Below are 57671 nucleotides of genomic sequence, written 5' to 3' on the forward strand. Positions count from 1 at the left end.
CAGGCAAAATTAAACGATTTTTATCATCTAAGTTAAAATAAAACGTTCCTAAAAAATCCATTGTCCCACTTTCCTCCATTTACTCCCATAATTTTAGCATAAGGAAACACCAAAAAATGATTTTTTTCAATTGCAATAAAAAAACTGCTTAAAAAAATCAGCAGTTTAATAAAGCGATTGAAGGATAAATAAAAATTAATTTATTGAAAAATAATTAATAAACTAGTGATGACAATAATTAAAGCGACAATGAAATAACAAAAAACACTGCGATTTCAAAAAAAGGAAGTAATTTCATAACTAGCTTTTTTAATTAGAAAGTTTTCAATTTTTTCTAAATTGCGGTTTTCAGCAGGTTTAATTAATGGTGTAATTTGGTTAGGATTGTTTTTTCATGCTTGAACATCTAATAAAACTTCATCAACATTTTTATATCGTAAATGAATTTCTTCTTCATTAGAAACTAATGATTTATAAACAATGTTTTCAATAATACCTGATATATTAGGAACATAATTAGATAAAGGAGGGAAATCAAAAAATTTAGGTTTTAAATAAACATCATATTTGCCCCGATCAGTTAAACTATAAGGAAATTCAGCAGCAATTAAAACATAAAGAATTACTCCAGCTGCAAAAATATCTCAAAATTCAGTAATAATTTTTGCTTTTTCAGTTCCACTCATTTTAGAACTGAGTTTTTTCACTTCAGGTGGAACATAACCAGTTGAACCATAAATGCTTTTTTCTTCAATTTTCAAAAAACGCAATCCTGAATTATCTAAAACAGTAGCAATTCCTAAATCAATAATTTTAATTCGAGAAAAATCAGCTGTTAGCATCACATTATCTAATTTTAAATCACGGTGTAAAATGATTTCAGTCCCTTGACTATTCATTTGGTGTAATGATTTAATTCCTAAAAGAATTTTTTCATAAATTTCCATTGCTTCAATAACAGGAATCATTCCTTTAGATCTTAAATAACTACTTAAAACCATACCATCAACTAATTCCATCACAATGCTAAAATATTTTTTATTTTGATGTTCTTTAGAATTAATTCAAAACCAATCATATAATTCACAAAAAGCATCAGATTTGAATTTAGCACGTTTAGTAGCATTAATTTCTTTATTAATGTTATTGAGTTGTTCACTTTCGTTTTTAGGATCACATAAAATAATTTTAATTGCACAATATTGTTTGAAATTTAAATCATATGGATCAGTTAAATTTAAACGTTTAGCTTTTCAAATGACCGAATTCATTCCTCCCTTACCAATAATTTCAATTAATTGGTAAGAATTAGAAATAATTTGACCTTTTTTAAATTCGCTTTTCATAAATTATTTAATGGATTTTAATTTTAGTTAAAGAAATTGATAAATTATCATTACTCATACTTGCTAAAGCTTTTTTAATAATATTATCAGCAATTAATTCAATTTTAATTGGTGCTAAAATTTCTAATTTTAATTCTTCAGCAGTTAAAAAATTGTGCACACCATCACTTGTGCAAAAAATTCAGTCAAATTGATCTTTACTAAACTGAAAAAAATCATATTTAACTTCAACTTCATCAAATGAACCAACATAATTAACAATGGCATAAACTTGATTACCATAAGCACTAATTTCAGCTGGACTTAATTTTTGTTTTAATAAAAAATTATAAAAATTATGATCTTCAGAAATTTGAATTACTCGATCTTGATCAATTCCATAAATTCGTGAATCACCAATATTAAAAGCAAAAATATCGTTTTTAGTAATAATTGCTAATGCTAAAGTTGATGCCATTTTATGATTTTCAGGATGATTAGTAATGAATTTATTAATTTTAAATTTTGCTTCATTAATTGTATCAACAAACCAATTTTTTAATTCAGTTGTACTCATTTTTTGAAAATGGGTTTTTCAACTAGCGTCAATAATTGTTTCACCTAAAATACTAGCAGCTTCTTTACCTCCTTCATAGCCACCAAGACCATCACAAACAAACAAAATTTGTTCATTATAACGATTCATTCCTGCAGCATTAAAGTCTTCATTTTTTAAACGATCAACACCAATATCACTAGCAGCAATCATATTAAAGTGAGGTTTTAAGTTTTTTTGGCGCACAATTTTAACTGGTTTGATTTTATTGTTCTTTTTAAATCAGTTTTTTCAACTCATAATCATTATTATTTAGCTAAAATTTCTTTTTTAATTATTGCAATAATTTCTTTTTCAGCATTTGCTAAATCATCATTGATCACATTGTATTGATACATTGTTTTTAATTCAATTTCATCACGAGCTTTAGCAATCCGTTTTTCAATCATGGCTAATGATTCAGTTTTACGTTCAACTAATCTTTTATATAATTCTTCTAGTGAAGGAGGTAAAATAAAAATTGAGACACAATCAGGCATTAATTGCATTACTTGTTTAGCGCCAATGACTTCGATTTCTAAAATAACATTTTTACCTAAATTAAGCATTTCTTCAACTTTTGATTTTGGTGTACCATAAAAATTATCAAAAAATTGGGCGTATTCAAGCATTTTTTGTTGAGCAATTTGTTCTTGAAAATATGCTTTAGTAACAAAATAATAATCTTTATTATCAATTTCATTTTCGCGTTTTTTTCTTGTGGTCATTGAAATGCTATAATGTAAATTTAATTCAGGCATTTTTAAAAGATTAACTAAAAGCGTATGTTTACCAACACCACTTGGACCACTAATTAAAAATAAAATTCCTCTTTTCATCTAATACAACTTTTTTTACTTGATAATTTATACTAATCTAAAAATTTAACTGATAAAAAATTTAAAATATTTTAATTAATTTTCTTATTATTTATCATTTAATTATAAAATGATAAATATAAAACAAAAACAAAATCATTTTTTATAAGCAAATTTTTTAAATTAATGATTTTTATAATTTGAAATAATGATTAAAACTTAATAAACTTAGTTTATATTAAAATTAATTAATAAATCAAATCAATCAAAAGAAAGTAATTTTAAACAAAATTATGAAATCAAAAATTCTATTAGGTTATGGTACATATTTATATAATGGTGATAGTGAATCATTTACTAAAGCATTAGATGCAGCATATCAAAGTAAATATGATTATATTGATACTGCTAAATATTATCAAAATGAAACTGAAATTGGTATTGCTTTAGCAAATTTAAGAAAAAAATATGGTTCTAGTTTTCACTTTCCTGTGCAAACTAAAGTTTGACCTGATGATTATTTAGATGCAAGAAATCAAGTGCTTTTATCAATGGAACGCTTGCAACTAAAACAATTAGATTCAGTTTTATTACACCGACCTAGTTATAATTTAGCAAAAGATATTATTGCGTGAAAAGATTTAATTCAATTACAAAAAGAAGGTTTAGTTAAACAAATTGGTGTTTCTAATTATGATAATGAAATGTTATTTTATTTTGAAAAAATAACTAATGTACTACCAAGTGTGAATCAAATTGAATTTAATCTTTACAATGCTAGATATGATCGGGCAATAACTAATCAACGACTTGACGTTCACATTCAAGCATGAAGACCATTAACTAATGATATTGATTATTTAAATCAAGATCCAATTGTGCAATCATTAAGTGAGAAATATCAAACTACTCCAACTGGTATTGCTATTGCATTTATTAAAGCATTAGGAATGGATCCAATTATAAAATCAACTCATCCTGAACGCATTATTGCTAATGCTAAAGCCTTTTATGATGTCAATTTAAGTTCAGAAGATTTAGCAAAATTAAAATTGTTAAATCGTTTTTATGATAATCGAACTAAATATGGCACATCAACTTATACATTAGATCAGCAATCACTAACTGATTTAGTTAATGAAATTGATATGTTAGAAAAAAATCAAAAATAAAAATTATTTTTTAGTTCATTCACTAATTTGTGCTGCTGTTCCTAATAAAAAGTGGTCTGAGTCAACTTCTTGATAACCAATAATGTTAGGAAATTTCTGTTGATTTAAATAATTAAGATCGAATTTACTTGTTTTAAAGGCTTCATTAGCATTAGACATTTTAGGAATTGAATCAAATAAATTAATTGTGTATGGGTGTAGTGGTTTGCTATAAATTTTATTAGTTTTTCCATATTCGACTACTTTACCTAAATGCATAATTAAAATTTTGTCAGCAATATACTCAACCATTGATAAGTCATGGGCAATAAAAATAATACCAATATTTTTTTTCTGGCTTAATTCTTTTAGTAAATTAACAATTTGGGCTTGAATTGAAATATCTAATGAAGCAATTGGTTCATCAGCAACAATAATTGATGGTTCAGTAATTAATGCTCTAGCAATAACAATTCTTTGTCTTTGACCACCTGAAAATTCATGAGGATAACGATAAGCAAATTGTCTTAATAAGCCAACATCTGCTAATGCGTTATAAATTTTTTCACGCAATAAAATTTTTTTAACAATATGTTTACTAAAAATTAATTTTTTAATTTTATGGTGTCATTTATCAACTGTTTTAATTAATTTAGCTAATTTTTTTCTTTTTTTAATTTCAGTATGATTTTTAAAAAATCATTTTAGTAAAAAACGATGAATTGTTTTAGTTGGACTACCATACAAAAACTTTAATTCATCAAAAATTTTTTTCAAAATAGTAATTTCAATTTGAAAATTATTATAAGATTTATCTTTTTTATCGATTTTATTTTGATATTCAGCAATTAAAATTTCAGCTTGATTTTCACTATAGTTTTCATTTAATAATTTCTTTTTAGCTCAAACTAAAAACTCTTGGTGTTTGCTTCTAAATATTTTTAAAATTTGATCTTGAAGTGCAAGTGTTTCACTATTTCAACGTTTTTTTAATTCTACTAATTCAGTATAACGTTTGTTTTTAGCAACATTATATTGATCAAGCATTTGACTAAAATTAACTTGATCAATTTGTTCAGCCTTTTTATATAATTGGTTTAATTGATTTAGTTTAGTATAAAATTCATCTGATTTAACTATTTTTGAAGTTTCAACTTTTTTAAGTGCAATTTTTAAATCACTAATTTTTTTATAACAAAGATCATGGTTTTTTTTAGCAAGTTGAAAATATTGTTTAATGCTAGGATTAAAATTATGATAAATTGATGCAATAAATTTTTTAGCAAAATTATCAGTATTTGTTTTTCAATTAAAATCATAATTTTGAATAAAATCTTTGCCTTTTTGCACTAAATCATTCGCCATTGCTTTAATTTGATCAACAGTTAAATATATAAGAAGATGATTATTATCTAAATAATAATTAATGAATGCAAAATGAATTAAAAACTTTTTAGCAATAATTTTTTTAACAATCGCATTCAATTTATGAGTTGCTCATTCTTTTTTATCAAGTGATTTTAATGCTGCTTCATTACTCATTTTAAATTGGTGTTTAAACTGTTGATAAAAAGCGTTAAATAAATTAATATTAGTTCATAAACTTTCTTTATTAAGCATTAAATAATCATTTAATTGATTTTGAGCATTTTCAATTAATCATGCTTGATCTTCATTAATGTGTTCACGTTTTAATTTTTCAATTAGTAATTGAATTTTATGAGTTTCAGTTTGATAACTATGAGGGTTATTATGACGATAATCTTGTTGTTTTGCAAAATAAAATTGATACAACTCTTCATATTTTTCATATTGAAAACTAATTGATTCAGCTTCTAAATTATAATTTTTTTCATAAAAACTATAATAAGCATTAAAAGCATCATCAATATTTTGATATTGCTGAAAATCAAGTTCTTGTAATTTTTCTAATCAATTACCTAATCCTTGAGCAGATAGTTTTAAATTATTTTTTAAAATTGCAATTTGTGTATCATAATATTTAGTTTGAAAATCAAAACGATATTGGTGTTGAACTTTAACTAAATCTTTTAGTAAATCATTAACATTATTTTTTAATAAACCATTAACTATTAGTGGTTCTTTTAGAATTGCAAAAACATTTTTTTGTTGGTTTAGTGATGAATGAGGATCTTGAAAAATCATTTGGACATTTTTTCTTAAAAACTTATTAGTTTTTTTATTAATGTGTTTACCAGAAATAATTTTGTCTTTTAGAGCAATAATGCCTGAATAATCATCATACAAACGAATTAAACAACGTCCAAGAGTAGTTTTACCACTACCTGATTCACCAATTAATCCAACAATTTCTTGTTCAGCAACACTAAAAGAAACATCACTAACAGCATCGACAATACCAAAATTATTATCAAAAAATTTATTAAGATTCTCGACTGATAAAACTGTTTTATTGTTCATAAAAAACCTTTCTAAAAGTTGCTAAACGTAATTTTAAATTTTCATTTAATTCAATTTTAGGAGCATCAGGATGTAATAATCAAGTTGCTGCAGCATGAGTATCACTAACATAAATTAATGGTGGTTCTTTAATAAAATCGATTTCTAAAGCATAATCATTTCTTAGTGCAAAAGGATCTCCAGAAGGTAAATTAATCATATCAGGAGGTGTACCTTTAATTGTATAAAGTTTTTCTTCTTTGTTTTCAGGAATCGAATTAATTAATGCTCAAGTATAAGGATGTAAAGCATTAGTAAAAATATCTTTTCTAGTACCACGTTCAACTACTTTCCCAGCATACATAACATATAAATAATCACAAAATTTTGCAACAACTGAAATATTGTGAGAAATAAAAATAATAGCAATTTTATATTTATTACGAATTAAATCTAATAATGCTAAAACTGAAGCTTGAACTGTAGGATCTAATGCTGTTGTTGGTTCATCAGCAATAATTAATTTAGGATTTAATGCTACAACCATAGCAATCACAATTCTTTGTTTCATTCCACCACTAAAAGTGTGTGGATAAGTATCAAACCGTTTAGTTGCATCACGAATCCCAAATGTTTCTAGTAAATCAATTAAATAACGTTTTTTCTCTTCTAATGTTTTAAATCTAGCATCATTTTTTAAGCAATCCAGTAATTGTTTGCCTATTGTTCTAGTTGGATTTAAAGCAGTAAGTGATCTTGAGGAATATAACTAATTTTATGACCACGTATTTTTAATCAATCTTTTGCAGATTTAAATGATGTTAAATCAATCCCATCGATTACTGCATAATCAACTGTTGTTAAAGCATTATGATTCACACCTAATAATGCTTTTGAAGTTACAGTTTTACCACTACCTGATTCACCTACTAAACCAACAATGGAACCTTCAGCAATATCAAGATCAACACCACGAATAATATTAACATACTGTTTACCTTTAAGAGCAAAAGCAATATTTAAGTTTCTTACTGTTAAAATTTGTTTGTCTGGAATTTGAAAATTAGTATTTTGTCCTTTATAAGTTTTCTCCATTAAATTAGCAGCTAATTTTTTATTGCTAATTCGATTTTTAGTTCATTTATTAAATCACAAATTAATTTTTTTTAAACTACTATTAATAAAACTATCTTTGTTGGAATTTGTTTGGTTTAATGATTGTGCTAGATTAGCATCTTGAAGTTTTTTGTTATTAATTTTCATAATATTAAAAATCGCTTCTAAACTTTAATTTTTGGATCTAAAGCATCATGAATGCCAATTGCAATTAAACGCAAATTTACTGTTAGTGCTACAAGAATAATTGTTGGTAATCCTACAGCTCATAAATTACGATCAATTAAGTTCCGACCTTCATTTAATACTAAACCTAAGTTAGGTGGAGTATTTGGTCCACTAGTTAAAATTCCTAAAAATGCTAATCCAGTTAAAATTGTAATACCACTAATTAAACTATTCATAAAGTTACCTAAAATTTTGCCTAAAATTTGTGGTAATGCATGAAAATAAATAATGCGAAATTTTGATGAACCAATTGCTTTAGATGCTTTTAAAAATTCTTCATCTTTAATAGTAATAATATAAGTTCGTGCTGAATATACTGAACCTGTTCAATTAATTAAAATTAAAATAACTCCTAAGGCAACTAAATTACGACCTAATACTCCAGTTAAAATAATTAACAATAAAAATCCAGGAATTGAATCAAAAATTTCAATTAAACGAAGTAAAAAAGTATCAATTCATTTACCAACATGAAATCCAATAAATGCACCAACAAAAACCCCAACACTAAAAGTAATTGAAGCATAAATGATTGATAAAACAATAGCATCTCTTGTTCCTTGTCATGATTGTAATCATATATCTCTACCATATTGATCTGTACCAACTAAACTAGTTAAACTTTGACCACTAATTGCTTGAATTAATGTATAAGGACGATAAGTTACTAAAAAATTACCACCAAAATCAACTGCAGAAATAATAATATTTAAATTACTATTTTTTTCAGCATTTTGAATAATAGCAAAATCAGTAGCAGAAAATAAACTTGTTTGAACTGTTGTGTATGAAGGGGGTAATTCTTTTAAAAATGTTGTTGAAATACTACTAATTGGTAAAGTTGCAACATATGGTGAAGTTGCTGGAACAATAATGGAAATTAAAATTAAAACAACAATGGAAACTAAACCAAAAATTGCTGCTTTTTGTTTAAACAAACGATAATTAAAATCACGAAAAAAATTAGAGGGTTTGCCTACTAAACCAACTGTTGAAATACTTTTAGTAGCATATTTAATTAATTTCGTTTCATTTGGTAATAAAAAATATTTACGGTTAAATTCTTCTGAAGTTAGTTTTGGTTTAGTCATTAATTTTTACTCCAATCTATTTTTTGATCATTGTTTTGATTTATGATGAATCCAATGATTAATAGCACCATAACTTTTTTTCATTATTTTTATTAAACAAAAATTATTACGTTTTAAACTATTAACAACAATGATAAAACGTTGGTATCATTTACCTTTAGTTGCAATTTTAATTCTTGGATCTAAAATAGTAAATAAAACATCAATTAAAATTGAAATTCCTAAAGACAAGCCACCAAAAAATAAAACATTAAACATAATAATATTAATTTCACCTTTTAATGCAGCATCTAAAGCAGGATCAGCACTTCCAGGAATTCCAAAAAAACGTTCTAAAATAATTGTCCCTGATAATAGACCAATAAATGAAGATAAAATAATTGAACTTAAAGGTAAAGAAGCATTACGTAAAACATATTTAAAAAAAATTGTTTTTGCTGATAAACCTTTAGTTTTGGCAATTAAAACATAATTAGATGTTAAAACATTTAACATTTGATTTCTTGTTACTAAAATATAACCTGATAAAGAAGTAATTGTTAAAACAAAAATTGGAGTAATTAAAGATAATAATGTTGCATCAATCCCAATTCCAGCATCAGGTCGTGGCAAAATGAATGATAGTGGTAAACCAAACGAACGATAAAAAAGTAATAGAGCTAATGGAGCAATTACAATACTTGGAATTGAAGATAAAAAAGTAGTAATTGAAGTAATGATTCGATCAAGTGTTCTACCAGCATAATAAGCTGAAACTGTTCCTAAAATTACACCAATTACTACACTTAAAATGAAAGTAGGAAAAGTAACTAATAAAGTTCATTGTAATGGTTCAAATAAACTATTTGGTAATTGTAAATTACTTACATAAACTTTACCTAAATTACCTTCAAAAATTAAACCTTTTAAATAATTAAAAAATTGCACAATTGCTGGTTTATTAAAACCATTTTCTTCAATTAATTGTCTAATTAAATCATTAATATTAGTTCCTCTTTCTGGATTAACTGCACCTTCTTGAGTGAATGGATTAGGACCAAAATTAGATTGAACTAAATAAACAATCATCATACTAAAAAATAAAGTGAAAAATAATAAGACAATTCTTTTAAATAAATAATTAACCATTGATGATAATTTTCTTGTTTTTTTAATGTTGTTTTTTTAATCTCAAATGATTAGTAAAAATTGTTGTTAAAAATTAAAATAATTTGACAAATAGTGTTTATGAAGTTTCAAAATTAACTTATTAGTATAAAAAAATCTATTTATTTTTGCAATAAATAGATTATTTTTTATCATTAAATTAAACGCTTAAATTGTGTTGTTAAGATAAATTAATCATTAATCTTAACAATTACAAAATTAAAGATATTTAATAAATTAAAACAAAATTTTGTTTTTACAATATTAAATTAAAACGATATCATAAAATTAATTTTGTAACGATATTATAATTATTTAACTGCTTCTAGAATCATTATCCACTTTAACATAACGCATGTTTAATTCTTCATTAAATGTTGGTGGAAGAGTATATTTTTTATTAGTTAAAACTGGAATTGGTTTCAATAAAATTGAATGAGGACCATTTGAGTTAAACCCAATTCCTATTAATGAAGTAATTTCACGGTTTAAATCAGCAATTTGTTTATTAGAAATTTTTTCTAAATATTCAAGGGCAAATTTGGAATAAGCAAAAATCGGATCAAATTCATCATTAGTTGTATCGCCAGTTACTTGTTTTTTAGCAAAATCACTATAATGACTTAAATCTTTAAAAGTGGCTTTTTTAACTTCTTCAAATGTTTTAGCACCACCATTATTAGAAAATGTAATTTGTGATTTTTTGAATTCTTGAGCTAATTTAGTAATTTCGGGATATTGAGTCGCTTTATCTTTATATGTTTGTAAATTTTGATTAGTATGTTGTGAACCAGAATTATCAGTAGTTGAAGTAGGTAAATCTGCAAAATTAAACAATGAAGTAAATAATTTAGAATCAGTATCTGTATAAAAGAAAAAGCCTAAAAATCCAAAATAGTTATTTAAATCATAACCTCATCCAGCCAATGAAAATGCTGATTTTGAACTAAGAACTGATTGAAACAATTGTTGATCCATTCGTTTTACTTCAATTTCTAAACGATTATCTAAAGAATTAAGCACAGAAACGGCATTATGTAATGCTGATAATGTTGCTGCATTAGTATTAGTAAAACGAGTTGGAATAGTAAATTTAATTTTTTTATCAGCACCAGTTAAACTTTTACCCTTACCGCTTGTAGAATCATAAAACTTATCTAATAAACGTTTTGTTTCAGTTTTTAGTGCTGAATAATTAGATGCTTGATATTGAATCGTTTGATTATTAAAATTTTTTTGATAGTGGGCTTTTTCTTCAGAATATTTTTTTTCAAATCTAGTATTACCATTAGCACCACCATAGAAAAAGAAACTATTTTGATTCTCAAAATCATCTAATAAAGTTTTTAATTTTGTTTCAGAATGTACGTTACTATCATTACCACCAATTAAAGCATCGGGACGAGCTAATGGAGCTCAAAATTCAGTATTAGAGTTAATCTCATTATTAAAAGTATAATAATTGAAAGCACTTGATAAAATTGAACGAAAAATATAACCATCACCCATTCAATAATTAGTTAAATCAGTAGCAGTACCTTCATTTAATTTGTTAATATCAACTCCATACATTAATAATGAAAAAGCATTATTAAATAAAAATGGTAAATTTTTACTTTTAGGGTTAGGATATAAGGTTGCATTTCAATCTAAAAGTCCTGTAATTGAATTATTATCAGGTTGTTTGTTATAAGATAAATTAAATTGTTGAGGGCTGTTTAACACTTCACTTTTTTGAGTTTCTGTTAATGAACTTCAAGGAACACTAACTGCAGCACCATTTTTGTATTCTTCAAATTGATTATTTTGGAATACTTTTGCATCACTACCATCAAAAGTTTTAACATAAGAATAAATTGATTTAGGATCATTTGCAAAACTTTGATCAAAATAATTACGATTAATACTAAAACGCTCTAAAGAATTATTTGATTGAGCAACATAATAAGGACCAGCAAACAACATGTCCTTAAAATCAGAACCATATCAATAATAACCAGAACTTTTCGCAATACCACTAATATCAGATGGACTACGGTTTACATTATCTGCAATATAACCACTAGGTGCAGGTGTGAAGTATGTACCATCAAGAATAATTTTGTATAAAAAATTTTTAAAATCACCAGTTTTCGCAGTTATTGAAGGTTGTTGACTTGAAGAACCATTTGTTTGAGTAGTAGATTTATTTCCAAGAAATGTTAAAACATCTTCTTGAGTAGTAGAATCTTTTTGAATGAATTGGGTTTCATCTATTAAGGCATTAGCATCTACATCAAATAATTTAATTAAATAAAGATTGGAATATTCAGAATTAGAACTAAAACGGTTTACAGAAGATAATTTATCTTTATAAGTTTTATTAACTGCAGTTTCATCAGCGCTTGCACTACCACCATGTTTATGACGATAATTAGCATCTGTTAATTGTTGTCTTTGGTTTTTAACAAAAAAGTCTTTAGGAACAACTTTATAAGTGGTTTTTCTACCTTGACTATCAACTCAATAGGCATCATTTCTTAGTGCAAATTGAATTTTTTGAGCGTTATCAATTGCTGTTTGGAATGCTTCACTATTAACTGATTTCTCATTAGAAGATTTTAGAATTTTAACACCATTAGCTACAGGATCATCTACTTCAGTAGTTGTATCATCAGAATCAAAAACTTTAACAGTGCCATCTTTAGTTGTAACAATAATAGATTTTGCTAAACCAAATTTAATTTTATATTTGGAATAGGCAACAGGTTTACCATTCACATCTAATTTAGTTTGACCTTCATAGCCAAATTCAATTAAATTTGGTGTAGTTAAACTAATTTCAGTTGTTTTACTAGCTGCAACAACTGTATAATCATGACGAAAATTATACAAACTATTATCTGCAGGTGATTGGTTAATTTTACGAATATACTCATTTCTCTGATTTGGAGGTTGAATTGTAGAACAAGCAGACAAGATTAAACTTGTTGAAAGAGTAGGTAAAAGACTAAATTTTAATAATCGATATTTTTTAGTTGCAAATTTTAATTTAAAGTTCATTTTATATATATTTTGGATGATCAATAATATTCTTTTTTTAAGATAAAAATTAAAAATAATAATTATGTTAATGTAATATTAGTCTTTTAATAATTTATTAAATTTTTATTAAATTAAGAATTAGCACATATTAAATAAAGTGTACTAATATTTTGCAATTATTAAAATATTTTTAAATTAAAAATTAATTAGTTAATTTAAAAACCATAATTCTAAAATAATTTCTAATTAATTTAGATCTTAGATGATCTAATATTAAAATTTAAAAAATATGAATAATGATTTAAAAACAACAAACTATTTGAAAAAATAATTGAGAAACTAAATTTAAAAATGATACTAAAAAGATATAAATCGATTGAAAATAATGATTTTTATATTATGTAGTATTAAAAAATAGTTAAAAAATAAATTAAAAATGCCTTAAATTTAATTAAAAATTTTAAAAATATTAAAATTTTTTATCGCTTTAATAACAAATTGGGAAAATTTGTAATAATCCGTCAATAAGAAATTAAAATAGTAATAATCAAAAAATTGACTGAAGAAGTCGATAAAACGATCTTCATTTTATTTCAATTTAAATTGTTCTTCTTTAAAGTCACAATTCTATTACCTAACTTAAATTTACTTTTTTAATTTATATAAAAAATAGATATTGATATCCATTATAATCAAATTTATTAATATTTTTAATAATTTTTATTAAACAATATAAGAATAAAATATTTAATAAAATTTTTCTAATTTTTAAAAAAATAACAATTGATTTAATTTTTATAAGATAAATCATCATTAAAATATTAATTTTTATCAGGTTTAGAAAATACTTACTTAAATTTTTAATAACTCATTAACTTATTTGAAATTAACAAACAAAATTTAAAATGGGGCCTAAAAAACTAGTAAATATTTGTTATATGGTCATTTATCTTGATATTAGATAAATCGTTAATAAGTTAAATTATTTAAAAATCTAATATTAATCAAACATAATAAAAAGATAACTAATGTCTGATATATTAATGTTTTTTTCAATATCAAAAGATTATCATTTCATTAAAATGTTTATTTAAAAACATTAAGAGATATTTTTAATGAATTATTTTAATTAATATGATTTTCAAAAAAAGATCCATTCGTCTTATTAACAAATGGATCTATTATCTGATCAGTTTCTTAACTAAACAAGAGTTTATTAAGAAATAATTAAAACCTAACCATTATCAGATATTAAGCTACATGGTCTTAATATTTGTATATTTTAATAATGATTCGATTTCTAACACGAGTTATTTTTACATAATTAATTATAATAAAATAACTTTTAAAAATAAAAATAAACTAATTATTTCTTCTGATCAAATCTATTTTCAATTTATCTGCTCCCCCTACTTTCATCAACAACCAAATTAGGATTGTTACCATTTGCATTATAACTAATTGCTTCAACCAAATCATTTTGAGTAATTGAATTACCACCACTCACCCCCCCACTAACAACAGTAAAAAACATTTGTGGATTTTCATTAAACATCTTAACAACATCACTAATGCTTTTACCTCTCAAAACATCTTTTAAATCTTCTTGTTTTTTCCACTCAATAGTTGTACTTGTAGTACTAAATCCAGCTCATTGATAAGTTGCTATTAGGGGGGCAATTTTTTTATTCTCATCAGCTGGTAAATTAATCGTTCAAGTCACAGTTCCAGCTAAATTGTTAGCTAATAAGCTAAAAGCGGCTTGTTTGTCTTCTTGAGATTGATTATTTCACACAGCATTGTTAGTTGTCACTGCATTCAAATCTAGTAAATCAGCTGCAGTTACTGCACTTGCAGGTTTTTTGATTAAGTCATAATATTTTTGTTTTTTGGTTTCATCAGAAGTATAAGCAGTTTCATTGAAGAGTTTAGAAGAAGTTTGATTAGTTGTACCACTCACACTACTTCCAATAAAACTAGTACTTAGTTTTTTCAATCCTTGATACACAAACGTTTTTGACTTTCATTTGCTTGGAAACTATAAACTATTATTATTGCTAAACTTAAATGAAGGAACATTAACTTGAAAACTAATAGTTCCAGAAGTTGCATCTTTAGTTAAGTTAGTAATATACTGTTGATTAACATTGTGTAAATCACTATGATTACCATTAATAATATCTGCTGTTGTTTTAGATGAATCAGCTAATAAATTACCTAAATAGTTGGTTTTAAGGGTGGCTGCAATTTTATCTTTAGTTATTTGATCATACCCATCTAACTGGTCCTTAATCAAATCTTGAATGCTCTTAGGTGCAGGCAGAAGGATTGTGTTTGATTCTGATTGATCATTTTGGTTTTGCTGCTTAGTCTTAGCCATATCCACATCAGTTCAAGTGCCTGTATTAGTATCAGATTCCACCTGCAACTGCCCCTTAACAAAGCCAGTCACAGTTTGATTAATATTTTGATCAATTGTTCGTGTTTCATTTTTAGTTGCTTGAACTTCATGATTTTTAGGCAACAACCTTCCATTTGCAGAATATCCTGGCAGATACACTTTAAACTGATACTTTAGTGTACCACTAGTATCATCAAAGTCTAATTGCACTTTAGTGCGATCTAGTTGTTGTAAATAAACTTGATCAAATTGTTTACTTGATTTTCAAAACTGGTTTTTTCCAGTTAAAATATTTTCAGCACTAATAACTTGAGCAAATTTGTTTTTGTATTGGCTTAGGTTGAGGTTATTGTTAGTGTTAGTCCCTGCTGGACTCTTCACTTCTTTAGCTAAATTTCCCTCATTCTGCAACTCACTCTCTACCTGATTCACGACATAAAAATAGCTCGTATAACTATATAACCCATTAGTATTAGTATAAGCTGATTTGTATGGGGTATTCTCGCCTTGTCTAATCCCAAAACTACTAGGTTGCTTAATATTTGTCAATCATAAGTTAGGTGCAAAACCAAAAAGTGCTGAATTGTTGTTGTTAGTGAAAAATGCGCGCAAGCCTGGAACAACACCGTTTGCATTTGGATTAATAATATCAGCATTGTTATTTGTCAACTTCAAAAAACTGATTTTATTATTCACTCCAGTAGTATTGTTTAAAGTTTGCCCACTAGGACTTAAACTAATTGTTTGATTGACATTATCTGTAGTAGTTGCATCATAAAAAACATTGCCATCATATACAGGTGTGTATGCTGATCTACGGTGAGATCTAGCAAAGCTTTTAGCACTTACTAAATAAGTGCGAAATGGTTTATAGCGGGTTCAGTGGATGGGGTGGTTTGCTCCGGCTGATTTGTCATTTCCAGTGAAAAAACTGGAGCTTCAATTCCCACTAAATTGTCTCACCCCCCATCAGCCATGAGGGTCTTGTCCGTTTTTTCCACTAATAAAATCACTAATGTTGGGGGGATGGTGTTATTGCCAGATGAATCTTTAAACTTCTTAAAATCACTTGCTTTAGGTACGGTTCATTTGATGCCTTGACTATTATCTGATCCGTTTTTATAAGATGTACCCGCATAAGGATCAGGTTGTCCCTGTTGGTTCCCTCCATTACTAGTCATCTGGACATTATTATCCCACATGTTCCCTTCAGTCCCATCAGCCCTACTATCCTCCTTCTGCTCAAACAACCCATAACCATTAAATGATCTTATAGTATAAACACTATAAGTGTTTCAAATGTAGCTTGTTCCTGGTAAATATTGTTTAGTTTGTCCAATTTGATTAATTCAAGGATAAATACTATCAGGTTCAGGAACTAGTAGTTCAGCATTGTTATTGTCTGAGAAGGGACCTTTTTGGTCTCTTGAAGCAGAATTATACTTACTAATAATATCTTGTTGCTGCATATAATACCCTGACATCTTAAAATCCTCACGCCCTACAAACAAGTTGACACTTTTAGTTTGAGGAGCAATAATTGCATTTGGATCATAATTCACATTGCTTTGACTAAAAATCATGGGCGCAACTAAATGGTTGTTAGCAAAGTTGAAGTAGGGTTGATTGCCTCCAGAGTCAGCCATCATGTTGTTATTAAGACCATTATTAAAAGTAACATTACTATCAAACGTGTTATTACTATCTGGCACATCATTAAAATTACCAAAAGTTAGTCCTTTAATTGGAAAAGGCATTGACCTTCATCTAGCTACTTGCTCATCTGTGTATTTTCAAGATGAGCCACTCTTCTCACTTGTAGCATACACATTAATTCCATATGGGCCACGAATGCTTGGATCTTGGATTGGAAGTAGACCCGTTGCATTATTTGATTTGTTCAACGAATATCATGGAATGCCATACACTCCTAGTGGATCTTTTTCTGTTCCAATTCCTAATAAGTTGTTAGCAAGATCAAAGTAGGCGAGCTTAATTTTTAAGTAGTATCTAGGGATTTGTTGAATTTGGTTGTTGTTTAAGGAGAAGTATCTTGGGACACCATCTTTAATTGGATTGGTGTATTGGGCTTCTGCTTGGGATTTGGTGACATTATTAGAATTTGCCCTAGTTGTTTGATCTTTAGAAGAATTTGGGTTAGGATCTTGACACATCTCTGTGTCACTCTCATTACTTGCATTTGCACACCAATCAAACGGATCAAGCACATATGAACTAACATCAATCATTTGCTTTAAATGAGCATTATTAGCACTAATTTTATATAGTTTTGGGAAATTGGTTTTTTCAAACTTGATGGTGTACTTACTAAAATCATTGTTAGATAAATCAATTGTGTGTAAGGATTCTCATTTCAGAACGGGATTAAAAATTGAATCAAGGTTGCTTAAACTTAAGTTAGATAAATCAAGACTAGTGATGTTAGCTAATTGGGTTTTAGCAAAACTGGAATTGACTCCTAAAGAATAATTTTGATCAGGATTAGCTTGTTTTAGAGCATTAACAACTTGATTGGCAATTAGGGGGTTGTTGAAAATTGAGATGATTGGTTTGGCGTCTGTATCTGAGTCAGGCCAAGTTGGTTGGGTGGAAGAAGTGGTTGTTTGAGCTTGAGTGGGGGAGGGTGCTTACCTGAAAATGCATCAACAGTTAAATTAGTAATTTTCAAACTAGTATTTTTAGGTAATCAGTTAGATTTAACCAACTGATCACTATTTTGATTCTCTTCTCATGCTTGACTCATAGCTCCACCTTGCTGCTGCTTAATCATCCCTGTGCTCTGATCAACCACCCCTTGTTTTAGTAAAACAAGCGGCTGTAACTTCTTAATATCAAGCTGATAATCATAAGCTGATAAGGATTTGTTAGCCTGATCAGGCTTAATCTCATAATCAAACACATTAAAGGTGTTAATGCTAATGTTTTGATTAATATTAATAAAACCATTGGTTGAACTACCACTAATTTGGATGCTAAAACTTAGTTTACCTTTTAAATGATCAATAATGATGTTTGAAACATATTGGTCTTTATTTGTTAAATAGTCTAATAAGAAGACTTGGTGATCTTTGATTAAAGGATCAGCTGAGTTAGCAATGACTGAAGAGGTGGTGAGATTATTGTTCATTGGGGTTTGACCACCATTACTTCCCACAATTTGATTTCTCTTATCTGCATCAACTTCCAAGCCCACAAAACTAATGCCAAAATGAGTATAAATCCATTGTCTTGCTGCATCTTCATCTTCAGGAACAAACTGGTTAGGATAATTATTCTGATCAGAATTAAAATCAGCCACAATCTTTCTTGTTGGATTAACTGAACTAGCAGAATTAGAACCACCCATCCCCTGCTGCTTACCCCCAGCCACAAACTCCACTTTCTGCTGCTTAAACCCACTTAATGTAATATCAACAAGCTTTACCTTCTGATTAAACTGGTCTTTAACATCAAAAGATAAGGTGACTGATTGAGCATTTTCATCTACTGATTTAACATTAATGACATTAACTTGTTGACTAATAAAATTTTTAACATAAGCTGAAGTGTCAGCTCACTCACTTAAATGGTTTTTTAAGATTTCAGAAGTAATCGTACTTGCAAAATAGTTTTTCAGATTAGTTGTTGTCTTAACATCAAAAGTTCTGGTGGAAGAAGCTCCACCATTCTTTGGATCCAATCTATAATCAATATTTTGAACTAAATTAAAATCATAACTATAGTTTCAGTTTTGTAATGGTGCACGAATCACTAGTTTAATTTTGTTGTAGTAGAATTTGGTGGTGGTGTTATTACCAACAGTATACTTCAACAAGCCTTTATCAACCCCTAATGGGTGGATCGAAGATAGTGTTGTTGTTGTACTTGAACCATTGGCAACTGTTCAATTGCCTGCACCCACTCTTCCATTATAATAGGGTAGTTGACCAATTAGTTGGGTTAGTGGTTGTGTGCCATTGTTAATGGTAGACCCACCCCCTTGATTACCATTATTATTAGGCACCCCATTACTCTCACCTGGTGAATAACTCATTATCATGTTATCCCCATTCTCAGGCAAACTCAAATCATAATCAAGCCCATTAGCATTCGCATAAAAACTCGTTCAGTCAACATCTTTTCATTCAGCTGGAGTTATTTCTTTCCCATCTCCATACAACTTAAATTCTAGTTTTTGTGGATGAGTTCTACCACTTAGTCTACCATTATTAGACCCTCATGAGTTTTGGTTGTTACCATTTTGGGGTAGTGTTCGTGTGAGTAAATAAGGAATAAAGGAGTTGAATGATTGATAGGCGTCATTATCACTAAAGTTGGAAGTACCAACTTGTTTGTATTTGTCATTGGAGGGGGAAGAACTTCCCCCTACCATACCACCCCCGTTTCCTGTGGAGGGGTCTCCGCCCCCTACCATGCCACCCCCGTTTCCTGTGGAACCCCCAAACCCTGGTAACACCAACCTACTAGAATCAGACTCATCCACATGAAAATCAAATGCATAAGTACTAGTTTGCCCTTTAGATAACACTTCATTATCACTTAGTTGATTAAACCAGTGAGCATAAATCCAGCGATCAAGTGCAGCAGTGGCTCATAACTTGTATGAGCCATAGGCGGCTTGATTTGTTCCAAAAAGTTTCAACCCATCAATGTTAGCACCATCAAACGTATCAACCACATCAGCCACTTGATAAGCAAAATCACGGTTAATGCCCCCTAAATAAGTGTGGCTGAAAAAGGGTGTTTTATCTCCTCCAGTAACCAATCCCGCTAAATTCGCTCCAACTCAAATTCGGCGAAAATAAGGGTTGAAGGTGGTATTGTCTGAAGAAGATCCAATTTGGTTGTTTCATGGAAAGATGGGTTTGCCCATCACATTTGTTGGGTTGTTTTTGATCATAATGGTTTTAGGGTTAGTCCCTGTGGGTTGTGGCATGGCAGTCCCTCCAGAACCACCCCCACTATTTGGACCTCCGGTCATTCCCCCACCAGAAAACCCATACATAATATTCCCTTCTGGACCTTCCCGATCGTTTGCACCAACCGTCAACTTCGGTCATAAATACCAGCTGTCAGTTTGTTTTTGTTGTGGTCAAAAATCAAGCAACTGGTTGTTAGCAAAACTAATTTTAGGTAAAGTTTGATTGACATCTGCTAAACCCACTCATTGGATTTTGTCGTTGGCAAGACCTTCACTACCAAGACCAAACCCAGCTGGCTTCTCATTCACCATCCCCGTACTATAATACTTATTCCAATTCGCTGGATTGGGTCCAGGTCCGTGACCAGCATTATAAAACCCTTGTTGATCTCCTGCCACCTTCATTAATGATAAATGATAAAACCAGAACTGCAAGTAAGGTAGAGGTTTAATCCCTAATGGAGGAACATATTTGAGTTTGTTACTACTAAAATTAATATTAGTAAATAAGTTGGGAGATACGGAAATGGCTTCAATTTGATTATGACTAAAGTCAATATTATTAATGTCTTTAGTGATCATTAAGCGAACTGAACCAAAGTTGAGGCCTTTGGAACGATCATTAGCTTGTTTGCCTTGGATGAGACCATCTGAGTCAGTAGTAATGCCACTTGCTGAGTCATACATGTTATTGCCTGTGTTGTTGGCATTAGAAGAACCATTCACCTGATTAACATACACTCCTCCTTCCTTATTATTAAAATAAAAGTCGTCAGATGAGATGGCTGCAAGAAAGGTGGAGTAGTCAGAAATGGTTTTGGGCGAACCATTAGCAATGGTTCCAGAAGAAGACCCAGGGGTGCCACCCCCACTACTACTACTACTACTAGTAGTAGTAGTAGTAGGCAAATGCCCATAAGTTTTCTTAGGAAGTTCTGTCATCAACCACTTCATGATGGCTTTGACTTCATCCCGATTCATAACATCACTCGCATCATAAGTGTAGGGTTCTTCAGTAGAAGAAGCAGAAGAAGAAGAAGAAGAAGAAGAAGAAGAAGAAGAAGAAGAAGAAGAAGAACCAGAACCACCTTGGTTCTGACTATCATCAGTAGAACCCAACCCCTTCCCACTACTTCACAAACTTTTTAAGTACTGATAATAATCGTATTTGTTGGTAGTAGAAGAAGCAGAAGTAGCAGACCCCCCATTCCCCTGGTTCATATTCATATTTGCAATCTCACTATCACTCAAATACCCCGTATTTTTCTGATTCATCCCATAACTACTAAAATTACCAATCACCCTAATTTGATTATGAGAAGCACTAATAGTTTTAAGTGCTGGAAAATTAGTAAAATTAACATTAGGAAAATAGTGTAATTGATTATCATCAACTTTAAGTGTACCAATCCCATCATATAAAATGTGATAATTAACTTTTTGAGTAATTGGATCAGGTTTAACACTTGCAACAAGATTGTAAATGCCAAGACCCCAGCGAATATAAGGATTAAAAATTTCAGCAATACTAGTTAAGTTGTTATTTGATAAGTCTAAAGTTAAGTTGGGCTTGTTTAAAATATTTGGAAAAAATAATTAATATTTTTTAAATTAAAAATTACATTTAATTTTCCTAAATTATCTTTTATTAATCAAGCATTAGTTTTTTATTGTTAATGATAAAATAAAAACAATAATATTTTTTATTTATTTTTTCATTTAGTTTTTTGAAATCGTTTTTAACTAATTAATTGAAAAAAGATTTTTTTATTAATAATGAAATTGAAAAAGTTTTCAAAAAACAATTCAATATTTTTTAATAAAAAATCAAATTTAATTTTTCTAAATTATTCTTTATCAATTAAACAGTAAATTAATCAAATTATTTATTGTTAATATTTAAAATAAAATCATTTAAATTTTTATTTATTTTTTGAAATTTTCTTAATTAACTAAATGAAAAAAAGGTTTTTTTATTAATATGAAATTGAAAAAAAGTTTAAAAAAACAAATTTTTTTATCAGCAACACTAGGGTTAATTTCTACTAGTGTGTTATCTGCGTGTGCACCTAATTACAATGGCTTAGTTCGTTCTAAAACGAATTTAACATCTAATCGAACTAATAATCAACCTAATCAATCATTATTACCAAACTTTCCTTCTTTGAATAATGATAATAATTCAAATAGTAGTGATACTAATGACAATAATAGCAGTTCATTAGATGATATTTTAAATAGTAGTGATGAAACTAAGTTAAATTTTTCTAACAATTTTTATCAAACAACTAAATTTCAAAGATCGTCTGATATTGACTCTAGATTTCAAGGATTTGATTCTGATTTAAATCCTGAATATATTTTAAATGCTCCAAAATATAAAGATATTATTACTAGTTTAACTAAAGAGCAAATTAGAAATGATATTTTAGATAACTTAAAATATTTAGTTTTAACTAATAGTAAAATTAAAATTGATTTTACTAATTTAAAACTTGATTTTCTTCTTGAAAAACCTAATGATAATTTACTAATTAAAAACTTTAAATTAGTTTTTAGTCTATACAACCAAAATAATCAATTATTAAATTTATTTAATAGTGTGATGATTCCTGCTTATGCACTAACTCAAGTAGTGATTCAATTTAATCAAGCACAAATTAATCCCAACTTGAAGAAAAATAATGCTTCAGATGGTAAAATTGATCAATTTTTTTCAGCCTGAACTGTTGATAGTAATGAAAATGATATTAGTGCTAAATTAAATAATTTAAAAGTTGTAGTTGGTGATAATAACAACCAAATTTTACAATCAAGTTCAGTTCAATCAAACTTAAGTTTTGTTGAACAAACATTGCATCATTTAGATTTTATTTTTGCTCGTAGTTTTGCTTTAAACACTTATTACACACGATTAACTACTGGCTTTGATTTTGCTAAATTAAATCAAGAAACAACTAAAAATATTAGCAATTTAACTTCTCAAGAAATTAAAGCCGATTTAAATCATAGTGAAATTAATTTAACAAAAATTTATTATGTTAATTTAGTTAAAGATATTTACAACATTCTAAAATATTTTTCAATTAAAAATGTAACTCAAAATGATGGTAAAACTTATTCATTAATTGATCTAATTTATAATGAACCAACTTCAGAAGGAAGAAAAAAATTATTATCAGGTTTTGGCATTCCATTAACAGCAATTAATTTAATTGCAAGTTTTTTGATAATAATAATAATCGACCTGATTTAAGTGATATTTACACTTTTATTGAAGCTTTTGTTGATCATAATTTAGCTAGTTTTATTTATGATCATCTAAAAATTCGTTTAGACTGAATTCAAGATCCAGTGATTAATAATGAAATTCCTAATCAACCTAGAGTTTCTTTAAAATACATTAAAACAGTTGAATTGGATCATGATTTAACTATTGAATTAAATACTAAAAAACAAGTCACTGCTAAACCAGATAGTAGTAATGGATCAACTACAAATGATTCAACAACTGAAAATAATGAACAAAAACCAGAACGAAAATATGATGTTAGCAAAGTATTAAATTTAAAAGTAATTTTAGGTGCTTTTGGCCTTAATTTAAATGATGCTAACAATCCTTTAAACTCAATTATTACAAGTGTTGCTAGTGATTTAGATTTAAGTAACTTACACATTCCTAAAGGGACAAAAATTAGTACAACTTATGAAGTGAAAGATGGTAATTTATCACTTTATATGGCAAAAACATTTGATCATAAAATTGCTAATAATTATACTTTAGGATGACAAGTTGATCAAGTCCATTCTTCAACTGATTTATCAGAATTATATCAATTTTTAATCCCATTTTTTAGCAAGTTAAATACTGTGCAAACTAAGATTAGTAATACAGATTTTATATCTGCGCGTGGTATTTTTAGTGTAGTTGAAAAAGTTAAAAAATTTGATCTAAAAGCATTGTTTGAAATTTTGACTTATTTTTATGTTCCTAAATCTCAATCAAAAAATACTAAATCTAAAAATTGAATCACTAAAGAAGGTTTAAGTGAAACCGAATTGCAAAATCGTGTTGAACGTCCTGTTGAAAAATTTTTACGTTTACTATTAGCAAAAAAATTTGAATTTTCTAATTCACAAATTACAGCATTAGTTTCTAATGCTTTTTATGATTTACCTAAAACAATTAATCATCAACCACTTTATGCTGAAATTAGTTCAATTGCTCAAGATGATTTGGTTGCACCTGATTCAGATGATAATCAAAATTTAGACAATAATCAAGATTCAGTTGTTAAAACTAGAACTAAAAGAGAGGTTGCAGATTTAACAGATTCTCTCGATTCAGTAACAGATACAAATTTAACAGATTCAAATAACACAATTTCTTCAAGTTATACTTCAAATGATCAATTAAACTTAGATCAATTAGTAACTAATGCTCAACCAGGAATTTTATTGGATGATATTTCAAATGAATCACATCAAAATCAAACTAATTTACAACTAATTTGAAAATTAGGTGATCAAAAATCTTTAGCTGATAATTATCAAAATTTTTATTCAAACACCACAGCAAGTATCAATGGTACAACTCGTAATAATCAATATGAAAAAATTATTAAAACCATTACTAATGATAAAGATGTTATTGATTCAAAAAATAATGAAACAAAGCCTGATTTATTAAGTAAATTCGAAACTGCTGCGATTACAAGTTATACTAATCCACTAAATCCTTTTTTAGTTCCATACGTATCAATTTTTCAATTACCATTGTTTGCTGTTTTCAATGAAATTTTACAAGGTGATTTTGTTAAAGGGCATGCATTAAGTGCTTCTAATAGTGTAAAAAATACTTTAAAAGGATTAATTAATACAGTTGTTTCACTAAGCCCTTATTTAGTTTCAACAAACTATCCTCTAAATCCTGATCAAATTGGTGTTTTAAAAAATAATAAATATAGTACCGAATTAGAAGATCGACAAACTAGTGTAAGTAAATTTATTGCTCCTAAAACTGATTTTAATAAAGTGAAATTTCCTAGTGCATGTAAAATTGTTGATGAAACGCAAAAAGGTTTTTTTAAATCAATTTATAAAACTTTCCTTAATTGCAAATAATCAAACAATAATATAAATCAATAAACACTTCCTTAAATTAAATTAATCAGGAAGTGTTTTTTATTTTTTAATTATAATTCTAATACTTGATCAAAAGATTTTTTCTGTGCTTCATCTAAATGATGACTCACATAAATCACTGTTTTATTTTTGTCATTTAAAAGATTGTTTAAAATTAAATTAGCATTCTTTTTATCTAAATTAGATAATGCTTCATCTAATAGCAAAAAGTTTTTTTGATGAAAAAAGATTCGTGATAAATTAATTCTTTGTTTTTGACCTAATGATAAAGAACTTTCAACATCAAAATCGATATTATCATAATCTTTTTGATTAATTTCATTTACCAAATTAACTGATATTAAAGCATTAACAAAACTATTTTGATCTTTTGTCTGATCTAATACAACATTATTAAAAATTGTATCTTTATAAATAAAAGGATCACTTGATAAATAAGTTAATTGATTTCTTAAAAAGGCATCATTAATTTTTTTAATTTCAGTATTATTGATTTTAACTGAACCTTGATAATCTAAATTCAAGCCCATAATTATTTTTAAAAGTGTGCTTTTACCAACACCAGATGGACCAACAATGGCATATTTTTTGCCTTTTTCAAAAAGATAATTAAAATTTTTAAAAATTGGTTTATTTGCTAGTTCAAGATTTAAATTAGTAATTTTAATTTGTTGAATTACTTCATTAAAAATTGGATTTTGATCTTGAACTAAATTTAAATCTAATTCAGCAATTACTGGTTTAGTGCTTTTAATGCTAGAAACATAACCAAAAAAACGCGGAACATAATTAGCAAATTGAGGAAAAGTAGTTAAGAAGAAAATGAAAGTTGCTATTTTTAATTGTTGATTAATAACTAAATAAGCAATAATAATTTCAGCAGAAATACTCACAAAAATTAAAGATTTTTCTAAAATAAAGTCAATTATTGATCCTGTGTTAAATAAAGTTCTTTTTTTCTTAAAATTATCAGTAACTTCATTAGTTATTTTTTCAATAATTAATTTTTGTTTGTTTTCAAAATACAATCTTGAATAACCTTCAAGCAAATTATCCAATTTACTATATAAATTATTTTCAGCTTTATTACTTAATTCAGTTTGTTTTGCTTTAGTTTTAGTTAATGAAATTAAAGGTAAAGCTGAAACTAAAATTAATGCACCTAAAAAAACTAAAACTAAAGGATCAAAAACAAAAGTTGATAATAAAACAACAAAAATTAAACTAATGATTAAACCACTAAGACTAGCAAATGATCTAATTACATTGTCAAAAATTTGTGAAGCATTTCTTTGAACTAATAAAAATGGTTTAGTTGGTTCATAACTACTAAAAAACAACTGATTAGCACTTAAAAATTGTTCTTCAAGTTTTTTAATGACAATGATTTTAAATCTATTTTCTAATTTATAACCACCAACCCAAAAAAATCAATTGAAAACAATAACAATAATTGTAATTAAACTATAATAGAGTATTTGATAATAAAATTGATTAGTATTATTAAAAGATTGATTAACAAATTGATCTAAATAACTAATAATTATTGATAATAACGCACTTATGGTAATTTCTAATATATCAATAAAAACAACAGCTAATAAAAAAAGTAAAAAACTAAACTTTGCGTGTTTTCAAATTAATTTCATAATTAATTTTCCTTACCATTAATTCTAATTACTTGATCATATAAAGCTGCTTCTGAACCTAAATGATGAGTTACATTAATTAATAATAAATTTTGATCAGCAAAAATTTCTTTAATAATTCCTTGAACATTTTCTTTATCTAAATTAGCTAATGCTTCATCTAATATTAAAACATTTTTGTTTCTAAAAAAATGTCGAGCAAAATTAATTCTTTGTTTTTCACCTGTTGATAAATCATTAATTATTGCTTTATTATTTAAATTAGTGAAATAATATTCATTAGAAAATTGTGCTCTTTTTAGTGCGTTTTTTACTTCTTGTTCTTTATTATCAGTTCATAAACTAACATTATTGTAAATACTATCTTGAAAAACAAATTCTTTAGCTTCTAAATAAGTAAAATTATCATAATAAGTTTTTTGATTAATTGATTTTAATTCTTGATCATTAATTAAAATTTGCCCTTGATAATTATTAATTTGTTTAGTAATTAAATTAATTAAAGTGCTTTTACCAACACCAGATGGTCCAACAATGGCATATTTTTTTCCTGCTTCAAAAACGAAATTAAAATTAGTAAAAATTTCGTTTTGATCATCATATTTAAATGATAAATTTTTAAGAGTAATTTTTTTAATGTTTAAGTTTTTAGTTAGATAATTATCTGCAGTAGTTGGTTTTAAGTTTTTAATAAAATCAAAATATTTTAAATGAGCAATAAAACTATATAGTCGAACAATTAAACCTCTAATATTACTATTAATTATAATAGAAATATTAACAACTAAAAAAATCGAAACTGAAATAGATACTAAATCATGATAATTAATTAATAATAGTTCTAATACAATTGCAAATATAATAAATGTTAAAAATTGAGTCATTGCTTGAATCAACTCAACAAATACTAAAAGACGATATCCTCTAAGTCATTTTTTGTTATATTTTTCTGTTGTACTAATTAATTTTGAAAAGAAGAAAAGATTTTTTCCTAAAAAATAAAAAAACTGATATTTTTGAAAAAAATGACTGATGTTTTCTGAACTTTGTTGTAATATTAAATAATTTTTTTGATATTTAGAACTTGATATTTTTGAAAAAATTAAAAAAGGTAATAAATTTAAAATCAAAATTAATCCAATAATAATTGTTGCAATAATAGGATTTAAAATAAAAATTAAAATAGTTCCTCCTAAAATTCCAAAAAATTTAGTAAACAAATCAAAAACAACATCAATTGTTTCACCAAATGCAATTTCATCAACGTTTCTAATATTAGCAAGATAAAATGATTTTTGTTTAGTGTTAAATTCTCTAATGTTTTGATTAGTTGTCTCATCAATTAAATCAAACATTAAATCAGCATTAATTTGTGTTAATAATTTATTTTTAGAAAATTTTGCTATATAAAAACTAAAAATTCCAAAAACAAAAACCCCAATATCAATTCAAAGAATTAAAAATAATTGACTTAAATCACTACTAGATGTTGTTGTTGCAATACGAATTAGAAGCGATGTTAAATAAAATACAACAATTTCTTCAACTACCATTATCAAACAAACTAAAAAAGTAATAATTGTTAAAAAAGGATATTTTTTAAAATATTTAAAAATGTTTTTCATATTAAATTTTAATTTTTATTATAAATAAATTTTAAAGCAAATTTAATTCCGTCAATCCCTAATAAAAATTTATTATTTTCAATTTTTGTTCCATCATATTCATAAATATGATTTTGTTTAGACATTACTTCAATAATTAAAGATTGATTAATTAATTGGTTATTGTCAAATTGAATATTAAAAGTATTGAAATAAAATTTTTTGACAAAAACAACACCAATAATTCCAAAACCTAACGATATTTTTCTAGTAAAAAATAAATTAATTTCTTGAAATAATTTATTAGTAAAATCTTTGTATGATAGATCATTCGTTTTTATATAGTATAAAGAAAATATGTATAATAAACCAGCAATTCCATTTTGTAAATATGGTGAACTTTTATTGGTTTCAAAAAAAATATCAATTTTTAATTCATTTATAACAACAAATGATTTCTTAAAATTTTCAAATCATTTTTCAAATTCTTCTTTTAAAACTTGTTTATTTGTCTCATTTAAAATTATTGACAATATTTTTAAATACTCTTTTTGAACTGGATCATTTTTAATCTCTTCATCTAATAATTTTGTTTCAATTTTTATTTTTTTATTTTCTAAAATTTTTTTTCAAATTAAATCTATTTTTGATAATTGATTTTCATTATTTGTTTCTATAGACAATATTTTATTTATTGTTGCTTTTTTTAAAAAAATTCTATTTTCAATAAATTTTTGATTTGATATATTAAAAGTATTTTCAATTAAATTTAGTGTTTTACTATATAAATCATAATCATTCTTTAAATTAAACAAAATGTATGATAAAAATGAAACAATCGCTTTAAAATTTTTTTAAAAAATAATAACGATTTAACATCAAAATACAAATCTAATAACATTAAAGATATTTTTTGTTTATCTGCTTCAAAACTATTAGCATGAATATCATAATGATATTCTGAATGAATTAAAAAAGATTGTTCGTTTTTAAAATTTGAATATTCCAAATCAATAAAATAAAGTTTATTATCTTCTGAAATTATAAAATTATTTAAATTTATGTCATTTAACATCAATTTATTATTTTCGCAAAACAATAGTATATCTCGCATTAAATTATTAATATTTAAAGCTTTGGTTAGTTTTGATAAAAAATTATTAAAATTTAAAAAAGATAATTCATTTTTTAAAAAAGTTAAAGTTTTTCCTTTAATAAATTTATAAAAAAATAAAACACTTTGATCATAATTAATCCTTTTAACAAAATCAGGAAAAAAATTATTAATTTTTTTTGACATTAACGAATTAATAATTTGTAATTCATTATTTCTTGATTTAATTGATCCATTTCCATTCTGACCCATATACTTCTTTGATTCTTTAACTACATAGTATTTATTATTTAAATCTTTTATTAAAAATATCGAACCGAAAGGTTTTAAAACAATTAAGCCTAAAACTTCAAAATTCTTAAAGGGATGATTATCTTTTTTTGGAATAGGAAAAATATCTTTAATATTATCGGGTTTATATTTTCTTGTTATAAAATTTTTTTCATTAGTTTGAAAATAACGATAACTAATAATGCTATTTTTATAGTGTCTATTAGAATGAGTTCTTGGTCCTTTAAAATTTTTTAATAATAAATATAAATTAATTATTATTTTTTTAGTTTCAAATTCAGATTCTGGATAAATTGTTATAAACTTACCAGTTAAATTATTTAATTGATCATTAGTTAATAATTCAATAAATAATTTAGTATTATTAATGAATTTAAAATTAACTTTATTATCAATACAAAATTTACTAACTATTCTTAAAATCGAATTATAATTGTCATATTTTGCAGCAATATGAATTTTTCATCCTTCTAATAAATCATATTCTTTAAAATTAATAAAAGAAAAAATATCATTAGAATCAACTAAACGTTGATATTTTTTAGTTAATTTTATTTTTTGATTTTTGATTTTTGAATTACAACAAAACATATATTTTTATTTTCAAAATTTTTTTAATTATTTGTTTAATTATAATTTTGTTAATTATTATAAATTAATTTTTAAATTTTTATTAATCAAGAAATAAATAATCCACAATAATATGAAATGAAAATATAAAATAATTATCAAAAAAATTAGATTTTAAATTATCATACTTACTAGTTTATCTAAAAATGAAAGGTTTAATTTATATGCCATTAGTTAATTCAATTCGAAATGATTTGATTTTTATCAATCCAAATAATTTAGAAGTTTATGATCCTAGTTTAGAAATTTCTTATGATATGCGTAGTTTTCGTTGTGTATATATTTTTACTGATAGATGTAAAACCGATAGATGTAAAAAAGTATCAGATACAAAATAATTTTGAAATTTATTTTGTGTAAAAAAAGTTGTTTAATAACATATATAATAAATTTTTGAAGATATCATCAATATCAATCATAATTTTTATAAATGATCATAATTAATTTTCATTATAACTAATTTGTCTATAACTAAAACAAATAATCCTAATTGCTTTTAATAATTCGCAATTAGGATTATTTGTTTAATTAATTATTAATATAAAAATAATTTATTTTTTAACTACAATTCTAATACTTGATCAAAGGATTTTTTCTGTGCTTCATCTAAATGATGACTCACATAAATCACTGTTTTATTTTTGTCATTTAAAAGATTGTTTAAAATTAAATTAGCATTCTTTTTATCTAAATTAGATAATGCTTCATCTAATAGCAAAAAGTTTTTTTGATGAAAAAAGATTCGTGATAAATTAATTCTTTGTTTTTGACCTAATGATAAAGAACTTTCAACATCAAAATCAGTATTATCATAATCTTTTTGATTAATTTCATTTACCAAATTAACTGATATTAAAGCATTAACAAAACTATTTTGATCTTTTGTTTGATCTAATACAACATTATTAAAAATTGTATCTTTATAAATAAAGGGTTCGCTTGATAAATAAGTTAATTGATTTCTTAAAAAGGCATCATTAATTTTTTTAATTTCAGTATTATTGATTTTAACTGAACCTTGATAATCTAAATTCAAGCCCATAATTATTTTTAAAAGTGTGCTTTTACCAACACCAGATGGACCAACAATGGCATATTTTTTGCCTTTTTCAAAAAGATAATTAAAATTTTTAAAAATTGGTTTATTTGCTAGTTCAAGATTTAAATTAGTAATTTTAATTTGTTGAATTACTTCATTAAAAATTGGATTTTGATCTTGAACTAAATTTAAATCTAATTCAGCAATTACTGGTTTAGTACTTTTAATGCTAGAAACATAACTAAAAAAACGCGGAACATAATTAGCAAATTGAGGAAAAGTAGTTAAGAAGAAAATGAAAGTTGCTATTTTTAATTGTTGATTAATAACTAAATAAGCAATAATAATTTCAGCAGAAATACTCACAAAAATTAAAGATTTTTCTAAAATAAAGTCAATTATTGATCCTGTGTTAAATAAAGTTCTTTTTTTCTTAAAATTATCAGCAACTTCATTAGTTATTTTTTCAATAATTAATTTTTGTTTGTTCTCAAAATACAATCTTGAATAACCTTCAAGCAAATTATCCAATTTACTATATAAATTATTTTCAGCTTTATTACTTAATTCAGTTTGTTTTGCTTTAGTTTTAGTTAATGAAATTAAAGGTAAAGCTGAAACTAAAATTAATGCACCTAAAAAAACTAAAACTAAAGGATCAAAAACAAAAGTTGATAATAAAACAACAAAAATTAAACTAATGATTAAACCACTAAGACTAGCAAATGATCTAATTACATTGTCATAAATTTGTGAAGCATTTCTTTGAACTAATAAAAATGGTTTAGTTGGTTCATAACTACTAAAAAACAACTGATTAGCACTTAAAAATTGTTCTTCAAGTTTTTTAATGACAATGATTTTAAATCTATTTTCTAATTTATAACCACCAACCCAAAAAAATCAATTGAAAACAATAACAATAATTGTAATTAAACTATAATAGAGTATTTGATAATAAAATTGATTAGTATTATTAAATGATTGATTAACAAATTGATCTAAATAACTAATAATTATTGATAATAACGCACTTATGGTAATTTCTAATATATCAATAAAAACAACAGCTAATAAAAAAAGTAAAAAACTAAACTTTGCATGTTTTCAAATTAATTTCATAATTAATTTTCCTTACCATTAATTCTAATTACTTGATCATATAAAGCTGCTTCTGAGCCTAAATGATGAGTTACATTAATTAATAATAAATTTTGATCAGCAAAAATTTCTTTAATAATTCCTTGAACATTTTCTTTATCTAAATTAGCTAATGCTTCATCTAATATTAAAACATTTTTGTTTCTAAAAAAATGTCGAGCAAAATTAATTCTTTGTTTTTCACCTGTTGATAAATCATTAATTATTGCTTTATTATTTAAATTAGTGAAATAATATTCATTAGAAAATTGTGCTCTTTTTAGTGCGTTTTTTACTTCTTGTTCTTTATTATCAGTTCATAAACTAACATTATTGTAAATACTATCTTGAAAAACAAATTCTTTAGCTTCTAAATAAGTAAAATTATCATAATAAGTTTTTTGATTAATTGATTTTAATTCTTGATCATTAATTAAAATTTGCCCTTGATAATTATTAATTTGTTTAGTAATTAAATTAATTAAAGTGCTTTTACCAACACCAGATGGTCCAACAATGGCATATTTTTTTCCTGCTTCAAAAACGAAATTAAAATTAGTAAAAATTTCGTTTTGATCATCATATTTAAATGATAAATTTTTAAGAGTAATTTTTTTAATGTTTAAGTTTTTAGTTAGATAATTATCTGTAGTAGTTGGTTTTAAGTTTTTAATAAAATCAAAATATTTTAAATGAGCAATAAAACTATATAGTCGAACAATTAAACCTCTAATATTACTATTAATTATAATAGAAATATTAACAACTAAAAAAATCGAAACAGAAATAGATACTAAATCATGATAATTAATTAATAATAGTTCTAATACAATTGCAAATATAATAAATGTTAAAAATTGAGTCATTGCTTGAATCAACTCAACAAATACTAAAAGACGATATCCTCTAAGTCACTTTTTGTTATATTTTTCTGTTGTACTAATTAATTTTGAAAAGAAGAAAAGATTTTTTCCTAAAAAATAAAAAAACTGATATTTTTGAAAAAAATGATTGATGTTTTCTGAACTTTGTTGTAATATTAAATAATTTTTTTGATATTTAGAACTTGATATTTTTGAAAAAATTAAAAAAGGTAATAAATTTAAAATCAAAATTAATCCAATAATAATTGCTGCAATAATAGGATTTAAAATAAAAATTAAAATAGTTCCTCCTAAAATTCCAAAAAATTTAGCAAACAAATCAAAAACAGCATCAATTGTTTTAACAAATGCAATTCCATCAACGTTTCTAATATTAGCAAGATAAAATGATTTTTGTTTAGTGATAAATTCTCTAATGTTTTGATTAGTTGTATCATCAATTAAATCAAACATTAAATCAGCATTAATTTGTGTTAACAATTTATTTTTAGAAAATTTTGCTATATAAAAACTAAAAATTCCAAAAACAAAAACAGCAATATTAATTCAAAGAATTAAAAATAATTGACTTAAATCATTACTAGATATTGTTGTTGCAATACGAATCAAAAGTGATGTTAAATAAAATACAACAATTTGTTCAAATAAAATTATTAAATAAAATAAAAAAGTAATAATTGTTAAAAAAGGATATTTTTTAAAATATTTAAAAATGTTTTTCATCATTTAATTTTAATTTTTATCATAAATAAATTTTAAAGCAAATTTAATTCCTTCAATCCCTAATAAAAATTTATTATTTTCAATTTTTGTTCCATCATATTCATAAATATGATTTTGTTTAGACATTACTTCAATAATTAAAGATTGATTAATTAATTGGTTATTGTCAAATTGAATATTGAAAGTATTGAAATAAAATTTTTTGACAAAAACAACACCAATAATTCCAAAACCTAACGATATTTTTCTAGTAAAAAATAAATTAATTTCTTGAAATAATTTATTAGTAAAATCTTTGTATGATAGATCATTCGTTTTTATATAGTATAAAGAAAATATGTATAATAAACCAGCAATTCCATTTTGTAAATATGGTGAACTTTTATTGGTTTCAAAAAAAATATCAATTTTTAATTCATTTATAACAACAAATGATTTCTTAAAATTTTCAAATCATTTTTCAAATTCTTCTTTTAAAACTTGTTTATTTGTCTCATTTAAAATTATTGACAATATTTTTAAATACTCTTTTTGAACTGGATCATTTTTAATCTCTTCATCTAATAATTTTGTTTCAATTTTTATTTTTTTATTTTCTAAAATTTTTTTTCAAATTAAATCTATTTTTGATAATTGATTATCATTATTTGTTTCTATAGACAATATTTTATTTATTGTTGGTTTTTTTAAAAAAATTCTATTTTCAATAAATTTTTGATTTGATATATTAAAAGTATTTTCAATTAAATTTAGTGTTTTACTATATAAATCATAATCATTCTTTAAATTAAACAAAATGTATGATAAAAACGAAACAATCGCTTTAAAATTTTTTTTAAAAAATAATAACGATTTAACATCAAAATACAAATCTAATAACATTAAAGATATTTTTTGTTTATCTGCTTCAAAACTATTAGCATGAATATCATAATGATATTCTGAATGAATTAAAAAAGATTGTTCGTTTTTAAAATTTGAATATTCCAAATCAATAAAATAAAGTTTATTATCTTCTGAAATTATAAAATTATTTAAATTTATGTCATTTAACATCAATTTATTATTTTCGCAAAACAATAGTATATCTCGCATTAAATTATTAATATTTAAAGCTTTGGTTAGTTTTGATAAAAAATTATTAAAATTTAAAAAAGATAATTCATTTTTTAAAAAAGTTAAAGTTTTTCCTTTAATAAATTTATAAAAAAATAAAACACTTTGATCATAATTAATCCTTTTAACAAAATCAGGAAAAAAATTATTAATTTTTTTTGACATTAACGAATTAATAATTTGTAATTCATTATTTCTTGATTTAATTGATCCATTTCCATTCTGACCCATATACTTCTTTGATTCTTTAACTACATAGTATTTATTATTTAAATCTTTTATTAAAAATATCGAACCGAAAGGTTTTAAAACAATTAAGCCTAAAACTTCAAAATTCTTAAAGGGATGATTATCTTTTTTTGGAATAGGAAAAATATCTTTAATATTATCGGGTTTATATTTTCTTGTTATAAAATTTTTTTCATTAGTTTGAAAATAACGATAACTAATAATGCTATTTTTATAGTGTCTATTAGAATGAGTTCTTGGTCCTTTAAAATTTTTTAATAATAAATATAAATTAATTATTATTTTTTTAGTTTCAAATTCAGATTCTGGATAAATTGTTATAAATTTACCAGTTAAATTATTTAATTGATCATTAGTTAATAATTCAATAAATAATTTAGTATTATTAATGAATTTAAAATTAACTTTATTATCAATACAAAATTTACTAACTATTCTTAAAATCGAATTATAATTGTCATATTTTGCAGCAATATGAATTTTTCATCCTTCTAATAAATCATATTCTTTAAAATTAATAAAAGAAAAAATATCATTAGAATCAACTAAACGTTGATATTTTTTAGTTAATTTTATTTTTTGATTTTTGATTTTCGAATTACAACAAAACATATATTTTATTTTCAAAATTTTTTTAATTATTTGTTTAATTATAATTTTGTTAATTATTATAAATTAATTTTTAAATTTTTATTAATCAAGAAATAAATAATCCACAATAATATGAAATGAAAATATAAAATAATTATCAAAAAAATTAGATTTTAAATTATCATACTTATCAATTTATCTAAAATGCAAGGTTTAACTCATATGCCATTAATTAATTCAATTCCAAATGATTTGATTTTTATTAATCCAAATAATTTAGAAGTTTATGAGCCTAGTCTAGAAATTTCTTATGATATGTTAAGTTTTTTATGTGTAAATATTATTCCTATAATTAATATTACTAACACTAATGAGTGTAGTACTGAAAAATGTAGAGAAGAATTCGACACAAAATAATTTCAAATTTATTTTATGTTTATAAAGAAAAGACCTTAATTGTTACAAAATAATAACTAAGGTCTTTCTTCTGTATGTAAAAATATTCTTATGATAACAAATACAATAAATTTTTAATTTGAAATATTAAAATTTGTTAAATCATAAAAAAATTATAATAAAACAATAAAAAACTTGAACCATTGTAATTAAAAATGAATCAAGTTTTTTTTAATGTTAGTTTGAAATTTGAAATTAATTAATTAAAAAAATTATTTTTCAATTGCTTGTGCACAACGTTGATCTAAACCTGAAGCATTTAATTCAGTTGCTTGAAAATGTAATTTACATCTTACACAAACTGGATTTTTAGTTTTTGAAACAACTAAATTTTCACCATTTAAGTTAGCAAAACTTAATTCAGCAACCATTAAATATTGTCTTAAAGCATCTAAATCAAAATTATTAGTTACAAATTTTTGATCAAGAACAACTTTAGCTTCAATATTACTATTAATAATTTTTTGATCACGTAATTTTTCAGTTTGTTCATAAACTAAATCTTTTAATTTGAAAAAATAATCTCATTTATTTTGATCGTATGAATCAACTTTAATTTCAGTTACATCAATTCATTTTTCTAAGTGAACTGAAAGTTGTTTATCAGATCAATTTAAAGCTTGATATGCTTCTTCACAAGTATGAGGAATAATTGGTGCTAATAAAATTAAAGTTGTTTTTAAAATTTGAAACAAAACAGTTTGAATTTGACGACGTTTTTGATCATTGACAGCATTGCAATATAAAGCATCTTTAATTAAATTAAAATATCATGAAGAATAAAAATTTAAAAAATTTAATAATTCTTTAGTTGCACAATAAAAACTATATTGTTCAAAATAATTTAAAAAATTAGTTATTGTTTGTTTAAATTTTGCTAAAACATAATTATCGACTTCACTTAACTGATTTTGCCAATCGTTTTTAGGATTAAAATCAGTTAAATTTGCTAATGAAAAACGAAATAAAGAATTGCGAATTTTACGATAGTTACCAATTACTTGATCAAAAACAATTTTACCTAAACGCATATCTTCATTATAATCAATTGATGCTACTCATAAACGTAGAACATCAGCACCATTTTCATTGCAAACTTTTAAAGGATCAACAATATTACCTTTAGATTTAGACATTTTAAAACCATTTTCATCTAAAATAAATCCGTGAGCAATTAAATTTTTATAAGGTGATTGTTGGTTTGTAATAATTGAAGTAATTAATGACGAATTAAATCAACCACGAAATTGATCAGTACCTTCTAAATATAATTCTGCTTGGGAGTTTAAATGATGTTTTGGCAAAATTGAATAAGAAGTACCTGAATCAAATCAAACATCCATAATATCTTCTGATTTAGTAACATTTTTTAAGTTTTTATTTTTAGGTGATAAAAAAGCAGTTGCTGGTAATTCAAACCAAGCATCACAACCTTTTTCATTTAAAACATCAATTGTATATTTAATTTGTTCTAAATCTAATAATGGTTGATTGTTAGCATCAAACAAAATTGGAATTGGCACACCTCATAAACGTTGGCGCGAAATACATCATTCTTTGCGTTTTAAAACAGTATCTTGTAGTTGTTTTAAAACTCATGAAGGATAAGATTTAACTTTTTGACAAGCCTTAATAATATCTTGTTTAATATGATCAATATTGACAAATCATTGATTGGTTGCACGATAAATTAATGGTTTATTACTACGTCAATCATGAGCAATACTATGAGTAATTGTTTCATGAAAATATAAAGCGTTTTTTTCACTTAATCACTTAATGATCATTGGATTGGCTTTTTGATAAAAAACACCTTTTAATTCAGGTATTTTAACTTCGTTAGTAAATTTACCATGATCATCAATTGGACAATAAACATCAATATGATATTCTTGACAAGCTAAATAGTCATCTAAACCAAATCCAGGAGCATTATGAACTAAACCAGTTCCATCATTATTAGAAACATATTCAGCACAAATAATGATGTGCTCTTCATTTAATAAAGGATTAAGATAAGTGAATCGTTCTAATGCTTTTCCATTAAATTGTTTAATAATTATTGGATTTTTTCATTTCAATAATTGTTGAACTGCTAAAAAACGTTCTTTTGATAAAATAAAATGTTTTTCTTGATGTTGAATTAAAAGATATTCAATATGAGGATGAACAGCAATTGCTAAATTAGATGGTAAAGTTCAAGGAGTTGTAGTTCAAATTAAAACTTCAGTATTACTTGGAATTCAATCAATTTGACTAACAATTGGCATACCAACATAAATACTATCTGATTGATGATCATCATAAACAATTTCCGCTTCTGCTAATGCTGTTTTTGAAGATCATGATCAATATACAGGTTTTAAGGCGCGAAAAATTAAGTTTTGTTGCACCATTTTCATAAAAATTTGTAACTGATCAATTTCAAATTGATGATCAAAAGTACAGTAGATTTGACTAAAATCACTTAATAAACCTAAACGTTGAAATTGTTGTTTTTGTTTATTAATTTGTTCAATTGCAAATTGTTTACAATTATTCCGTTTTTCATTTGCTGTTAAATTAGAATCAGTATTTTTATTTTGTTTAATTAATGCTCATTCAATTGGTAAACCATGAGTATCCCATCCAGGAATGTATGGTGCATAAAAACCTTGAAAAGTTTTTATACGAACAATGATATCTTTTAAAATTTTATTAACTGCATGACCAACATGAATATTACCATTAGCATATGGTGGGCCATCATGTAAAACTCATTGTCGATTATTGCCATTACGAACTAATAGTTTTTGATAAATTTGGTGTTCGTTTCAAAATTTTTGTCAAACTAGTTCTTGAGTTGCTAAATTAGCTTTCATTGCAAAAGTAGTTTGATTAATATTTAAAGTTTTTTTATAATCCATAAATTAACTAGAATTTTAATAACACATATAATAATTAGACTTGTTAAAAATTTAATTGCTGACTTATGTTTAATAACAATTAATAACTAATTATAATGTGTTAAATTAAAAAACGAGATAATCAAATCTATTTAGCAATATTAATCATTCAACTTATTATTGCCCATTGTATATATAGGCAATATAACAATAAAACACGTTATAAGATTTTAGCTTCAATTAATGAAAAAATGACTAAATAAGCAACTGATACTGCTCCAAGAACTAAAATTGGATAATTTAATTCATATTTTAAAAAACGCAATGCTAATTCTTTTTTGCTAAGTTTTTGATGATCAACAACTTTTGTTTCACTACGATCTTGTTTTCGTAAAACATAAATAATTGGATAAACAATTTTGTGCATCAAGATATAAAATATTGAACCAAAAGCAATTCCTGTTGAAATTGAAAAACCTAATACGCCAAATAAAACTGTCATTACTAATACTGGTAAATCAATTTTAGTTTTCCAATCAAAATGAGCTAATTCAGACATAATTAAAATTCCAATTAAAATTAAAACTGGTCCAGTAATTGGTTGTAAACTTGGTAAATTATTGCTCTTAACTTGAAAAAAGGGACCAAAAATGGGATAAATCGCAATTGATAATAAAAATAAAGCAGCTATTATTATTGTTGTAAATCCAGTTCTAGCACCTGATTTAATTCCAACTGATGATTCAATATAAGAAGTTACAGTTGAAGATCCTAAAATTGCACCACAAACTGTTCCTGTAGCATCAACTATGTTGCCTTTTTTAAATAGTTCTTCAGTTTTAATTTGATCTTTTTCTAATAAGTTAGAAACTAAAATTAAAGTTCCTGAAGTATCAAAAAAATCAATGTAGAAAAAAGTAAAAATTGATACATAAAATAATGGATTAGCAAAATATTTACCTATACCACTTCATGAGCCCTCTAATAATGGACCAATTTCTTTTAAATCACCATATGGTTGAATTTTAAAGTTGTTTCTTAATCCAACAAAATAATTCAAATACTGCGTTTTAGTTAATTCTGCTTCAGAATAATTTTGATTTTTAGTAACTAAAAAAGTAATTAATAGCATTAAAAAACCTAATAAAATACCAATTAAAATTGCTCCTGGAATATTTAGAAAATATAAAAAGACAATTATGAATAAAGTAATTAAACCAATAATTACTAAAGGATTAGTTAAATCACCAATATTAGTTGGTGGACCAACTTCTCTTGAAACAATTAATCCTGTATTAACCAAACCAATATAAGTAATAAATAAACCAATTAAAATTGAAATTGCAATTCGAAAATTTTTAGGAAAAGCTTGAATGATATATTTTCTTAATGGTGTGATTGCAACAAAAAAATAAACAATTCCTGAAAAGAAAACAGCAATTAATGCACCACTAAATCCTAAACCAAATTGTCCTGCCACAGTAAAAGCAAAAAAGGCATTTAATCCTAAACCTGGTGCTAATACTATTGGCAACTTAGCATACATTCCCATTAAAAAAGTAGCAATAAAAGTAGAAAGTGCTACACCTAAAAACAAAGCTCCTTGATAATTTATAGTACTATTTGATGGAAATGCACTTGATAAAACATTAGGATTTACTGAAAGAATGTACATCATCGCAAAAAAAGTAGAAAAAGCACCAATAATTTCCTTTTTCCAGGTAGCTTTATTAAACTCGAACTGGAAATATTTTTCCACGAATCGTTTCAAGATTAAATTATTATCATCCTTATTTAAATTGGAATAAATACTTTTTTATTAATTAAGATTGTTAAAAATTAAACCATTTTGCAATTAAAAAACCATTTACTAAAAATAAAAAAATCACTAATACCATGCTAACAATAAAAATTATTTGGATTAGTGATTTTAAATCAAATATAGAACTAATAAAAATTGGTTTATCTAAAATGCAAATGCTAAATTAAAACAACAATTAATAAAAAAGTATTATAACTAAAAAAATTTATTTTAATTAAAAAATTATTAATTACTTTAGTTTTGTTACTTAATAAGGAATGCAATAAAAAAACCATAGTATTTCATATCTTTTAAATATAAAACTCTATGGTTGTTATAATTTTTGTGATTAATCAACATTAATGACTGAATAAGAAACAATAAGTTAATATCACATTAAATTATTTACGTTTTGTTTCTTTATGAACAGAAGTTTTTTGACAACGTTTACAATATTTATTAAGTTCTAATTTGTCAGGATGTTTTTTACTATTTTTTTTAGTTAAATAGTTAATTTCTTGACAATCTGAACATTTTAAGCGAATGCTGCGTTTAATAGCCATAATTTATCATACTAGTATTAATTTTAAAATTTAATCAATCTATTTTTTTAGATAAATAGATTGCGTTTAATAAAAGAAAGTTAATTTTTTTAAACAAAATATTTTAAAATTATAAATAGTTTTGTTTTAAAAATTTAACTTGTTTTTAAAAATTAGTTTATTATTTTAAGAGTAATAATTAATGAAATAATTATAATAGAAGATATAATTATTAATCTTGTTTAACAAATTTTAATTAATTACTTTATATCCTAAACTCTAGTATCAATGATAAATTAATTTTTGAAGAAAAAAACAATAATTTTTCATTTTTATTAAAATTAAAGTTAATTTTTAAATAAGAATAAGTTAAAATTTATCATTAGTTAATTATTTTTTTAGAAAATATCAAATTAATTATTTATAATAAAATTTAGTTTTTATTTTCTTAAAATAAAAAATCGGGTAGGTAGCGAAGTGGTTAAACGCTTCTGACTGTAGATCAGACACCTTATGGTTTCGGGGGTTCGAATCCCTCCCTGCCCACCATATTTTGGGCTGTAGCCAAGCGGTAAGGCACCAGACTTTGACTCTGGCACGCGGTGGTTCGATCCCACCCAGCCCAGCCATTTATGATCCACTAGCTCAGAGGTAGAGCATTTGACTTTTAATCAAAGGGTCCAGGGTTCGATCCCCTGGTGGATCACCATTTTAAAATAAATCTGTATATCAACTCTCAAATTTAATCAGATTTAATTCTGAAGAAAATTAGTTAATTCTATTTTTTTTCAGTTTTATGCTGGAGTGGCGGAATCGGTAGACGCCCAGGACTTAAGATCCTGTGAGAGCAATCTCGTGGGGGTTCAAGTCCCCCTTCCAGCACCAGATTTGCAGGTGTAGTTTAGTGATAGAACTATAGTCTTCCAAGCTATAAGCGTGGGTTTGATTCCCATCACCTGCTCCAAGTTAGTATAAATATAAAAAACTCTTAGAATTAAAACCTCTAAGAGTTTTTTATTTATGCTAAAGTCTTTATTTTAAAAAAATTAGATTGTTTTCTAATAAGATAAAATTGCTTTTTAATCGCTTAATAATTTATTAAATCTCTAAATTAAATCATTAAATCAAGAAAAAAACCCAAATTTTCATTTTTTATTTATAATTTTTATAAAAAAGATTTATAATTTTGAATGTTTTTAAAATAAATCAAATTAATAAAAAAGTAAAAAATTTATGTTTGAAGCGATAAAAATTTCGAATAATGCTTATATTAACTATAATCTTAATGCTTTAATTTTAAGTTTAATCATTATTTCGATTCCGATGTTAATTACTGTTTTAGCACCTATTCTAAAACCAACTTTAAGTAAAAAATGAACAATGTTCTTATATTCTTTTACAATTGGTTTTTTTGTTGTTTTAGGTTTGTTTGGCGAAGCTCCTGAAGGAGTTGAAATAATTCAAGCAAATTATGCTGATAGTTTAGTCATTAGAGTTGCAATTATTACAGCTAGTGCTTTACTTGGATTAGGATCAGCGTTTTTCTTGAAATATTTTATGAGTAAAAGATTAAAAATGCTTAATTGAAATAGTGAAGTGCACAGTCATCATATTCATGATGATCAAGTTCATCACCATGAACAATTTCACAAACATGTTCATGGTGAAGATTTCTTTTTAGATCCTAATTTAAAAGAAAGAAATTTAAAAAGTAAATTTTTAGCGATCTATTTATTGTTGTCACATCGAGTTGCTGCTGGTTTAATTTTAGGATTTGCAATTTTTCACATTGTAACTGATGGTGATAGTATTTCTTTACTAATCTTTATTGGTTTTTTCTTGCATTTAATTCCTGAAGAATTCATTTTATATTATCGCATGCGTGATATGAAAATTCCTCGTTTTAGAGCGATGGGTTATTCTGCATTAATGACTTTATTAATCGTACCATTTATTTTTATTGGTGCTAATATTGGTTCATTCATCACACAAGTGCCATGATTAGAAGGTATGATCGATATTATTATTGGTGTTTATTTTGCCTTTGTTGCTTTATTTGAATTATTACCAGAAGTAGTTGCTGAAGCAAGAATTCAAAAACATTGATATATTGCTATTAGTTTAATTCTTATAGGAATGTTATTTGCCTTTTTTGCTGTTAGTTTCCATGGTCATCATGAAGAACATGCAAATGCTGAACAAGCAACTCAATTAATCAATCAAACTAATTTAGTTAATCAAGCAATGATCTTTTTAAAATTATAATTTTGCTAATAATTAACTATTAATCATTTTTCAATATAATCTTAAAATATATAAATCTAAATTAAAAAATTGTCTAAAAATTTTAATCATAATTTATTATTTAAAATAGTTTTTCAAGATAATCATTTATAATTGATTTTGTTTTAAAAAATATTAAAATAGTAGTTTAATTTTCAAATAAAAAATAGTAATAATATTTTTTAGTATATAATACTTTATTGTTTCTAACAATTTATTAATTAATAAGCATTTATATATTTTCTTTTTTGGTCACATAGCTCAGCGGTAGAGCCACCGGCTGTTAACCGGTTGGTCGTAGGTTCGATCCCTACTGTGACCGCCATTATTGGCCCGTTGGTGAAGTGACGAACACACACGCCTTTCACGCGTGCATTCACGGGTTTGAATCCCGTACGGGTCGCCATATTACAAAATATTTTTTTGGTCCAAAAAATATCTCCATAAATTGCAATCAATTTTGGACCATTTGCGGAGTGTTAGCTCAGTTGGGAGAGCATCTGCCTTACAAGCAGGAGGTCGGGGGTTCGAGCCCCTCACGCTCCACCATTTTATTTTGTTAATAAAAACTTAAAAAGCCAGTAAAAATGGCCTTTTTTGTTGCCGACTTAGCTCAGTTAGGTAGAGCAACTGACTTGTAATCAGTAGGTCGTAGGTTCGATTCCTATAGTCGGCACCATTTTAATATTAACTTTATTTAAGCATTAATTTAATGCTTAATGCATCTGTGGCGGAACTGGCAGACGCGCTAGACTTAGGATCTAGTATCATTAAGATGTGTGGGTTCGATTCCCTCCAGATGCACCATAATATTTTAATAATAAGAAAACCCTTTGCTAATTTGATTTAGTCAAAGGGTTTTTCTTTTTTTGATTTAGATCAATTTTATAATAATTGATTTTTTAGTAAACTAGATCTAATTACAACAACACGTAAATGTTGATTGAAATCATAAATCAGTTCAAAATCTCAATTTTTAAATTGTTGTTGTACTTTTGCTCATTGTTTGTAATGATAAGCGCTTGTTTCTAAAACAACAATTTTTCACTTTGATTGCTTTTCATAAGTACTTAGAAAATCTAATAACAATTGATAAAAAGATCAACCATCATTTTCAGCAAATAATGCTAAATGTGGTTCGTTTGCTAAAAGATTATTAGCAATTGGATCATTAATACCAACATAAGGAAAATTAGCACTAATAATATCAAATGAATGATGTTTTAATAAAAATTGATATCAATCAGCTTCAATTACTTTAATTGCAGTTTGATGTTGTTCACAATTAATTCGTGCATTAATACAAGCATGAGTACTAAGATCAACTGCAACTACTTCTTTTAGTTGTGGTATTGCTAATTTAGTAGTAATAGCAATAATTCCTGTTCCTGTACACAAATCTAAATAAGTATCATTTTCTAAATGATAGTTTTTAATTTGATCAATTAAAGTTTTAACAACTAATTCTGTTTCTTGTCTTGGAATAAAAACTTGATCATTAACAATAAAAAGACGATGATAAAAATAAGTTTTTTTAAAAATTCGTGCTAAAGGAATATTTTGAAGACAAACTTGATTTAAAATCGTTTGATAATCAGTTTGATTAACATCAATTGGTTGGTGCATTAATTCAACATAATCAATTAAGTTTTTGATTTTAGATGATAGAAAATACAAAATTTCTAAAGCTAATAAGGGGTCTTTATGATGTATGTGACAAAATTTTTCTGCTGCATTAATTAGTTGTAAATTAGTTTTAAGTTTCATTCCTAATTAATTGTTGTAACTTTTTAGCTTGATCATCATTAATTAATGCTTCATGGATTGGTGCTAAATTACCTAAAATCACTGAATCTAAACGGTTGAGTGTGAAATTAATCCGATGATCAGTAACACGGTTTTGAGGATAATTATAAGTGCGAATTTTTTCTGAACGATCTCCTGTACCTACTTGAGATCGCACAATATCACCTATGGCTTGATTTTGTTCATCAGTTAATTTTTGTCATAATTTTGCTCTTAACATTACCATTGCTTTTTCACGATTAGAAATTTGTGATTTGCCTTCTTGACATGCTGCAACAATTCCAGTTGGTAAATGAGTAATTCTAACAGCTGATTCTGTTTTATTAACATGTTGTCCACCAGCACCACCAGCACGAAATACATCAATTCTTAAATCAGCTGGATTAATTTTTACTTCAACTTCATCTTGTTCAGCTAAAACACTAACAGTAATTGTTGAAGTATGAACTCTACCTTTTGATTCAGTTGCAGGAACACGTTGAACCCGATGTACTCCTGATTCAAAAATCATTTTGGAATAAACATTTTCACCTGCTAAACTGAATGATAAATAAGTTGTACCAATTGCGTTTGTAACAACATCTAAAATTTGTAATTTTCAGTTATTATTAGCAGCATAACGTTTGTAAATATCAAAAAGGTCATTAACAAAAATACTAGATTCATCCCCACCAGCAGCAGGACGCATTTCAATAATGACATTTTTATTTTCATTAGGATCAGCAGGGATTAGAAGAATTTGTAATTCTTTTTCTAATTCAGGTAAATATCCTTTTAATTCTTCTAATTCAATTTGTGCTAATTCTAATAGTTCAGGATCACTTTTATTACCTTGATCAACAATCGCTTTTGCTTGATTAAAATTTTTAATGAACTGATCAAATTTTAAGAAACCATAATGAGCATTAGCAACTTGAGCAATTTTTTTGTTTAAAGAAACAATTTGATCAACATCTTGATTGATTTCACTTAATTCTGCAACAAGTTTTTCATGAGTTTCATGAATTGATTTTAGAGCATTATATAAATTAATGTTGTAATTCATAAATAAAATCTTAAATTAAAAAAACATGACTAAGCAGTAAAAAAAAATAAATACTACTTTGATCATGTTCTTATTTTTTAGTTAAAAAAATTTATTTAACTTCTAAATCTGATAGTGATTGACGTGTTTTGCGAACTGGTTTTGTTTTATTAACAGTTTTTTTAGCAATTGGTTCACTAATTTGTTTTTTACCAGCTTCAAATTTATCTAAAAGTTTTTCAGCTTTACCAGTTACTTTACCTAGTGTGTTTTTACCTAAATAAAAAGGATGGCATTGTGAACAAACTTCAACTGCCACATTAGGATTGCTAATTGTTGATAACACACTAAAACTAGATTTGCAAGCTAAACAAGTAAAAGTGACATTAGTTATTTTAGGATGAGTGTTTTTTTTCATAAAATTTTAAAGTAAAAAGAGATTAAAAATTACTAAATTAAATAATTTTAAATTGTAAAAAAATTATTTTAGTCTTAATAAATAATTATAAACTATAAAAAAATAATTTATTAATTGAATTTTTAATTAACTGATTTAATCAAAAATCATTAATTAATGTTTTTAGCTAAAATTTTTAAAATTTTTGTTGCTAATTTTTCTGCAGTAAAGTTTAGAACATTAAGAATATTTTGACCAGGTGCAGATAAACCATAACGATCAACACCTCAAACATAACGAGCGTATTTACGTCAATTAGCAGTCGCACCTAATTCAATACTAAAAGTAAAACGATGATTTAAAATTGATTTACGATATTCAACATCTTGTTGATCAAACAATTTGTGACACCAGAAAGAAATTACTTGAACTGTAACATTTTTATTTTCTAAAAATTCAGCAACAGCAATTGCTAATTCAACTTCACTACCTGTAGCAAATAAAACAACTTGAGGTTGAGTATGAGCTGAACCATAAATAACATATGCACCTTTTTTAACTAAATCAATTTCTGCAGATAAAATTTTAAATGGTGCTCTTGAAGTTGTAATCACAACTGGAGCAGCAGTTTTCTGATCTAATCATAATTCTAAAGCAACCGCTGCTTCAATAGCATTACATGGACGAGCAACATAAATGTTAGGGGTTGCTCTTAACATTGCTAATTGTTCAATTGGCTGATGGGTTGGTCCATCTTCACCAACTGTTAGTGAATCGTGAGAAAAAATCGTTAAAGTATTAAGATGATTAATTGCACCAAGTCTTAAACCTGCTTTTAAATAATCAACAAATGCTAAAAAGGTTGATCCAGCAGCTAAAATACCACCATGAGCACTAATACCATTATTGATGGCTTGCATGGCAAATTCTCTTACACCAACATTTCAGTTAGGTGCAGTATGATCTGAAGCATTAGCATATGGTTGGTTTTTATGAATAATTTTAGTTGATGTTGATAAATCAGCATTTAAAGTAATTAAAGTTGGATTAACTTGAGTTGCTAATTGATAAACATCACCCATAATATTACGACTAGCTTCTTTATTGTATGATAAAGTTGCAGCTTGATCAATAAATGATAAATCAAATTGATTTTTTAAAATTTTAGTAATTAAATCTGCTTGTTCAGGGTTTTTAGTTTTAAATAATTCTAAGCGAGTTAGAAATTGTTGATGATGTTCTTGACTGCGTTGGTGTAAATCATTAAAAGCATCATAAACTTCTTGATCATAAGTAAATGGTTCAGTAGTATATTTTAAAGTTTTACGTAATGATTCAATTTCACTAGCTGATAATGGCGCACCATGAACTGCTGAAGAATTAGCTTTAGCAGAAAAATTACCAATAATTGTTTTCACTTCAATGATACTAGGACGATTAGATTTTTTAGCAGCAATAATTGCTTTATTAATTGCTCCTAAATCTTCACCATCAGCTACAAAATGATAATCAAAATTTAATGATTCAAAATATTTTTGATGATCAATGTTTTCAGTGGCATTAGTATAACCATCTAATTGAACATTATTAGAATCATAAATTAAAATCAGTTTTGATAATTGATAAAAACCAGCAACTGCTAATGCTTCATGAAAAACACCTTCTTGAAAACAACCATCACCAAATAAACAATAAGTGTAATGATCAACTACACTTTGATCATTAACTTTAAACATTGCACTTAAATGTGCTTCAGCAATTGCAAAACCTACTGCTGATGCTACGCCTTGTCCTAATGGACCAGTAGTTAATTCAACTCCTGTTAAAAGATTACGTTCGGGATGACCAGCAAAAATAGAATTGAGTTGACGAAAAGAACTTAAATCTTTAACATTAACATTAGGCATTTTAATTGCAGCAAATAAAGCATAAAGTAAAGCACTACCATGACCGGCTGATAAAATAAAACGATCACGATTAAAATAATTAGGATCACTAACATCAAAATTTAAATGATTGGCAAATAAAGTTGTTAGTAGTGGTCCTGCACCTAAAACAATTCCTGGATGACCTGAATTAGCAACGCCAACTGCTTCTACACCAGTAATTCGAATCGCGTTAATTGCTTTTTTTAAATTAGTATTCATAAATTATTCTTATTATTAATTGTTAAATATATTACAATCCTTTTCCAAAATTAAAAATTTAAACTTTATTGATTAATTGTCAAAAACGTTGCTAATTTAATTTATTAATATATATGCAGTTTATTAAATTAAACTTAAAAATAATTATTTTTAATAATATTTATTGAATTTTAATAATAATTAATTGTTAAAATTCAACTTAAATTTAATATTAATAAAACTTCAATCAATAATTATAATATATTTTAATAATCAATTAATTTATTTTAAAACTATTAAAAAAGATCTTATTTAATTTATCACAATATTATTATTGATTTAATTAGAATTAAATTTTCTAAAATTTTAATCATTAATAATTAAATAACAAAAATTAAAAAAATAATTTTATCATTTTTGTTTTGAAAAAATATATGAACGATTTAGCAAAAAATAAAAAAATTAAAAATCAAAAAAATTTTCATATTTTTATAGAAAATTTTACTAATCCAAAACCAATCGTAATTAGTTTTAAATCACAAAATGAAATTAATCAAATTATTGATTACTTGAAAAACCATGATCAAGTTATAAATTGTGGACCAAAGGGTAATATTCAAGAACAATTTAATTTTGCTAAAGTTTATATTAATTTTTACTATAACAGTAAAAAAATGATGCTTCAAAAAGCTAATCCATCTCAATTTAATTTAAAAAAATTATTTAAATTGTTTCCTAATTGAGTTTTAGAACGATATTTTCTAAATCATACTGAAAATCAAATAATCAATTCTGAAAACAAACAAATTCAAATTGAACCAAAAGAAAAAATTACTGTTAATAAAAATGTTATAAAAATGGTTCAATCAGAAAAAAAACCACTAAATTATTTTTATTTAGGTGGTGATGAATCAGGTAAGGGTGAATTATTAGGTAATTTAACTGTTGCTGTTTGTTGTTGTGATCAAAATAGTTTAGATCAATTATTAGAATCGAAATTAATTATTGATTCAAAAAAACTTTCTAAAAAAAATATTCAAAAAAGTTTTTTGAAAATAACAACAATCCTAAAAGCAACATCATATGTTGTCTGATCTTTAGAAATGGAAAAATATAATCAATATTATAATTTATTTCAAAATCAAAATATTTTACTAACTTATATGTATTCAATTGCTTGATTGAAATTACGTCATCAAATTATTAGTCAAAATCAAAAATTAATTGCTCGATTTGATCAAAGTGAAAAAATTATTGATGCATTTACTAGTAGTAAAAATTTTGAAAAATACATTAATCAAATTCATGAGTCATTTAAATATGATTCAATTAAATCAAAATATTATGATCATATTAGTCAATTTTGATTTGAACCACTAAAACCAGTTAGTTATTTTAAATTAGTTGAAAAAGCTGAAACAAAATATCCCATTGTAGCAACTGCATCAATTTTGGCGCGAATGGAATTTTTAAAAAAATGAAATGCCATTTGAAATCCAATTGAAAATTTATTAGAAAAATCAATTACTAAAGGTTCAGCAATTCAGCAAAAAGAAGTTAATCAAATAATAAAAATAATTCAACAACAAAACCCTAATTTATCTTTAAATGATATTATCAAAAAATATCTTAAAATTCATTTTAAAATCAAACAATTTTAATTAAAAATTTTCTAATAATAAATAATATTTATGATATAATCAAAATTTTAAGTTGGTGTTTATAAGTTATTTTTTATAATAGTATTAATAAAATAATTTTTAAAAATTAATAAATGATAACTTATTAACTAATGTTAAATAGTGTTAAAAATATTACTAATTTTCAGTTATTATTTTTTAACTTTATTAATTAAATTTTAGTATTTAATTTATTTATTTTTAAAAATACTAAACAAGATTTTAACGTTTCAATAAACTGGATCATAAATTCAATTAATTTGAATTAAATGCTTAAAGTTTTAAATCATAAAAATAAATTCTAAAATTAAAAATCATTTTTTTAGTTATATCAATAAGATTAATTTTAATTTAGAAAATATTCATCAATAATTTAGCAAAAAACAAAAAAGTTAAAAAATCAAATAATTATGAAAAAAATAAAAATTAATTTTAAATCTAAAGATGAAATTAATCAAGTCATTTCTCATTTAAAAAAGAATAATGAAATTGCAAATCTTGGATCAATACCAAAAAGTTCTATTGAAAAAAGATTTAAATGAAATAAAAATAAAGTTTATATTGATTTTTTAAAAAATTATAAAATGGAAATTCTAAATGTTTCTGATTTAGATCAATTATTTAAAATATTTCCTAATTTAGTTTCAGAAAGATATTATTCAAATCAAACAGAAAATCAATCATCTAAACTAAAAAATAGTCAAAATAAAAATCAATCAACAAAAAAGAAAAAAGAGAGAAAATCAAAAGAAATAATTCTTGTTTTAAAATCTCAAGATGAAGCTAATCAAATTATTAATCATCTTAAAAATCACAAAGATATTTTAAATCATAAATCCAAAAATACGATTCAAGGAAAATTTCAATATAAAAAAATTCATATTATTTTTTATTCTGATTTGAAAATGATAATCCAAAATGTTAAGAAAAATCAAGCTGATTTAAATGGTTTATTCAAAACATTTCCTACTTGATTTTTTGAAAAATATTATTTTAATTCAAAAGAAAATAAAATATTAGAAATTGAAAATGCTCTAATTAAAAATGATCTGAAAGAAAATGAATTAACAAATACAAAAAATGAAGAAAATGATCAAGTCAAAAATCAGATAGAAAAACCATCAGTTGAAATAAAAAATGAAGAAGTTAAAAAAATAAAAGATTTGAACATTTTTCAAAAAAATTTTATTAATTCAAAAACAATAAAAATTGTTCTAAAATCTCAAGAAGACATTAATGAAATCATTTTTTATCTTAAAAATCAAAAAAATAATGCTATATTAAATCCTAAATTAAAATCAAATTCAGATATTAGAGAACAATTTAAATTTAAATCATTTTGTATTAAATTTTTTAAGAAAAATAATAACATCTTAATTGAAAATATTTCTTTAAATGAAACCAATTTAAAAAAATTATCTGAAATATTTCCTAATTGGTTTTTTGAAAAATATTATTTTGATCCAAAAGAAAATAAAAAATTAGAAATTAAAAATCATCTAATTAATAGTGTTCTAAAAGAAAATGAACTAACAAATACAAAAAATCAATCAGTCAAACTAAAAAGTGATCGAAATAGTGGAAATAAAAATCTACAACCAAAAAGAAAAAGAAAAACAAAAAAGAAAAAAGAAAACAAAAATGACAATAATGCCAAACCAATAAAACTAGTTTTTAATTCTCAAGATGAAGTTAATCAAATTGTTAATCATCTTAAAAATCAAAAAGATGTTTTAAATCATGAACCTCAAAACATTATCCAAGGACAATTTCAATATAATAAAATTCAAATTATTTTTTATTCTAATTTGAGAATGGTAATTCAAAATATTGATCCAGATCAACTCGATTTAAATCGATTATTTAAAAAATTTCCTAATTTAGTTTTAGAAAAATATTATTTAACTCAAAAAGAAAATCAATTATTTGAAACAAAAAATGATCAAGTCAAAAATCAATCAATAAAAAAGAGAAAAGAGAAAGAATTAAAAGAAATAATAATAATTTTAAAATCTCAAGATGAAGTTAATCAAGTAATTAATCATCTTAAAAATCAAAAAGATTTTTTATATAAAGAACCTAATAAATCTAACAAACCTAAAAATAATATTCAAGGACAATTTCAATACAATAAAATTCAAATAATTTTTTATTCTGATTTAAAAATGATGATTGAAAATATTGAAAAGAACCAATCTGATTTAAATCAATTATTAAAAATATTTCCTAATTGATTTTTTGAAAAATATTATTTTGATCAAGAAGAAAATAAAATATTAGAACTTAAAAACAACCAAAAAGAAAATCAAATAACAAATACAGAAATTGATCAAGTTAAAAACCAATTGATATTAACAGAAAAAAATTATGAGGAAAATCAATTGCCAAAAATTAAAACTGAATTAATAAAAAATGATCAAAACGAATATCAATTAATAGAAATTGAATATGGACAAAAAACAGTAGATTGTTTTTATTTGGGTGGGGATGAATCTGGAAAAAGTGAATGATCAACTAATTTAACTGTTGCTGTTTGTTGTTGTGATCAAACTACTTTAAATCAATTAGAAAAATCTAAATTAATTACTGATTCTAAAAAAATTGCTAAATGAAATTTTCAAGAAAGTCATGACCATTTAGAAACAATTTTAGATAAAAAATGATATTTTGTATGATCATTAGAAATGGAAAAATATAATCAATATTATGATTTGTTTCGCAATCAAGAGATTTTATTAACTTATATGTATTCGATTGCTTGATTAAAATTACGAAATAAAATCATTAGTGAAAATCAAGAATTAGCTATTATATTTGATCAAAGTAAAAAAATTATTGATGCATTTACTACTAGTGAAAATTTTCAAAAATATATTGATCATATCCATCAAATATTTAGATGTAATTCAACTAAATCAAAATATTATGATCATATTAGTGATTTTTGATTTGAACCACTAAAACCAGCTAATTATTTTGAATTTGTAATAGAAGCTGAAACAAAACATAAAATTGTAGCAGCTGCATCAATTTTAGCGAAAATGGAAGTTGAAAAAAAATTAGAAACAACATGAAATCTTTGTTGAAAATTTATTGACAAATCAATTACTAAAGGATCAGTAATTTTATGAGAAGATTTTAATCAAATAATAAAAATAATTCAGCAACAAAAACCAAATTTATCTCAAAACGATATTATTCAAAAATATTTCAAAAACCATTTTAAAATTAAGTATTTTTAATCAAATGTTTTTTTAATAGTAAATGAGATTATAAACAAAATAATTTTTTAAATTAATATTTATCAATCGTATAAATATGTTACAATAGATTTGAAAAATTAAAAATTATAACTTATTAACTAATCTCAAATAATGTTAAAAATATTGCTATTTTTTAATTAATATTTTTTAACTTTATTAAATTAAATTTTAGTATTTTATTTTTTTTAAAAAATACTAAACAAAATTTTAATATTTATAAGCAATCTTATAATTCAGTTAATTTGAATTATGTATTTAATGTTTCATGTCTAATAATTCTAAAATTAAAAATTATTTTTAATTTTATGGTAAAAATCAATTTTAATTTTCCTTTAGAAAGTATTCATGAATAATTCAACAAAAAATGAAGAATCCAAAAAAATAAAAAATTTTAATATTTTTGAAAAAAATTTTATTAATTCAAAAACAATCAGAATGACTTTAGAATCTCAAGAAGATATTAATAAAATCATTTCTTATCTTAAAAATCAAAAAGATAATGGTGTATTAAATTCTCAATTAAAACCAAATTCAGGCATTAGAGAACAATTTAAATTTAAATCATTTTGTATTAAATTTTTTAAACAAAATAATAACTTATTAATTGAAAATATTACTTTAAATGAAGCTGATTTAAAAAAAATATCTGAAATATTTCCTAATTGGTTTTTTGAAAAATATTGTTTTCAATCAAAAGAAAATGTAATAGTAGAAACTAAAAACGATCAAAAAGAAAATGAATTAGCAGATATAAAAACTGAAGAAATTCAAAAATCAGATAATTGAAAATTAACAATGATTTTCAATTCTCAAGATGAAGTTAATCAAATTATTTCTCATTTAAAAAATAATAAAGAAATTTCATATTCTGGATCAGTACCAAAAATTTTTAAATGAAATAAAAATAAGATTTGTATTAATTTTTGTAACAATCATAAAATGGTAATTGAAAATATTAATCAAAATCAATTTAATTTAGATCAATTATTCAAAATATTTCCTAATTGAGTATTAGAAAGATATTATTCAAATCAAATAGAAAAACCATCTACTGAAATAAAAAATGAAGAAGTTAGAAAATTTAATAATATAAAACATATAAAAATTATTTTTAAATCTCAAGATGAAGTTAATCAAATCATTTCTCATTTAAAAAATAATAAAGAGATTTCAGATCTTGGACCACTACCAAAAAGTTTTATTCAAAAAAGATTTAAATGAAATAAAAATAATGTTTATATTAATTTTTGTAACAATTATAAAATGCTGATTGAAAATATTAATCAAAATCAATTTAATTTAGATCAATTATTTAAAATATTTCCTAATTGAGTTGCAGAAAGATATTATTCAAATCAAACAGCACAACCATCTACTGAAATAAAGGGTGTTAAAATAAAAACTGAGGAAACTCAAAAATCAAATAATTGAAAATTAACAATGATTTTTAGTTCTCAAGATGAAATTAATCAAATTATTTATCATTTAAAAAATGATTGTTATACAAACAGTAATTATGAAATCTTAAGTTATAAACCAATACCAGAAAATAATATTCAAGAACAATTTGAATTAATTGATTCTAATAAATCTAAAATTCAAATTAATTTTTATGAAAACAATAATAAAATGATAATTGAAAATGTCAATCAAAATCAATCTGATCTAAATCAATTATTCAAAAAATTTCCTAATTGAGTTTCAGATAAATATTACCATTTTAGTTTAAATCAAACAAAAAAACCATCAGTTGAAATAAAAAATAATAAGGTTGAAAATTCATTACCAAAAATTAAAAATGAATTAATAAAAAAGAATCAAAACGAAAATCAATTAGTAGAAATTAAAGACGAGCAAGAAAAATTAAATCATTTCTATATAGGTTGTGATGAATCAGGGAAGGGAGAATGATCAACTAATTTAACTATTGCTGTTTGTTGTTGTGATAAAAGTACTTTAAATGAATTAAAAAAATCTAAATTAATTACTGATTCTAAAAAAATTGCTAAAGAAAATTTTCAAGAAACTTATCTAAAACTAACAACAATTTTAGATAAAAAATCATATGTCGTTGCACCATTAAGCATGGAAAAATATAATCAATATTATGATTTATTTCGCAATCAAGACATTTTATTAACTTATTTGTATTCGATTGCTATATTAAAATTACGAAATAAAATTGTTGGTCAAAATCAAGAATTAGGAATTAAATTTGATCAAAGTGAAAAAATTATTGATGCATTTACCACTAGGGCAAATTTCCAAGAATACATTAATCAAATTCATCAAATATTTAGATACGATCCAATTAAATTAAAACATTATGATGATATTAGTGATTATTGATTTGAACCATTAAAACCAGCAAGTTATTTTAAATTTGTTGAAAAAGCTGAAACACAACATAAATCAGTAGCAGCTGCATCAATTTTAGCAAAATGAGAAGTTGAACAAAAATGAATTGAAACTTGAAATCCAATTGAAACTTTATTACCAAAACCAAGTATTAAAGGTTCAACAATTTCACGAAAAGATTTTAATAATATTATCAAAATATTTCAACAACAAAAACCTAATTTATCTCGAAGTGATATTATTCAAAAACATTTTAAAAGTCATTTTAAAATTAAATAATTTTATTTTTTTACAATTAAACTAACAATCATTATTGATCAAGAAAATTAGTTAATGCAACTAAATAAGCATCAAAATCAATTGATCATGGAATATGACCATTATCTTTTAAACAAACTTTTTGTGCTTGTGGTAATAAACTTTGATAATATGGTCAGATTGCTGCTGTATTAATAACTTTATCAAATTCACCATAAATTAATAAAAACGGGCATTTAATTTTTTTAATTCCCATTTCAATAATTTCAACATTTTCAGTCAACATTAAACTTGGTCCTAAAGTTTTAAAACCAATTGCATATAGTGAATCGCCATTAATTAATTCAATTCATTTTTTAG

The 57671-nt window shown here is 24.6% G+C and carries 36 protein-coding genes, 10 tRNA genes and 1 pseudogene (2 of these 47 running past the window's edge); 19 read left to right on the forward strand and 28 right to left on the reverse strand.

Annotation, left to right across the window (positions count from 1 at the left end; translation table 4 throughout):
• From mraZ to gmk, 4 genes are all read right to left on the reverse strand, one after another.
• A protein-coding gene (gene mraZ / locus MCAV_RS02800) for a division/cell wall cluster transcriptional repressor MraZ (RefSeq protein ID WP_391591616.1) crosses the window boundary here: on the reverse strand, nucleotides 1-79 show its beginning. The gene continues 365 nt to the left of window position 1, outside the view; 79 of the gene's 444 nt are visible here — the first part of the coding sequence; its start codon is at nucleotides 77-79; its stop codon lies beyond the left edge, outside the window.
• 121 nt (nucleotides 80-200) lie between these two features.
• Complete coding sequence (locus tag MCAV_RS02805; protein WP_391591617.1) at nucleotides 201-1346, reverse strand: serine/threonine-protein kinase; 1146 nt, start codon at nucleotides 1344-1346, stop codon at nucleotides 201-203.
• A gap of 7 nt (nucleotides 1347-1353) precedes the next feature.
• Entirely contained in the window at nucleotides 1354-2187 is an 834-nt protein-coding gene (locus tag MCAV_RS02810) for a PP2C family protein-serine/threonine phosphatase (RefSeq protein ID WP_391591618.1), read from the reverse strand.
• Nucleotides 2188-2189: 2 nt separating this feature from the next.
• On the reverse strand, nucleotides 2190-2759 hold the full coding sequence (gene gmk, locus MCAV_RS02815) for a guanylate kinase (protein ID WP_391591619.1): 570 nt from the start codon (nucleotides 2757-2759) through the stop codon (nucleotides 2190-2192).
• Between the two features lie 272 nt (nucleotides 2760-3031).
• Here gmk and MCAV_RS02820 point away from each other — a divergent pair, with 272 nt between their 5' ends.
• Complete coding sequence (locus MCAV_RS02820) at nucleotides 3032-3910, forward strand: aldo/keto reductase family protein (protein ID WP_391591620.1); 879 nt, start codon at nucleotides 3032-3034, stop codon at nucleotides 3908-3910.
• 3 nt (nucleotides 3911-3913) lie between these two features.
• Here the strand turns inward: MCAV_RS02820 and MCAV_RS02825 are convergent, their stop codons facing one another.
• From MCAV_RS02825 to MCAV_RS02865, 9 genes and pseudogenes are all read right to left on the reverse strand, one after another.
• Nucleotides 3914-6331, reverse strand: coding sequence for an ATP-binding cassette domain-containing protein (locus MCAV_RS02825; RefSeq protein WP_391591621.1), 2418 nt, complete (start codon nucleotides 6329-6331; stop codon nucleotides 3914-3916).
• A pseudogene (locus MCAV_RS02830) lies at nucleotides 6321-7405 on the reverse strand (ABC transporter ATP-binding protein). The gene MCAV_RS02825 and the pseudogene MCAV_RS02830 overlap by 11 nt, the downstream one beginning before the upstream one ends.
• Nucleotides 7406-7590: 185 nt before the next feature.
• Nucleotides 7591-8745 (reverse strand): ABC transporter permease, encoded by a 1155-nt coding sequence (locus MCAV_RS02835; protein WP_391591622.1) that lies wholly within the window; start codon nucleotides 8743-8745, stop codon nucleotides 7591-7593.
• Nucleotides 8746-8751: 6 nt separating this feature from the next.
• On the reverse strand, nucleotides 8752-9873 hold the full coding sequence (locus tag MCAV_RS02840) for an ABC transporter permease (protein WP_391591623.1): 1122 nt from the start codon (nucleotides 9871-9873) through the stop codon (nucleotides 8752-8754).
• 333 nt (nucleotides 9874-10206) lie between these two features.
• Nucleotides 10207-12933, reverse strand: a complete 2727-nt coding sequence (locus tag MCAV_RS02845; protein ID WP_391591624.1) for an OppA family ABC transporter substrate-binding lipoprotein — start codon at nucleotides 12931-12933, stop codon at nucleotides 10207-10209.
• Nucleotides 12934-14311: 1378 nt separating this feature from the next.
• Nucleotides 14312-14923 carry a hypothetical protein gene (locus MCAV_RS02850; RefSeq protein WP_391591625.1) on the reverse strand — a complete coding sequence of 204 codons (612 nt, stop codon included), beginning with the start codon at nucleotides 14921-14923 and terminating at the stop codon, nucleotides 14312-14314.
• A 30-nt stretch (nucleotides 14924-14953) separates the two neighbouring features.
• Nucleotides 14954-16279: a hypothetical protein gene (locus MCAV_RS02855; RefSeq protein ID WP_391591626.1), complete on the reverse strand. Its 1326-nt coding sequence runs from the start codon at nucleotides 16277-16279 to the stop codon at nucleotides 14954-14956.
• Complete coding sequence (locus tag MCAV_RS02860) at nucleotides 16165-17565, reverse strand: hypothetical protein (RefSeq protein WP_391591627.1); 1401 nt, start codon at nucleotides 17563-17565, stop codon at nucleotides 16165-16167. The genes MCAV_RS02855 and MCAV_RS02860 overlap by 115 nt, the downstream gene beginning before the upstream one ends.
• Nucleotides 17566-17855: 290 nt before the next feature.
• Entirely contained in the window at nucleotides 17856-21533 is a 3678-nt protein-coding gene (locus tag MCAV_RS02865) for a hypothetical protein (protein ID WP_391591628.1), read from the reverse strand.
• A gap of 706 nt (nucleotides 21534-22239) precedes the next feature.
• On the opposite strand from MCAV_RS02865, the gene MCAV_RS02870 reads away from it, so the two are divergent.
• Nucleotides 22240-23514 carry a hypothetical protein gene (locus MCAV_RS02870; protein WP_391591629.1) on the forward strand — a complete coding sequence of 425 codons (1275 nt, stop codon included), beginning with the start codon at nucleotides 22240-22242 and terminating at the stop codon, nucleotides 23512-23514.
• 98 nt (nucleotides 23515-23612) lie between these two features.
• A complete protein-coding gene (locus MCAV_RS02875) occupies nucleotides 23613-25382 on the forward strand; it encodes a hypothetical protein (RefSeq protein WP_391591630.1) in 1770 nt (589 codons plus the stop codon).
• A gap of 71 nt (nucleotides 25383-25453) precedes the next feature.
• Here the strand turns inward: MCAV_RS02875 and MCAV_RS02880 are convergent, their stop codons facing one another.
• The 4 genes from MCAV_RS02880 to MCAV_RS02895 all read right to left on the reverse strand — a co-directional run bounded on the left by MCAV_RS02880 (nucleotide 25454) and on the right by MCAV_RS02895 (nucleotide 30652).
• Nucleotides 25454-27052 (reverse strand): ATP-binding cassette domain-containing protein, encoded by a 1599-nt coding sequence (locus MCAV_RS02880; RefSeq protein ID WP_391591631.1) that lies wholly within the window; start codon nucleotides 27050-27052, stop codon nucleotides 25454-25456.
• Between the two features lie 2 nt (nucleotides 27053-27054).
• Nucleotides 27055-28677 (reverse strand): ATP-binding cassette domain-containing protein, encoded by a 1623-nt coding sequence (locus MCAV_RS02885; RefSeq protein WP_391591632.1) that lies wholly within the window; start codon nucleotides 28675-28677, stop codon nucleotides 27055-27057.
• A gap of 8 nt (nucleotides 28678-28685) precedes the next feature.
• Nucleotides 28686-29339 (reverse strand): hypothetical protein, encoded by a 654-nt coding sequence (locus tag MCAV_RS02890; RefSeq protein ID WP_391591633.1) that lies wholly within the window; start codon nucleotides 29337-29339, stop codon nucleotides 28686-28688.
• Nucleotides 29340-29458: 119 nt separating this feature from the next.
• Nucleotides 29459-30652 (reverse strand): hypothetical protein, encoded by a 1194-nt coding sequence (locus tag MCAV_RS02895; protein ID WP_391591634.1) that lies wholly within the window; start codon nucleotides 30650-30652, stop codon nucleotides 29459-29461.
• A 203-nt stretch (nucleotides 30653-30855) separates the two neighbouring features.
• On the opposite strand from MCAV_RS02895, the gene MCAV_RS02900 reads away from it, so the two are divergent.
• On the forward strand, nucleotides 30856-31029 hold the full coding sequence (locus MCAV_RS02900; protein WP_391591635.1) for a hypothetical protein: 174 nt from the start codon (nucleotides 30856-30858) through the stop codon (nucleotides 31027-31029).
• 224 nt (nucleotides 31030-31253) lie between these two features.
• Here the strand turns inward: MCAV_RS02900 and MCAV_RS02905 are convergent, their stop codons facing one another.
• The 3 genes from MCAV_RS02905 to MCAV_RS02915 are packed head-to-tail and all read right to left on the reverse strand — an operon-like array spanning nucleotide 31254 to nucleotide 36454.
• Entirely contained in the window at nucleotides 31254-32852 is a 1599-nt protein-coding gene (locus MCAV_RS02905; RefSeq protein ID WP_391591636.1) for an ATP-binding cassette domain-containing protein, read from the reverse strand.
• Between the two features lie 2 nt (nucleotides 32853-32854).
• Entirely contained in the window at nucleotides 32855-34477 is a 1623-nt protein-coding gene (locus tag MCAV_RS02910; RefSeq protein WP_391591637.1) for an ATP-binding cassette domain-containing protein, read from the reverse strand.
• Nucleotides 34478-34486: 9 nt separating this feature from the next.
• The gene (locus MCAV_RS02915; protein ID WP_391591638.1) at nucleotides 34487-36454 is read right to left on the reverse strand and encodes a hypothetical protein; all 1968 of its coding nucleotides are present in this window, start codon (nucleotides 36452-36454) and stop codon (nucleotides 34487-34489) included.
• A gap of 201 nt (nucleotides 36455-36655) precedes the next feature.
• On the opposite strand from MCAV_RS02915, the gene MCAV_RS02920 reads away from it, so the two are divergent.
• Nucleotides 36656-36850, forward strand: a complete 195-nt coding sequence (locus tag MCAV_RS02920; protein WP_391591639.1) for a hypothetical protein — start codon at nucleotides 36656-36658, stop codon at nucleotides 36848-36850.
• 251 nt (nucleotides 36851-37101) lie between these two features.
• On the opposite strand, the gene ileS is transcribed toward MCAV_RS02920, so the two are convergent.
• The 3 genes from ileS to rpmG all read right to left on the reverse strand — a co-directional run bounded on the left by ileS (nucleotide 37102) and on the right by rpmG (nucleotide 42138).
• Nucleotides 37102-39795 (reverse strand): isoleucine--tRNA ligase, encoded by a 2694-nt coding sequence (gene ileS / locus MCAV_RS02925; protein WP_391591640.1) that lies wholly within the window; start codon nucleotides 39793-39795, stop codon nucleotides 37102-37104.
• 199 nt (nucleotides 39796-39994) lie between these two features.
• Nucleotides 39995-41545 (reverse strand): NCS2 family permease, encoded by a 1551-nt coding sequence (locus tag MCAV_RS02930; RefSeq protein WP_391591641.1) that lies wholly within the window; start codon nucleotides 41543-41545, stop codon nucleotides 39995-39997.
• Between the two features lie 431 nt (nucleotides 41546-41976).
• Nucleotides 41977-42138: a 50S ribosomal protein L33 gene (gene rpmG / locus MCAV_RS02935; RefSeq protein WP_391591642.1), complete on the reverse strand. Its 162-nt coding sequence runs from the start codon at nucleotides 42136-42138 to the stop codon at nucleotides 41977-41979.
• Between the two features lie 442 nt (nucleotides 42139-42580).
• On the opposite strand from rpmG, the gene MCAV_RS02940 reads away from it, so the two are divergent.
• The 11 genes from MCAV_RS02940 to MCAV_RS02990 all read left to right on the forward strand — a co-directional run bounded on the left by MCAV_RS02940 (nucleotide 42581) and on the right by MCAV_RS02990 (nucleotide 45207).
• Nucleotides 42581-42666: transfer RNA gene (locus MCAV_RS02940), tRNA-Tyr, on the forward strand.
• A gap of 5 nt (nucleotides 42667-42671) precedes the next feature.
• Nucleotides 42672-42746 (forward strand) — tRNA-Gln (locus MCAV_RS02945).
• A gap of 5 nt (nucleotides 42747-42751) precedes the next feature.
• Nucleotides 42752-42826: transfer RNA gene (locus MCAV_RS02950), tRNA-Lys, on the forward strand.
• 89 nt (nucleotides 42827-42915) lie between these two features.
• Nucleotides 42916-43002, forward strand: a tRNA-Leu gene (locus tag MCAV_RS02955).
• A 5-nt stretch (nucleotides 43003-43007) separates the two neighbouring features.
• Nucleotides 43008-43081, forward strand: a tRNA-Gly gene (locus MCAV_RS02960).
• A 269-nt stretch (nucleotides 43082-43350) separates the two neighbouring features.
• On the forward strand, nucleotides 43351-44382 hold the full coding sequence (locus MCAV_RS02965) for a ZIP family metal transporter (RefSeq protein ID WP_391591643.1): 1032 nt from the start codon (nucleotides 43351-43353) through the stop codon (nucleotides 44380-44382).
• Between the two features lie 268 nt (nucleotides 44383-44650).
• A tRNA-Asn gene (locus MCAV_RS02970) sits at nucleotides 44651-44725 on the forward strand.
• 5 nt (nucleotides 44726-44730) lie between these two features.
• Nucleotides 44731-44806: transfer RNA gene (locus MCAV_RS02975), tRNA-Glu, on the forward strand.
• A gap of 67 nt (nucleotides 44807-44873) precedes the next feature.
• Nucleotides 44874-44949, forward strand: a tRNA-Val gene (locus tag MCAV_RS02980).
• A 53-nt stretch (nucleotides 44950-45002) separates the two neighbouring features.
• Nucleotides 45003-45079: transfer RNA gene (locus MCAV_RS02985), tRNA-Thr, on the forward strand.
• A 42-nt stretch (nucleotides 45080-45121) separates the two neighbouring features.
• Nucleotides 45122-45207, forward strand: a tRNA-Leu gene (locus MCAV_RS02990).
• Between the two features lie 78 nt (nucleotides 45208-45285).
• Here MCAV_RS02990 and MCAV_RS02995 read toward each other — a convergent pair.
• The 4 genes from MCAV_RS02995 to MCAV_RS03010 form a co-directional block, all read right to left on the reverse strand.
• Complete coding sequence (locus MCAV_RS02995; protein ID WP_391591644.1) at nucleotides 45286-46167, reverse strand: N5-glutamine methyltransferase family protein; 882 nt, start codon at nucleotides 46165-46167, stop codon at nucleotides 45286-45288.
• Nucleotides 46157-47251, reverse strand: coding sequence for a peptide chain release factor 1 (prfA, locus tag MCAV_RS03000; protein ID WP_391591645.1), 1095 nt, complete (start codon nucleotides 47249-47251; stop codon nucleotides 46157-46159). The genes MCAV_RS02995 and prfA overlap by 11 nt, the downstream gene beginning before the upstream one ends.
• Before the next feature lie 91 nt (nucleotides 47252-47342).
• The gene (gene rpmE, locus MCAV_RS03005; RefSeq protein WP_391591646.1) at nucleotides 47343-47648 is read right to left on the reverse strand and encodes a 50S ribosomal protein L31; all 306 of its coding nucleotides are present in this window, start codon (nucleotides 47646-47648) and stop codon (nucleotides 47343-47345) included.
• Between the two features lie 149 nt (nucleotides 47649-47797).
• The gene (locus MCAV_RS03010; RefSeq protein WP_391591647.1) at nucleotides 47798-49774 is read right to left on the reverse strand and encodes a transketolase C-terminal domain-containing protein; all 1977 of its coding nucleotides are present in this window, start codon (nucleotides 49772-49774) and stop codon (nucleotides 47798-47800) included.
• A gap of 413 nt (nucleotides 49775-50187) precedes the next feature.
• Here MCAV_RS03010 and MCAV_RS03015 point away from each other — a divergent pair, with 413 nt between their 5' ends.
• From MCAV_RS03015 to MCAV_RS03025, 3 genes are all read left to right on the forward strand, one after another.
• Nucleotides 50188-51414 carry a hypothetical protein gene (locus MCAV_RS03015; RefSeq protein ID WP_391591648.1) on the forward strand — a complete coding sequence of 409 codons (1227 nt, stop codon included), beginning with the start codon at nucleotides 50188-50190 and terminating at the stop codon, nucleotides 51412-51414.
• A gap of 428 nt (nucleotides 51415-51842) precedes the next feature.
• The gene (locus tag MCAV_RS03020) at nucleotides 51843-54674 is read left to right on the forward strand and encodes a hypothetical protein (RefSeq protein ID WP_391591649.1); all 2832 of its coding nucleotides are present in this window, start codon (nucleotides 51843-51845) and stop codon (nucleotides 54672-54674) included.
• A 366-nt stretch (nucleotides 54675-55040) separates the two neighbouring features.
• A complete protein-coding gene (locus MCAV_RS03025; protein WP_391591650.1) occupies nucleotides 55041-57332 on the forward strand; it encodes a hypothetical protein in 2292 nt (763 codons plus the stop codon).
• Nucleotides 57333-57363: 31 nt separating this feature from the next.
• On the opposite strand, the gene MCAV_RS03030 is transcribed toward MCAV_RS03025, so the two are convergent.
• Nucleotides 57364-57671, reverse strand: the 3' end of a protein-coding gene (locus tag MCAV_RS03030; RefSeq protein WP_391591651.1) for an alpha/beta fold hydrolase. The gene runs 511 nt beyond the window's last position; the window shows 308 of its 819 coding nt (coding positions 512-819); its start codon lies beyond the right edge, outside the window — the gene reads right to left on this strand; the stop codon is at nucleotides 57364-57366.

The sequence above is a fragment of the [Mycoplasma] cavipharyngis genome (assembly GCF_042984175.1).
Taxonomy (GTDB): domain Bacteria; phylum Bacillota_I; class Bacilli_A; order Mycoplasmatales; family Mycoplasmoidaceae; genus Mycoplasma_N; species Mycoplasma_N cavipharyngis.